Below are 56,293 nucleotides of genomic sequence, written 5' to 3'. Positions count from 1 at the left end.
AGCCTAACCCGCCCAAGAGATCGGGCCATCCGCGTTTCAATATCCCAGTCCGCCAGCTCAAGCTCTTCGGCCGTGGCCGTACCGGCTTCGGCACGAGCGAGCAGTTCGAGCGCATCAGTGACGCCAAACAGGTCGGCCACCGTCTCACCAGGATAAAGCTGCAGCGCTTGCCGCAGCACCGCCAGCCGGCCGTGGACGCTCACGCCGCCCCGATGAGGCACGAGATCGCCGGATATCAGTTTAAGAAGCGTGGATTTTCCGATGCCGTTACGGCCCACAAGCCCGGCGCGCTCGGCGCCAAAACCGAGATTCAGGTTCGCAAAAAGCGAGCGGCCGTCAGGCGTCGCGAAGGACAGATCGGATACAGTGATATGCACAGGCATGGACGAAATTCTCCCGGAAAACAAAGCGAAGCGGCGTTGTCACCTGGGCGAAATCCATCGAAGCACACATCCTGTTGAAATGACGATGGCGGCTGACTAATCGCGAACTGCGGCGCGCTTGTGGCGTTGGCAAAATCGTCCGGTCCCTCTAACAACGACGCCATGACTGAGATCACCGGTATCGCCACAGCCTTCGCTCCGTTCGAAACGCTTGCCTCTTCGCTTCTGCATCACGTCAAGACCGATGACGGATCGCATGACGTCGCGCATCTGGCACGTGTCTGGTCCAATGTCCGCGCCATTCAGAAAATCGAAGGCGGCGATGCCGAGATTCTCGCGGCAGCGACGCTGCTGCGCGACTGCGTTGCCGTTGAGAAGAGCTCGCCGCTCCGAGCCAGTGCCTCGCGCCTCGCCGCCGAACATGCCGTGATCCTGCTGGCGCCGCTGGGCTGGACGACCGAGCAGCTGGATCGCGTTGCCCATGCCATCACAGCCCACAGTTTTTCGGCGAAAATCACGCCGGAAACGATCGAAGCGCGGATCTTGCAGGATGCCGACCGGCTGGATGCCATCGGCGCGATCGGCATCGCACGCTGTTTCTACACCGCCGGGCGGATGCAGTCCTTTCTGTACGATCCCGAAGACCCCGCCGCCCGGCATCGTCCCCTCGACGACCGCAATTATGCAATCGACCATCTGCCGGCGAAACTGCTGACGCTCGCGGACGGCTTCAACACTGTCACCGGCCGACGCATGGCGCAGCAACGCCACGCGCGGACCGAGGCTTTCCTCACCGCCTTCATGAGCGAGGTCGGCGCGTCCTGATATGGACGCTTACGGCGCCCACTTCGTGAACACATAGTCCCGGCCCTTCACGCGCGCTTCATGACACGCGAAACACGTCTCGTGCTGCGCCTGATCGACCGGCTTCCCATCAATGAAGCGACCGAAGCCCCAACCGCCTGACGCGGCATACTTCTTCGAATCCTTCACCATCACCTGAACCGTTGTGGCGGCACCGGGGATCGAGGCGGATTCGAATTCAGGCGACTGAGTGTGCTTCCAGGCGAGTTTCACCAGCACCGTGCCATCGGGAAACGGCAGCTGGCCGTCCCGATAGGCTTTGACGGCGATGTCGTTGCCGACCACGGCGCGCAATTCATTCAGAGGCTCGGCCTCCTGCGCCGGCGCGATCAGCTCCCATTTGCGGTAGCCATCGGGAAGCCCGACGCCGTAGATCGGCGACAGGTTGGCGGGATTGACCATGTTGGCGGCAAAGGCCGCCGCCACAGCGGATGACACCACGCCTGCGGCGAGGCTTGCTACCAGAATCCATCGCATCGCGCGTCTCCCTTAGCGCGCCATCGCGTCGGCATCGATGATGGCCTGGGCGAATTCACGCGGTGCTTCCTGCGGCAGGTTGTGACCGATGCCACCATTCACTGTGCGATGCTCGTACTTGCCGATGAACTTCCTCGCATAGGCCTTGGGATCGGGATGCGGCGCGCCATTGGCGTCGCCTTCCATGGTGATGGTCGGCACCGAGATCACCGGCCCCTGCGCCAGCCGCTTCTCCAGCTCATCATATTTCGCCTCGCCCTGGGCGAGTTCGAGCCGCCAGCGATAGTTGTGGATGGTAATGGCGACGTGATCGGGATTCTCGAACGCCTTGGCCGAGCGGTCATAGGTGGCGTCGTCGAAGTTCCACTTCGGCGAAGCCAGCTTCCAGATCAGCTTGGCGAAGTCGTGCCGGTACTTGTCATAGCCCAGCCGGCCACGCTCCGTGGTGAAGTAGAACTGGTACCACCATTCCAGTTCAGCCTTCGGCGGCAGCGGCATGCGGTTGCCTTCCTGGCTGCCGATCAGATAGCCGCTGACAGCGACCAGCGCCTTGACGCGCTCCGGCCAGATCGCAGCAAGAATGTCGGCCGTGCGGCCACCCCAGTCATAGCCGCCAACCACTGCCTTCTCGATCTTCAGTGCGTCCATGAACGCGACGATGTCAGTGGCCAGCGCTGCTGGCTGGCCATTGCGCACCGTCGCGTCGGACAGGAAGCGCGTCCCGCCATAGCCGCGCAGATACGGGATGATGACGCGGTAGCCGGAGGAGGCCAGCAGCGGCGCGACATCCACATAGCTGTAGATGTCATAGGGCCAGCCGTGCAGCAGCAGCACAACGGGGCCGTTGGCCGGGCCGTCCTCGGCATAGGCGACGCTGAGGTCGCCAGCATTGATCTGCTTCAGCGGCTTGAACGACGTATGCGTGCCGCGCTTGACGGCCGGGAGCTGCTTGCCGGCCTTGGCGGCCTGCGCCGCCGCCGGGCTGATGGCGCCGAACTGGGCCGCGGCGATCCCCATGAGCGCCGCGCCCAACAGGCTGCGGCGGTTGAAATGGCTGGTATCGCGCTTGTCATTCGTCATGGTGCAGGTCCTCCGGGCAATGACGGCTGCGGCCGTCGATGTGCGGACCATGCCGCGGCATGGCGGCGTCCGCTTGAAGGATTCTCAGATTTTCCCTTGAGAAGGCCATGATTTATCGTTGAGACGGGGTGTGCTAGGGGACGGCTCTGGCGCAACGCCTTGACCTATCTGCAGGAAATGGACCCCGACCTTGCTGTTCCGGTTCGACGAATTCGCCCTCGACACTGACCGGCGGGAGCTGCGGCGGGGCACGGACACGGTGGCGATGGAACCGCAGGTGTTCGATGTGCTGGAATTCCTCATCCGGACGCGAGACAAGGTCGTCAGCCGCGACGATCTGCTGGCCGAAGTCTGGCACGGCCGCATCGTGTCCGAGGCGACGCTCAGCAGCCGGGTCAACGCGGCCCGTACCGCCATCGGCGACAATGGCGAGCAGCAGCGGCTGATCCGCACCTTACCGCGGAAGGGGTTTCGCTTCGTCGGCGAGGTCATCGAACAGACCGACAGCCCCTCTCCGCTCGTGGTGACGGCGCCCGCAACGGGACTTCTGCCCGCTACTGCCGATCCCGAAGGGCTGTCGATCGCGGTGCTGCCCTTCACCAATATGAGCGCCGACCCCGAGCAAGATTATTTCGGCGATGGTATCGCCGAGGAAATCATCACCGCGCTGTCCCGCTGCAGCGGGCTCTTCGTGATCGCGCGCAACTCGTCCTTCACCTACAAGAACAAGCCGGTCGATATCCGCGAGGTCGGCCGCACGCTCGGCGTCAATTACGTGCTCGAAGGCAGCGTCCGCCGCGCCGGCGAGCGGTTGCGCATCATCGCGCAATTGATCGACGCCCGCTCCGGCGCGCATCTGTGGGCCGATCGTTTCGACGGCGAGCGCCACGACGTGTTCGACCTCCAGGACCGCATCACCGAACGCGCCGTTTCGACCATCGAGCCGACATTGCGCATTGCGGAGATCGAACGACGCAAGCACAGCCGGCCGAGCAAGCCCGACGCCTATGATCTGTTGCTGCGCGCCTCCGGCTTCGAACATGATTTCACACCGGAGAGCATGGCGGCTGCGCTGGATTGCCTGCATCAGGCGCTTGCGTTCGATCCGGCCTATGCGCCGGCGATGGCGGCTGCCGCTTATTGCCATGCGCAGCGGCACTTCCAGGGCTGGATCAGCCAGGGCGACACCCATCGCAGCGAAGGCCTGGCCCTTGCGCATCGCGCCATCGAGCGCGCGCCAAACGATCCGCAGATCCTCTGGATGGCTGCCTTCGCGATCTGGAATCTGGCAGAGACGCAGACGGCGAAGGATGCGGCCATTGAGCTGTTCAGCCGCTCCCTCGCCATCAATCCAAACTCCGCCACTGCACTCGCACTGGCCGGGTGGATCGAGACCATGCGTGGCCAGCAGCAGGCCGGTCGCGCTCTGCTCGATCGCGCACGACGTTTGAACCCGCTGGATCCGCACGGCTGGTTCGTCTCCGGTGCGCTGGCCATCGCCGCGATCGTCGACGAGAACTATCCCGAAGCGATCAACTGGGCAGACAAGGCGCTGCTGCAGAACCGCCGCTTCGCCGTCGCACTCCGCGCGCTCGCCGTGGCGCTCGTCAAAACCGGCGAGCACGAACGCGCCGCGCAGGTGGTCGAAGAACTGCTCACTATCGAACCGGAGCTGACAGTCTCCGCTTTCTTTGCGCGCATCCCCGTCCCCGTCGAGTCCATGGCGAAGACCTACGCCGCCGCGCTGAAAGCCGCGGGGCTGCCGGAATGACGGTCCGTCCTCTCGTCCGTTATCCCGATCCGCGTCTCGCGCAGCCAGCCACGCCCGTCACGATGTTCGACGATGCACTGCGCGCCCTCAGCGACGATCTCCGCGACACCATGCATGCCGCACCGGGCATCGGCATCACCGCGTCGCATATCGGCGTGCTGCTACGCGTCGTCGTGCTCGATCTCGGCGATGGCGCCAAGACCTATGTGAATCCGGAGATCACATGGGCTTCGTCCGAACTGATCATGCATCAGGAAGGCAGCGTCTCGATGCCCGGTGTGAATGACGACATCCAGCGCCACGCGCGCGTCCGGATCAGCTATCAGGATCTCGACGGCAACGTGCAGGACGAAGAGTCCGTCGGCCTGCGCGCGGTCTGCCATCAACACGAGGTCGACCAACTCAACGGCATCTTCTGGATTCAGCGCCTGTCGCGCCTCAAGCGCGAGCGGCTGATCAAGCGGTTCGAGAAGTTATCGCGCGCCTGAAGCGCGCGACAACCGTTACGTCCGCCACTGCGATTGACGGCGTCGGCCCGACATCAGCCTGAGCCAGGGTGCGATATGGAACAGGCCCATCAGAGCATACATCGCCGCCATCCCGGTTAACGGCGATGCGCGCGACGTCGAACAGAGCAGATCCGACGAACCGTCATCGAGAACCCCCGTCAGCAGTGCCATCAGTGCGAAAGCCGGTGCGGCCGCAAGGCATAGCCAATCGGCGGCCGGCACTAGGCTACCCATTTTCCAGCGATAGGCCTTCGCACGATCGACGTCGTCGATGGCCCTACTCATCGGTCTTCCGGAATGTCGCCTCGCCGGCAGCCGACACCTCGACCCATTTCTTGTCGGGTGCAGCGCCAGCGACATAGTTGTCGTGCCAGTTCCACCATTTGTAGGTCGGCGTCTGAGGGTAGCCTTCGGGCGAATCCTCCCAGATCTCCTGGCGGCCGAGCGGCGTCGCGTCGAGATAACTCCAGACGGTTCCCATCGCCTCGTCGCCACGACTGTTGATGAGATAGGTGCGAAACACGCGGTCGCCGTCGCGGAAGAACACGTTGTGGCCGTGCCACTCGTCGACGCCGAAGTCGGCATCGAAACTGTCCGTGATCGTATACCAGGGCATCTCCCAGCCCATCCGCGTCTTCAGGCGCGCGATGTCGGCCTGCGGTGCCCGCGAGGTATAGACCAGCGTGGTATCGCGGGCATTCAGATGCGCGAGATGGCCGACCTGATCGGCGCCCAGCGAACAGCCGCGGCAGGCATGATCCGGCCAGCCGAACACGCCGGGCTCGAAGAAGGCGCGGTAAACGATCAACTGGCGGCGACCGTCGAACAGGTCACGCAGGCTTGCCGTTCCATCAGGTCCCTCGAATGTATAGGTCTTCTCCACTTCCATCCACGGCATCCGCCGTCGCTCGGCAGCCAATGCATCGCGCGCGCGCATCACGGTCTTCTCCTTCACGAGCATGTCCGCGCGCGCGGACTCCCATGCCTGCGGTGACACGATCGGTGGTGTTTTCATCGGTGCCGTCATGGTCTTCTCCATTTTCGTCCATCGTCATGCGTTGCCGACACGGCTTGCCGGTTAATCGTCGTGAGGTAGATTAGGATCCGGCAATGGACGGGTGGGAGTGACAAGTGTGGCGGGATTCAGCTGGGCTCCCTGATTACGGTTACAGGCATATGCCACGTTGATTGCTAGCGCCCACGGCCACGCCTCTGCGACACGCAGAGCCTATTTGAGACGACGGAGATCAAGGGCCAGGTCGGACACGCCTTCAAATCGTATCGCGTCACACTGGATTTTTGCCTTGAGGAGAATGGTCGAAGGCGTAGTGAAGGCGGACGCAACTCCGGCCTAGCGCGTTCGCTTGAAGCAGCCGCAGTCTCGTTCGAAAACCTGTAGGGGGAAAAAGTGGTCGTCCGGCGCCTATGAGTTCTGGCATCACATAGATTTCGATTGCGTCCAGAGCACATCGTTCGATGAAGGCCATCTGCAATCGGCCGCCGCCGAGAACCCACACGTCCCCATCGCTGAGGCCTCGCAACTCCGCAATGAGATCGTCGACATCGCGGCGTGTTTCCAGATGCCCCTTTGTATTCGGAATTGGCTTTGAAGTAACGACCAGCACGCGCTGTTCGCCGTAAGCCCAGGGAGAATTGTCCCTGGCGAGAAAGTCATAAGTGCCCCGGCCCATGACAATTGTCTCTATGCGCTTGATAAAATTCCGGTAATCGTATTCGCCGAGGTCAAGATCATTGTACTCGAATAGCCAGTCCAGGCTGTCGCCTTCGGTGGCTATAAATCCGTCGAGACTGGTTGCGATATATCCCAGAATTCTGGCCATCGATGACACTCTTTCTTGATTATAAACGAACGATCATTTATAAATAGAATCATGGGTCGAAGCAAGACGATTTCGGATAGCGCAGCGCTCGACAAACTATTGGCCGCGCTGGAGAAAGCGGGGCCTGAGGGACTGTCGTTCGCGAAGGCGTCAGCCGCCGTGGGATTGTCTGCTGCAACGTTAGTACAGCGTTTCGGGACTCGCGGGGCCATGATCGAAGCGGTTTTGTTACACGCTTGGGATCGCCTCGACGCAATTACCGCAGCAGCGGATGCGGAAGCTCCGGTCGACCCGACCGGAGCTATCTCGATGCTGTTGCGGTTGATGCCCGGCAGCGGGGCCAACTACAACATGACCGACGGGTTCCTTTTGCTGCGAGAGGATATTCGAAATCCAACGCTGCGGGCGCGGGGCGCTGCGTGGGGCGCCTATCTGGCCACGGCGTTGGGCAGGCGGCTAACGAACCAGCCTGCTCATGCCGAGCGGATGGGATGGCAGATGGCCAGCATATGGCAAGGAGCCCTCATCTGGTGGGCGTTCAAGCGCGACACCGATCCTGACGCCGCGATTGAGGCAGTGCTTGCAGATTGGTGTCGGAGCATCGGCGTTATCTAAGTACGAAATGAATCGCGCTTAAGGCGTAAGCGCTGTGCAGATCATCTCAAGCGGACGCGTGGGATCCAAGTGCTTTGCTCCCTTTTCTTTTCAGGAGCATGTCCGGATGCGCGGTGTCCCAGCCTGCGGTTTCATCTGTGTCGTCTTTGCCTTTCTCTCCTCGTGCTCTCCATCGCCGTGCGGTTCGAACACGACTTGCCGGTTGGTCGTCGTGAGGTAGATTGGGACCCGGCAATGGACGGGTGCAAATGACAAGTGTGGCGGGACTCAGATGGACTCCCTGATCACCGCTGCAGGTCGTGCGCTCGCGGCGGGTGATCCACTTCGTGCATTGAAGCACATCGCTTTGCGCGACGACGCACCGGCGCTTGCGCTGCGCGGCATTGCAATGGCCCAGCTCGGCGATTTCGCACGCGCGAAGGATCTCGTGAAACGGGCCGCGCGCGCCTTCGGTACGAAGGAACCTGTGGCGCGTGCGCGGTGCATCGTCGCCGAGGCCGAGATTGCGCTCGTCTCGCGCGATCTGGCCTGGCCCAGCAAGGCGCTTGACGCCGCACGGCTAACACTCGACGCCCACGGCGACCGAGTGAATGCAGCCTATGGCGGCTATCTCGATGTCAGGCGCCTTCTGCTCATCGGACGTCTCGACGAAGCCGAGCGCAAGCTCGACGCGCTCGATCCCAGGCCTCTGCCACCCGCCTTGCGCACGGCGCATGCGTTGGTCGTCGCCGGCATCGCGATGCGTCGCCTGCAAGCAAAAAAGTCTCGCGCCGCCCTTGCCGACGCACAGCGTGCGGCCAAGCTGGCTGCAATCTCGGCACTCACTGCCGAGGTCGACGCTGCGTACCGGCTTCTCGACGCCCCCGCTGCGCGGCTGATCGCACGCGGCGGCGAACGCATGCTGCTGCTCGACGATGTCGAAGCCCTGCAGAATTCGAAAGCCATCGTCATCGATGCGTGCCGGCATGTCATCCGCTGCCAGAAGACAGAGCTGTCGCTGGCCACCCGGCCCGTCCTGTTCTCGCTCGTCCGCGCGCTTGGCGAAGCTTGGCCCGCAGACGTCTCGCGCGAAACGCTGCTGGCCCGCGCATTCCGCGCCAGACACGCCGATGACTCGCACCGTGCGCGGCTCCGCGTCGAGATGGGACGCTTACGCAAACTGCTTGCGCCGCTGGCCGAGGTGAACGCGACCAGACCCGGTTTTGCGCTGGCACCGCTACGCGGTCACGAGGTAATCGTACTAGCGCGGCCCGTCGAGGAAGAACACGCCGCGGTGCTCGCACTTCTTGCCGACGGAGAAGCATGGTCGAGTTCGGCATTGGCGTTGGCGCTCGACACCAGCCAGCGCAGCGTTCAGCGGGCACTCGACGAACTGGCCGCCACTAACAAGGTACAACCGTTCGGCCGTGGGCGCGCACGGCGCTGGATGTCGCCGTCGCTACCGGGACTCGCGACGATGTTGTTACTCCCGCCGCCGTTGCCAGATCACTAGGGTCATCGTCACATCATCAGGGAGAGTTACATGACCAACTCAGCGGCCGAAATCATCCGCGAATATGGCCCCTTCGAGGGCGTCGACGGCGTGCATGGCGTCACCTATGACGGCCAGCACGTCTGGTTCGCCTCTGGCGACAAGCTCAACGCACTCGATCCCGGAAGCGGCAAGACGGTGCGCGTCATCGACGTTGCCGCTCATGCCGGTACCGCCTTCGACGGCAAGCATCTGTTTCAGATTGCCGAGAACCGTATCCAGAAAATCGATCCACAAACCGGCCGCGTGCTGAACACCATCCCGGCACCCGGCGGCGGCGGCGACTCCGGCATGGCCTGGGCCGAAGGCGCGCTGTGGGTGGGGCAGTATCGCGAGCGCAAGATTCACCAGATCGATCCCGAAACGGGCAAGATTCTGCGCACCATCGAGAGCAACCGCTTCGTCACCGGCGTCACCTGGGTCGATGGTGAACTCTGGCACGGCACCTGGGAAAACGACGAGAGCGATGTGCGCCGTATCGATCCGCAGACGGGCGAAGCGCTGGAGCGGCTTCAACTACCAGCAGACACCGGCGTGTCGGGCCTGGAATCCGACGGCGCCGATCAGTTCTTCGCCGGCGGCGGCAAGAGTGGCAAAGTCCGCGCGATCAGGCGGCCGAAGCGGAAGTGATCGATCGCATGAGCCGCGTCCCGTCGCGGCTCACTTCTTCCCCTGCGGATGGATCGTCTCGCCCTTCCTGAGCATGTCCACGAAGGACGCGATCCTCTTCTTGCGGCCGGCCTCAGTCTTCAGATTGTTCACCCGGAACGCCAAAGCGAAGCGGTTCTGCGCGCTGAGTTTCGCCAGCATCGCTTTCGCTTTTGGCTCGGCGTCGATCGCCGCCTGCAGGTCAGCGGGAAGCTCCGACGCCTTGACGCGATAGGCGCGGTCCCAACGGCCGTCGGCTCTCGCCGCCTCAACATGGACAAGGCCATGCTCGGTCATGCGCTCCTCCTCGACGAGCCGCGCAATATTGTCGACATTGATCTTGCTCCAAACGCTCCTTTTGCCGCGCGGCGAATAGCGCTGCAGAAAGCTCGTCTCGTCTAATCCTTTGCGGATGCCGTCGATCCAGCCCCAGCACAGCACGACATCGATCGCCTCCTTCGGCGTGATCGATACGAGACCAGATTTCAGTTTGTGAATCTTGATCCAGACCTCGTCGGCCCTGTCGTGGTTCTTGCCGAGCCATTTATAGAAAGCGTCGGATGTCTTGAATTCACGCACATTCGCGGGATCGACCTTGACGGGTGCCATGCTCTGCCCTCACCGCCGCACGCTAGCGCGCGTCCAGTCCCATCTGCCAGAAGTCAGCTTCCAGCCGCGACGCCTGGCCGAACAATTTTGCGAGCTCCGTAAAGCGCCGCTCGGTCATCGCGCGGGCGGCGAGATCGTCGAGATGGCGACGCGCCTTGACGGCGATATCCTGATAGGCGTCGCCGGCATATTCGCCGATCCATTCGCGGTAGGGATGATCGCCGAGCGCGTCGACACCACCCGGCGCCAGCTTGCGGCCGATCTCGGCATAACCGATCACGCACGGCGCCAGCGCCACATGGAGGTCGAGCAGATCGCCGGCGGCGCCGCAGTCCAGCACGAAGCGCGTATAGGCAACTGTGGCCTGCAACTCGGGCGCGGCCTCGATGTCGGCCGGCGACAGACCCCAGCGCCCGCACAGTTTCACATGCAATTCCATCTCGCCAAGGACCGACACCAGCCCGCCTTGCGCCGCCTTCATGTCATCGAGCGTGCGGCTCTTGTAGGTCGCCAACGCATAAGCACGCGCGAACTGGATCAGAAACAGATAGTCCTGCACCAGGTAAGTGCGAAACGCCGGCTCCGACAGCGTGCCGGCGCCGAGCTGGCGGACGAAACTATGATCGACATAGCTGGACCAGTCTTCGGCCGCAGCTGATTTGAGACGATCAAAAATATCCATGCGCATTCCAATTCACGCGTTCATCCGTCCACTGCCCTGCGTTGCTCTACGCCACTTTGCGGCATAGGGCAGCACGAACATATAAAGACCGCTGAACATCAACAGAAACAGCGGTGGCAACGGCGAGAAGGTCACCCAGTCTGGCGGCTCGCCAAATCCGCGGACAGCGAAATTGGCGATGACCGTCACGGTAAAGACCAGCGATAGCCAGCGGTGTGCGTATCTGATCCATAGGCTCATGTTGAGGTGCCCCTCAGTGCAATGCGGAAGTGGCGTGAAATTCTGTGTCGGCCGAATTCAGTCCAGTCGCGCCAGAAGCTGCTCCATCGACGCCAGGAATCGCGGCCATCCGAACTTTGCGCCCTGGTAGGCCTGCTCCTGATCCGGCCGGAAGCCGATCTGCTCCATCCGCAGCAGCGTCCCGTTGTTCGAAGGCGTAAGCGTCCAGGTCACGACACTCTCGAGACCCAGGGCCTCCCATGTGTAAGCGAGCTTTTGGTTCGGCTCGACTTCCGTGACCCGACAGGCGACCTCGCCCCAGTTCGCACTCAGATCAAAACGATGGTCAATGACGGGCTGGAAATCGTTCTTCATCAGCCACTCGGCGATCAGATGCGGTTGGGTCAGCGCACGCCAGAGCTTCTCCGGTGCGTGGCCGAACTCCCGCTCGATAACGACAGAACGTGTTTCGGATGCTGTATCGGTCAATTGTCCATCCTCTTCAGTAGTTGTTCGAGATCGTCGAACCGGCTCTCCCAGAACCCGGCCATCTGGCTGGTCCAGTCGAGCAGTGGCGCCAGCGCCGCCGGTTGCGATCGATAATGTGTCTGACGGCCGCTATGGCGATCGAGCACCAAACCGGCCTGCTTCAGCACGCCGAGATGCTTGGAGACCGCCGGCTGCGAAACTCCGGCCCGCGCGGTCAGCGCCGCGACGGTTTGCTCTCCGTCGCGGCAGAGCCGCTCGAAGATCGCACGCCGGGTCGGATCGGCGAGTGTCTTGAGGAGCAAGTCAAAGGTGTTCGGCGCCATTTATAACTCGCCAGTTATCGGATCAAATCAATAACCAGCGAGCTATGGATTGGTCAAGTGCAAAATGGATGGAAGAGAATCCTTGAGATCGTGGTGCGGCCTCGTCCGAGGCGACTGATCTACTTGCCGTCGTCGAGGCTCACCAGCACCGCCGCATTGGCAATGAGGATACCGTCGCCGCCGCTCTCGGCGGGAATGTCGAGGCCGCCTCTGACGGCCGTCACGGTCACTGTACCGTAGGGCAATTCCTTGGCGACGGCCGCCGTGTCGACGTCGTCCGGATTCGGCACAGCGACTGTCACATCGACAAACATGTCATGCGGCGTCTTGCCGACCATCCGAAAGAAGCCGACGCTGGAATGGCGGATCGCGTCCGACACCGCGCGCTTCGCAGCCTTGGTGGCGTCGCGGCCATGGACGTCGACGCCCATGCCCATCTCGGTGATACAGCGCACACGTGCCATTCGACGTCCTCTTCGCTTATCTAGAATTGTGTCGATGCCGACTTAAGCAATCTCGCACGGCGCGCGCCAGCTCCTTGCCGTCACGCCTCTGCGATCAACGAGTGGCCATTGTGCAGCCGGGTTGCGGCGCAATCGTACCCAGCGCGCGGACAGGGACGAGTTCGCTTCCCTGCGTCCTGGCGATGAACATGTTCATGGTCGCATAGTGGTTCGCGTCGATGGTGACAGGTCCGGTCGGTGACGGGACAGTGAGGCCGGCCAGCGCATCGACGATGGCCTCCTTGTCGACCTTGCCCGCCTTCTCGATCGAAGCCTTGAGCGCGATCAGCGTGTTGTAGTGGGTCATGACATAGTTCGACACCAGCACGTCGTTTCCAGCTGCAGCGCGCACTTTAGCGACGAATGCCTTCATCTCCGGTGCATCGCTGGTCGCCAGCGACGGCACAACCGTGATCATGTTCTGGCCCTTGCCCTTGAATATGCCGAGGTCGATCTCTGATAATCCCAGAAAAGCCACCGTGGTATCCTTGAACAAGCCCTGATCATCGGCCTGCCGGATGAAATCCATGCCGTCGCCCTTCAGCGCGAACAGCAGCACCTTCGGTTTGACCGCCGCCACCTGCTTGATCAGCGGCGTGAAGTCCGTCTCGGTCCCCTGCGTGTATTGCGTGCCGACGATGGTGCCGCCGAGCTTCGCGATCAGCGGCCTGGCGATATCGAACATCTGGTGCGGCCAGACCCGATCGGCGCCGAGCAGGAAATAGGTATTGCCGACAGCCTCGTTCATGTAGGGCAGCAACTGGCCGAGATCCTGGTTCGGCACCGTGCTGAACGAGAACACATAGCGGCTGCATTTGCCGCCTTCGAAATTCGTTGCATAGAGCAGCGGCGTCTTCGTGCTCTCGGCCAGCGGCGTGACCGCATTGAAGTTGGCCGAGGTGACAGGACCCACAACCGCAACGACGCCGCTGTCGATCACCGACCGCATCGCGCTCTCGGCGGAGGCCGGCCGGGTCTTGTCATCGACATAGATGATCTCAAGCGGCCTGCCGAGAATGCCGCCCGCCGCATTGATCTCCCTGGCAGCAAGATCGAGCCCAAGCTTGGCTTGTTGGCCATACAGCTCGACGCCGCCGGAAAACGGCAGCACCGCACCAACGCGGATCGGATCGGCGGCCATCGCCGCAGGGCCGAACGCTGCCGAGCCCAGCAGGACTGCGAGTGTCACGAAACTTGCGACAGATAACTTCATGCGCGCCCTGCTCCGCCATCGGCCTCGCCGACGGCGAAGCGCAAATCACTATGACGATTGAGCCGGAAAAATCAGGAGGTGCAAGAGCTGATCGCGGATCCAGCGCTGCTCAAGGCGATCACGGAGCCCGCGGCGCCGGGGCTATCGGAAGAGGATCGCTGGACACAGGCGCGTCATTCACTGGAGCTCCGTTGGCGGGAGCTTCTGTGGCTGGAGCCACCGCCGCAGGCGCAATGTCCATCGGTGCGGCGGTCGCAGCTTCAGGCGCCGCAGCCGCGGGGGCAGCGGCTGGAGGCACGATCGACACCGGCGTCGCCGGGGCCGTGGTCGGGACAGTAGCCGTCGGGGTGCTAGCAGCGGGTACGTTAGCCGCTGGTACGTTGGCCGTGGGGATGTCGGCCGGGGGTACGTTGCGCGGACGCGCAGGAACAGGAGCCGGAGGCGCCGCCGCCCTGTTGATGATCGGCTTACAGATCATCACGCTTGCCGCGGACTCGATCATCGATGCCATGATTTGCACGTCCGCGGGTTGTCTGGGGTCACGCGCCACCGCGGCGGCCTCCTCGCGCAGCTGGATATTGCAGTCACAGTCGGGAATGCCGCTTGGCGGCGTGCAGGCGTCATGATGCATGCAAGCGACATCGAGCGCGTCGATCGGCGACTTGCCCGGCCGGTTGCCCAAGCCGCAATAATTGCCGTGGACGAGATTTGCGCCATTGGTGCGCGGATCGAGATTGATCCTGCTGTCGCTGGCCGGTCTGCGGCTGCCTGTCGCCGTTTCCTGAGCACTGCTGAGCGACGATACGGTGGCGGCCGAACAAAGCATCAGAGCGACGCAGAAATGGCGCAGCCACGAGGCAACGCGCAAAGGCTTGATCATTGCAGTCAGGTCCGCATGGCCCCGACGGGATGTGTCGGCCGCGAAGAATACGCCCGACGCCCCCTTAGGTTCCCGTTCGGGTTCCCTTTTGGGGGGAACCCATCAATCATCTTTTCCTTCATGAGCCCCTGATCATCAGCTCTTTCGCCAGCGCCATATAGGCCGGCAGCGTCACCGGGTCGTTGGCAGCATTGCCGGCGACCGGATGCGACGCATAGCGTGCGATCACCATTTCGGCCTTCGGATCGATATAGAGCCCCTGCCCGTAGACGCCGCGCGCCATATAGGCGCCGTGTTCATTGTGAGTCACCCACCATTGATTACGATAGGAGCCATCGGGCAGTGTGGTGTAGCCGGCCGGTTTGAATTTTGCGGGATCAGCGCCGCGCTCGATGTCCTCGACCACTGACGACGGCACGATCTGGCGGCCGTTGAAGCGCCCGTGATTGCGCATCACCTCGCCAAAGCGCGCGAGATCCCGCAGCGTCGTCGACAGTCCGCCGCCGCCGCTTTCGGTGCCGATGCGATCGACGTGATAATGCGCGTCCTCCTCCGCCCCCATCGGCGCCCAGATGCGCTCGGACAGAAGATCGGACAGCGTCATGCCACTGGCGCGCCGGATGATCCAGGCCAGCACGTCGGTGTTGACGGTCTTGTAGGCGAACGCCTTGTCATGCTCGCCCTGCTTCTGCTGCGTGCAGAGGAAGCTGAAGATGTCGGTCGGCCGGTCATAACCCGGCGGGATCGGTGCCATGCCGTTGGCGCGTCGCAGCCCCCACACGTCGGAATTCTTGTCGGTATAGACCTCGGTGTAGAGAAGCCCCGTGGTCATATCCATGACGTCTAGCACCCGCGCATCGCCGAACGCGCTAGCCTTCAGCTCCGGCACATAATCGGTGACCGGCGCCTGCGGATCGATCTTGCCCTCCGCGATCAGAATACCGGCCAGCGTGCCGGTGAAGGACTTGGTCACCGACATCGCGATATGTGGCTTGTGCGGCTTCAGCGCGCCGGCATAGCGCTCGTAAATCAGCTCGCCCTTGTGCAGCACCGCGATGCCGTCGGCATAGGTCTCGTCGAACATTTTTGCGAAGGTCATCGGCCGGCCATCCATGGTGGTCGAAGCGATGCCGCCGATGTCGCGCTCCGCGCGCGGCAACACCGAAGCAGGCCCTGCCCCGCGCCAGACATTCACCGTCGGCACCAGCTGGCGGATATTGCTCCACGCCCAGCGCAGTTCAGGGAAATTGCGGAACGAGCCGTCGTGGAAAGTGATCGTCTTGTCTGGCGATGGCGGAAAGCCCTGCATCCAGCCGAGCGTATTCGGGTCGGTATCTGCGGCGGTGGCGGGCAATGGGTTGGATGCAGGCGCGTCGGACATCAAGACATTCTCCGGGGACGTGTTCATCGGTCGTAACATCAGAGAGGATGGCGCGCATCCCGCGTTTGAGCGGGGGTGCATTGATGGGGCGCATGTCGTGACGCTCCGTGATTTCATCTCTAAGCTCGGCAGCTCGCTCAATGCCTAATGCTCCCAGTTCCGAAGAATATCCGTGGTCCGGCGATCTCCGATGACAGGTTCGGCCCGCGAAATTCCGTGGCCAAAATCGAAATCAGTTGTCGGGAAACGCGCCAGTCGTTCGTCCTGGGGACGCGAAACACCCAGGTGGAGAGAAACAATGCCCCCCACGATTAGCGCCTTTGAACGGTCTCCTGATCGCGGAAGGGGATTGGCGCGTGACATGGGCGTTCGCTGGGCGCTCGAAGAAGTGGGCCAGCCCTACGACGTCCGTCTGCTTTCGTTCACTGAGATGAAGGACCCCGCACATCGCAGGCTTCATCCCTTCGGGCAGATCCCGACCTACCAAGATGGGGATCTCATGCTGTTCGAGTCGGGGGCGATCGTCTTCCATATCGCGGAGCGCTATCCGGGCCTGCTGCCAGACGATGCGAATGCGCGAGCGCGCGCGATCGCCTGGATGTTCGCCGCACTCAGCACCGTGGAGCCGCCGATCGTGGAACGCAGTGCCGCCACGCTTACGGAGAGCGACAAGACGTGGTACGCGGCGCGCCTGCCGATCCTCGACGATCGCGTCCGCGCCCGCCTGGCAGATCTGTCTATCCGCCTTGGCGACGCCGACTGGTTCGACGGCAGGTTCAGCGCCGGTGACCTGCTGATGGTGACGGTGCTGCGCAGATTGAAGGGATCAGGACTACTGGAGGACTATCCAAACCTCTGCGCCTACATCGCCCGCGGCGAAGCGCGCCCCGCCTACAAGCGCGCCTTCGCCGATCAACTGGCGATCTTCGCCGGCAAGCCACCGACCGGTTAACAAAGTCTGCTCTGGGCTCACTCGAGCCTCGAGTGGCCTGACCTGTAGACGGCAGCAATGGATCGAAAGCGGGGAGCTGACGGATATTGCTCCAGGCCTAACGCAGTTCGGGAAAGTTGCGGAACGAGCCGTCGTCGAAGGTGATTGTCTTGTCCTGCGGTAGCGCTCGCAAAAGAGCGCCCGCGGCGCGGCAGGTTTTCAGCTGCCTACGCCGCTATTTGATCAGATCTGGTTCTCCGCCCTAGTAAAAGACGGACGCCCCCATCGACGCAGCTTTGGGCGGCGCGAACTTGGTCAGGTCGATGCCTTCGACGGCGGCCTTGTATTCCTCGGCGCTCGGGGTGCGGCCAAGGATTGCTGACAGCACCACGACCGGGGTCGAGGCCAACAGCGATTCACCCTTCTTCTCGGCGGTGTCTTCCACGACGCGGCCTTGGAACAGACGGGTCGAGGTCGCAAGAACCGTGTCGCCCTTCTCCGCTTTTTCCTGGTTGCCCATGCACAGATTGCAGCCCGGACGCTCGAGATACAGGATGTTCTCGTATGAGGTGCGGTTCGCGGTCTTCGGCTTCACATCGTCGAATTCAAAGCCGGAATACTTCTGCAGGATTTCCCAGTCACCCTCGGCCTTCAGCTCGTCGATGATGTTGTAGGTGGGTGCTGCGACGACCAGCGGCGCGTTGAACGCGACCTTGCCTTCGGACTTCTCGATGTTCTTGAGCATCTGGGCGACGATCTTCATGTCGCCTTTATGCACCATGCAGGAGCCGACGAAGCCGAGGTCCACCTTCTTGGTGCCGCCGTAATAGGAAATCGGACGGATCGTGTCGTGGGTGTAGCGGCGCGACACATCGGCGTTGTTGACGTCGGGATCGGCGATCATCGGCTCGTCGATGATATCGAGATCGACGACGACTTCGGCGAAATATTTCGCGTTGGCGTCGGGGGTCAGTGCCGGCTTCTCGCCCGAGCGGATTTCGGCGATGCGTGCATCGGCTTTGGCGATCAGGCCCTTCAGCGTGCCCGCCGCATTTTCCATGCCCTTGTCGATCATGATCTGGATGCGCGATTTGGCGATCTCCAGCGACTCGATCAGCGTATCGTCCTGCGAAATGCAGATCGACGCCTTGGCCTTCATCTCGGCCGTCCAGTCGGTGAAGGTGAAGGCCTGGTCGGCGAGCAGCGTGCCGAGATGCACCTCGATGATGCGGCCCTGGAAAACGTTGTCGCCGCATTGCTTGAGCATCTGCGCCTGGGTCGCATGGACCACGTCGCGGAAGTCCATATGCGGCTGCATCGCGCCCTTGAACGTCACCTTGACCGATTGCGGGATCGGCATCGTCGCCTCGCCCGTCGCCAGCGCCAGCGCCACGGTGCCGGAATCGGCACCGAAGGCCACGCCCTTGGACATGCGCGTGTGGCTGTCGCCGCCGATGATGATCGCCCAGTCATCGACGGTGATGTCGTTCAGCACCTTGTGGATGACGTCGGTCATCGCATGGTAGCTGCCCTTGGGATCGCGCGCGGTGATCACACCGAAATTGTTCATGAAGCTCATCAGCTTCGGAATGTTGACCTGCGCCTTCTTGTCCCACACCGATGCCGTGTGGCAGCCCGACTGATAGGCGCCATCGACGATCGGCGAGATGACGGTGGCCGCCATCGCTTCCAGCTCCTGCGCGGTCATCAGACCGGTGGTGTCCTGCGAGCCGACGATGTTGACCTTGACGCGCACGTCCGAGCCCGCATGCAGCACCTTGCCGCCGAGCACGCCCACGGCGTTGCGGTTGAAGATCTTCTCGACCGCGGTCAGGCCCTGGCCGTCGACCGAGATCTCCTTGTTGGGCGCGAACACCGGGGTCGGCTCGACGCCCAGCGTCTCGGCGGCGAAGGTCTGCAGCTTCTTGCCGAACACGATGGCGTAGGAGCTGCCGGCCTTCATGAACTCCATCTTCTGCGGCGTGAAGGCGGCAGCGACGTCGACCAGTTCCTTGCCGTTTTCGTCGCGCAGCTTCTTGCCCTTGGCATCGAGCGTCAGGACGGTGCCGGTATCGACCGCAAATTTCTGCTCGAGGACCGGGTTGCCGTCGTTGTTCAGGATTGGCTTGCCGTCCGCGTCGAGTTTCTTGACCCAGTTCTTGAGATTGACACCGACGCCGCCAGTGACGTCGACGGTGGTCGCAAAAATCGGCGAGATGCCGTTGGTGCCCGCGACGATCGGCGCAAAGTTGACGAAGGGCACATAGGGGCTGGCCTGCTTGCCGGTCCACAGCGCCACGTTGTTGACGCCCGACATGCGCGACGAGCCCACGCCCATCGTGCCCTTCTCGGCGATCATCATCACGCGCTTGTCCGGGTGCTGCTTCTGCAGCGCCACGATTTCCTGCTGCGCTTGCGGCGTCATCATGCACTGGCCGTGCAGCTCACGGTCCGAACGTGAATGCGCCTGGTTGCCGGGCGACAGCAGATCGGTCGAGATATCGCCTTCGGCGGCGACGTAGGTCACGACCTTGATCTCGTCCGCGACGTCCGGGAGCTTGGTGAAGAATTCGGCCTTGGCATAGCTCTCGAGCACGCCCTTGGCGACCGCATTGCCCGCCTTGAAGGCATCGCGCAGCCGGAACATGTCGGCGTCGTAGAGGAAGAACTGGGTCTTGAGCACCTCGCCCGCCGGGCCGGCGATGGCTGCGTTATCGCCAAGCGCGATGTCGAGCAGCACCCCGATCGAGGGACCGCCCTTCATGTGCGACAGCAGTTCCAGCGCGAAAGTGGGCGTGATTTCCGGGACGATCGTCTCGCCCAGAATGATCTTCTTCAGGAAGGCAGCCTTGACGCCCGCGGCGCTCGTGGTGCCCGGCAGCGTGTTGTAGATGAAGAATTTGAGGGCATCGGTCCGGTGTTCGGAGCCGGCATCCTGAATGATGGCAGTGATTTCGGCGGTCAGCCCGCCGTCGTCGATCGGCTTGGGAGCGAGCCCCTGAGTTTTTCTGCTTTCGATCTCGGCCAGGTAATCCAGGTAAAGGCTCATCTCAATCCCAACATCTTGAGGTGGTTGGCGCTGAAACGCAGCGCCACCAGCCGGTATTTTTAATCGGTCTAAGGACGTACGGACTTCGAGTACGTCAATCGCGACCGACTGACAAGATACCGTATTGCAGCAAAAATGGTTGTTTAAATTCAGCTTTCAACGGTCAAAACATGACCGCAGGCATGCTTGCCGCACTGAAATGATGGTTCTCACCCGATCCGTCGCAAAGAAGCTCTCCGAAGCGTCGGCGTTACGTGCCACCATCAGCCAATTGGTGGCGGGCGACCTGCCACGCGTCAGTCGCGCGATACGGACAGCCCCGCGAGAAGCGGAGCGTAAGCGGCGAGCCTGCGGGATACGAATTCGGTGAAGAGCCGTACGCGCTTCGTCTTGCGTGTCTCCCCCTGTGTAAGAAGCCAAACCGTTCCGTACATGTGCAACTCGGTGCCCGGCACCCTCACCAGCAGAGGGTCGGCATCGCCAACGAAGCACGGCAGTGTCGTGATCCCGAGCCCTTGCCGGACGGCGGCGATCTGCGCTGCGGCGTCCGTAGTCCTGAACGGAACCCCCGTGGCGCCAACCTCACCCTCAGTCGCCCAATCCGGAACTCCATGAATGCTGATGACGATCCACCGGATCGGATCACCCGTGCCCGCACGCCAGGCGGCCAGTCGATCGCAAGACATGTAGACGCCGCCGAACACCTCCGGTCCCTTCTGGCCGTGAAGATTGAGCGGCAGGGTTTTGCGGTCGTAGACGACACGGATCGCCACGTCGGCCTCCCGGTTGGTCAGATTTGCCAGCTCGCCGAACGACAGAATGTCCATCTCGATGTCCGGATGCAGACGCGCGAAATCGGCGAAGTCCGGCATCAGCAGATGTGTCGCGAGGGGCGGCGCCAGCGTTACCCGCAGACGCCCGCGCACGCCCTGGTCACGGCCGAAGACACGCGTCTCCAGCTGATGCGACGACGCCTCCATCTGGTCCGCGAATTCCAGGACCTCTTCGCCCGCAGCCGTCAGGCGGTAACCCGAAGGCAGCTTTTCGAACATCTGAACCCCGAGGCGTTCCTCAAGCTGGGCGATGCGTCGCAGCACGGTCGCGTGGTTCACACCGAGGCGCTCGGCGGCAGCCCGCACCGAGCCTCCGCGCGACACGGCCAGAAAGTAGCGAACGTCATCCCAGTCGATCATGGTGCAATCTCGCACCACGCGGTGCGCCTTCCAGGCCCGTATCCAAACATGGTGCAGCAATACGGGCTGTCATCATAGCCTATGGCGACGAACGCGGTCCAATTCCGACCGGCGGACACCGATCGTCGCGGCTGGCGTCAGCCGCCCAGCCGGATCGATTTCGCACCACCGATGTGCGCGCTTCCGCACTCACCACCTGACGCCGGCAGTCCCATCTCGAAGTTCTCGGAGGCAGATGCTGTCCCGACAACACAGGAGAAGACATGGGAAAGCTTGACGGTAAGGTTGCAGTCATCACGGGTGGATCGAGCGGCATGGCGCTGGCGAGCGCCAAGCGGTTCGTTGAAGAAGGCGCCTATGTGTTCATCACGGGCCGGAGGCAGGAGGCGCTCGACGAGGCCATCAAGCTGATTGGCCGGAATGTGACCGGCGTGCGCGGCGACGCAGCCAATCTCGACGACCTCGACCGCCTGTTCGATACGGTCAAGCGGGTCAAGGGCAAGATCGATATCCTGTACGCGAGCGCCGGCACAGGCGAAGCCGTCCCACTGGGCGAAATTACCGAGCAGCATTTCGATGCGACCTTCGGCCTGAACGCGCGCGGCACGCTCTTTACTGTTCAGAAGGCGTTACCGCTGTTCAACGATGGCGGATCGATCTTCATGACCGGGTCGGTTGCGTCGCTCAAAGGTTTTCCCGGTTACAGCGTGTATGCGGCGAGCAAGGCGACGCTGCACGCATTCGCACGCGGATGGCTCAACGAACTCAAGAGCAGGAATATCCGGGTGAACGTGCTGCACCCCGGGCCGATCGCCACACCGATGCAGGACCAGGTTCTCACTGAAGAAGCGAAGCAGATGTTCGCATCCCTGATCCCGCGGGGAACGATGGGTCGTCCTGAGGAAATTGCGGCGGTCGCGCTGTTTCTTGCTTCAGACGATTCAAGCTTCGTGAATGGGCTGGAGTTGTCTGTCGACGGCGGCTTCTCGGCGATCTGAAATCGCACCTCGTTCACCGCAGGACCTCTGCGCGGGCGCCACCGCGGACCGAGTAACCCGGCGCCCTCGAAGCCCGTGAATCAATATCAAAACAAATCGGAGAAGATTATGAGCTACGCGATTATAGGATTCGGCAAGATCGGCCAGGCCCTCGCCCACGCCTTCGCCCGCAGAAACATCGACGTGACCGTCGCGAGCCGCCGGCCGCCCGAGGCATTGGCGCAACAGGCCCGGGCGATCGGACCCACGGTCGTCGCCAGGTCGCTGCGGGATGCGCTCGAGGCCGATACCATCATCCTGGCGGTCCCTTTCGGCGACCATCGCGAAGTTGCGAAGATCCTGCCGAGCTGGGACGGCAAGACGATCATCGACGCGATGAACCTGTTTCCAGGCCCCGACGAGCCGGACGGCCTCCCGGGCTCCGCCTTCGTCGCGAAGGCATTCACCGGCGCCAAACTCGTGAAAGGCTTCAATCACCTGGGCGCAGCCACTCTGGCTACCGATCCGATCGTCGCGGGCGGGCATCGGGTTGTCTTTCTGTCTGCTGACGACGAGGACGCGATCGCTCCCGTGGCGGCCCTGGCCAAGCAACTCGGCTTCGCACCCGTCAAGCTGGGAAAGCTCAACGAAGGTGGCGCGCTGGTGCACGCACGCGGCCGCACCTGGGGCCCGCTCATCTTCCAGGATTTGTTCAAGAAGGAGCAGTGATCGACTGACGCCGTGTGATCGATGCCGAGAACTGGTCGCGCGCGCGAACGTCTTCGAGCAGCGCGCGACTGAATGTTTGAACGCTACAACGTAGCAACGCGTATGGCGGGTTAGCGAAAGCGTAACCCGCCATGACTGGCACGACCCGACGAAAGCATATGGTAGATTACGCCTCCGGCTAATCCACCATACAAGCCGACGGCAAAGGGCCAACTCAACATCCATGAAATTGGAAAATTCGGCCGCAGTATCAAACACGGGGTCAGCATAACAACCCAGAAAGGTATATCGACAATACAACTACTTTTAGATAGGGAAGGAGCGAATGGATTACCTGCAATGTTCGCTCCCACGCTTTGCGTGACCTTTCCCATTTTGATCGATTCCTAAAAGATGGCACCGATGCTTAAATTTCTTACTGTGGCTACTGTGCATGCTGCGTCGTACGCATCCATCCTAGGGCTGTATTTTACGCTGGTGCCGCTAGATCACCAAAGACCAAATTGGCATTGGATCTTGCTCGGGGCCAGCATACTTGCAACAGTTGTGTTGATCTTGAACGAATTTTTGGAGTATCGCCGATTTGCACCGAAGACTTACAAGTCGCAGGGTAAGATCGACTCTTTCATGTGCAAATGGGTCTCTGGGGGCGGTCGAGTAGCTATCTTTAGCCGCGACATGAGTTGGGCTAGGGTCGATCCCATTAGAGCAATCTTGCGCAAGAAAGCCGAACAGAACGAACTCATCGTTTGCCTCGAACATCCAAACGAATTGACAATCGAACTAGAAGCGTTAGGCGCGGAGATCGTTACCTACCAAAACTTAAATCATATACCTAGATCTAGGTTCACAATCGTGGACTATGGACGGGAAGGTGCCCGAGTGGCTGTAGGAGTTCACGAGAATAGTGGGCACGTAATACAGGAGTTTCGAAGCGGACATCATCCGTTCTACGCGGTGGCAGAAGACTTGGTAAAATTTCTTACCGCACGTCAGGGCGAGTAAATGTTTAGAAAGGTCGAAAAGAAGACGATCGCTGCGATAGCGGCAGAGTGGGATGCGCTCGCTCCGATAAGATACCAGCAGATCGTAAGTGGCGTAGATTTGACGTTCAAACACGTTTTAGCGCCAGCACTTCTGAGCCTCGCCTCAGCCGAAAATGCAGATACTGTGGTAGACGCTGGCTGCGGCGTGGGTATTCTAACAAATCTCTTAGCCGCACAAACCCGCGAGGTGGTAGGCGTCGACCCCAGCCCAGAGAGTATCTCAATCGCTCGGGCGCATTTCGGTCGATCGGCAGGATTTTTTTTGGGAACGCTGGAAACCTACGCAGCGAACTGTCGCGCGGAAGCGGATTTGATAGTAGCGAATATGGTCCTAATGGACGTGCTAGATCTAGACTCATTTATTAAGTCCGCGCACCGGTTGCTCCGTCCTGGCGGTGCTTTCATTTTCTCCACAACCCATCCTTGGTTCTGGCCCGTGTACTATGGCTACGTGGATGAGCCCTGGTTTAAGTACGAAGAGGAGACTGTTTTTGAAAGTCCATTTCGAATTTCAGCGCATCCAAACGTAGATTTGTTCAGCACTCAGGTGCACCGACCGCTCGAAAATTACGTCAACTCAATCGTAGGAGCGCAATTCGCAATTGAACGTCTATACGAGCCAATGCCAACCGCAGAAATTGATGCGCGCTACCCTGAGCCATGGCGATTTCCCCGCTATCTGCTGGGCGTCTGCCGTCGCCAATAGTTCGCGACGTTAGGCGTTGTTGTAAGGATCGCTGAGTTGCAGCGTTCGCAAAAAAGCCGACGAATCTACTCCCACTCGATCGTCCCCGGCGGCTTGCTGGTGATGTCATACACCACGCGGTTCACGCCCTTCACCTCGTTGATGATGCGCGTTGCCGTCTCGCCGAGGAACTTCATGTCGAACGCGTAGAAGTCGGCGGTCATGCCGTCGGTCGAGGTCACCGCGCGCAGGCCGACGACGTATTCATAGGTGCGGCCATCGCCCATCACGCCGACGGTCTTCACCGGCAGCAGCACGGCGAAGGCCTGCCAGATGGTGTCGTAGAGACCAGCCTTGCGGATCTGGTCGATATAGACCGCGTCAGCCTCGCGCAGGATGTCGAGCTTCTCGCGCGTGATCTCGCCGGGGCAGCGGATCGCGAGGCCAGGGCCTGGGAACGGATGACGGCCCACAAAAATATCCGGCAGGCCGAGTTCGCGGCCGAGATCGCGCACCTCGTCCTTGAACAATTCGCGCAGCGGCTCGACCAGCTTCATGTTCATGCGCGCCGGAAGGCCGCCGACATTGTGGTGCGACTTGATGGTGACTGACGGTCCGCCGGTGAAGGAGACGCTCTCGATCACGTCGGGATACAACGTGCCCTGCGCCAGGAAATCCGCGCCGCCGATTTTCTTCGCCTCGGCATCGAACACGTCGATGAACAGCCGGCCGATGGTCTTGCGCTTCACTTCCGGATCGGTGACGCCTTCCAGCTCACCGAGAAAGGTCTTCGATGCATCGACATGCACCAGCGGGATATTGTAATGGCCGCGGAACATGTCGACGACGGTCTTGGCTTCGTCCTTGCGCAGCATGCCGTGATCGACGAACACGCAAGTGAGCTGGTCGCCGATCGCTTCATGGATCAGCACGGCGGCAACGGCGCTATCGACGCCGCCGGAGAGACCGCAGATCACCTTGCCCTTGCCGACCTGCGCTCTAATTTTCTCGATCGCTTCCTCGCGGAAGGCGCGCATGGTCCAGTCGCCGGTGAAGCCGGCGATGTTGCGCACGAAGTTGCGGATGAGTTTCGCGCCGTCGGGCGTGTGCGCCACTTCCGGGTGAAACTGCATCGCATAGAATTTTCTGATATCGTCGGCGATGATCGAGATCGGCGAGCCCGGCGCCTTGGCGACAGCGCGAAACCCCTCGGGCATCTTGGTGACGCGGTCGCCATGGCTCATCCAGACGTCGTATTTGCCGCCCACTTCCCACACACCGTCGAACAGCGCGCAGGTGTCGGTGATCTCGATGGCGGCGCGGCCGAATTCGCGGTGATGGCCGGCTTCGACGGTGCCGCCGAGCTGCTGCGCCATGGTCTGTTCGCCGTAGCAGATGCCGAGCACCGGCACGCCGGCGGTAAGGATCGACAATGGCGCCGACGGCGCGTTGTCGTCGAGCACCGAGGCCGGGCCACCGGACAGGATCACGGCCTTCGGCTTCATCTCGGCGAAGGCGGCCTCGGCCTTGTTGAACGGCACGATTTCCGAATAGACGCCCTCCTCGCGGACGCGCCGCGCGATCAGCTGCGTCACCTGAGAGCCGAAATCGACGATCAGAATCTTGTCATGCGCCGCGGCCACATGGGGTGACGGATCGGCGGGCGAAACGGAGGTTTTGCTGGGGGCTGTCATAGCGAGGAATTACGCGACTCATGCCGGCCTCGCAATGCCGGAATTCGCATTGTCCTGCCGAAAACTATGCCTTTTTGCGCGTCATGACCGACACGAAAAACCCGTCCGTTCCGGTCCGCCGCGGGGTCATCAGCAGGCCCTCGGGGCTCTGATAGGTCGCGGCGGCGAAATCCTCGGATTTGTCCCACAGCACCGACATCACCTGCGCGGGCGGTACCACCGCAAACTCGGGCTGGCGGGCGGTAAAGGCGCGGATCTGGTCGCGGTTTTCCTGCGGGAGCACCGAACAGGTCACATAGGCGATCCGGCCACCCGGCTTCACGAGCGCGACGGCGCGGTCGAGCACCTCGGCCTGGTCCTTGATCCGGACCTCGAGCGCGCCCGGCCGCATCCGCCATTTGGCGTCGGGATTGCGGCGCCAGGTTCCGGTGCCGGTGCATGGCGCATCGATCAGCACCAGGTCGGCCGAATTATAGATATCGCTCAGGGTGTCGTCCGGGCCCTTTGGCGTGCGGATATCGGCATTGTGCACGCCGGCGCGCGACAGGCGCTCGTGGATCGGTGCGAGCTGGCGCTTGTCGGCATCGGTGGCGATCAGCCGACCCTTGCCCTGCATCATCGCCGCCAGCGCCAGCGTCTTGCCGCCGGCGCCCGCGCAAAGGTCGATCACCTGCTCGCCCGGCTTGGCGCCGGACAGCAGCGCCGCAAGCTGAGAGCCCTCGTCCTGCACTTCGATGGCGCCCTTGATGAAATCCTCCTCGGCGTGGATGCCGGGATTGCGCGCATCGGCACCGAGATCGATCCGCAACCCAAGCGGTGACCACAGCGTCTCGGTGGCGCCGAGATGGCGCAGCGAGCCCAGTACCTTCTCGCGCTTGGCTTTCAGCGTGTTGACGCGCAGGTCGAGCGGCGCACGGCTGGCCATCGCGGTCGCTTCCGCCACGCGATCACCGCCAAACACATCAGCCAGCTGGCCATCGAGCCATTCCGGATAATCGCCGGCGATATGCGCCGGCGCATCCGCTACCGTGCGCGACGCCAGCGCCGAGCGCTCGGCGTCGGACAGCGGCTCCGGCGCGAAACGGCCGCCGTCGCACAGTGCAGCGATCGTCTCCACGTCCATGTTACGCTCGGCCTTGAGCATGCCGAGCACCCGCGCGCGCGACGTGTCGTCGTCCATGATCCAGGCGCTGGAGGCCCGCCGCCGCAGCACGTCCCAGACCAGCCCGGAAATCCCGGCCCGGTCGCCGGAGCCGGCAAAGCGGTGCGCGGTGCCCCACTCCTTCAGCGCCTTGGCGGCGGGGACACGCTGGGTGTCGATGGCCTCGATCACTTCGATCGCGGCGGAGAGGCGGGCGGCGGGAGTCATGGCAATCTTTCGACGGAGAGAGGCGCGACGCCACCCCCGATCAAATCAGGAGAAGCATCCGTAGCGCGAAGTAGAACCACATCGCCAACAACACAAGCGCGCTGGCGAGCCAGGCCTGCGATCCCCGGCTGCCGGCAATAAATCCGGCGCCCACGAAGCGGGCGATGACGAAGACCCAGGACAGACAGACCAGCACCAGGTCGATCTTGCGCAGCGGCAGGCCGATGGCGATCAGCGCGTAAAACAGCAGATCGAGCTGCGGAGCGGTATTCGGCAGGTCGCCGGCATCATTGCGGCTCACCACGCCGCCGCGCCGGCCGGTCCAGAAGAACATGCCCAGCGTGATCGCCACCAGCACGAAGACCGGCAATAAAACCCATTGAATCGACATTACAATTTCCTCAGCCACGGGAATTGAGGGCCGCGCGGCACCCCGCTCGCGCTACAGACCCGCCCCTTCGGAACATGACGATTAACCGGCCCAAGAGTTCCATATCTGTTCCATATGAGTTCCATGCCGGGTCCATCGTAGCTCCGTTGAACCCACCGGGCGGCCGTCGACACCCATTTGCAGGCGCTGTCCGTTGGCGCCCGGAACCCGCGAGCCCTGCCATGGCCACTCTCGATGCCCTCTTTGCGATGCTGACGCCCGGCGACCCCGACAGCTGGGCCGGCCTCATGATGTCCACGCTGGCTGGCGCCGCCGCGGCACTTGCCGTGGCCATCCTGCTGAACCTCTACTTCAGCGCCCGGTATCGCTCGGTCCGTGACGTGGTCCGGCACGGCGTCGCCACGCTGGCGGTGCTCGGCCTGCTGGCCTTCGCCGTCACTGACATGCGCCACACGGCGCTGGGCTATCTCGGCATCAACCCGACCCGCCCCGCGGTCGAATTCGAAATCCGCCTGCCCGATGCGGTCGCGGCCAAGATCAACGCGGAGGCCACGCAGATCGAGCTGCATACCGACCGCAATCAGGCGCTGGCCGCCATCAGCGAAGGCCCGACCTTTACGAATAAAGGCGAGAGCATTCTCAAGGGCACGGTGGCGCTGAAATTTCGCACAGCGCAGCGTGTGATGATCGTGAACGTACCCGGCGAGGCGCCGCTGATCTTCAAGCTGCGGCTCGCCGCCAGCCCGAGCCACTCCGCCGAGTTCAGTCCGTGGCATCTGGTCGATCAGGTGATCGCATCAGCCAGCGCGGGCAAGACGGCCCGCACCGACAACGGCTATGCGATCAGGTATCGCGTGATCTGACTTTCGGTCGCGCGAGCCATCTGGCTGACATCCGGAGCGGCTACACTCCCCGTCAGAGGAGTTCCCGCCATGTCCGAATTCCGTTTGATCCAGATTACCGATACGCATCTCGGCGCAGGCTTTCCGCAATTCGCCGCAAATTTCCAGCGCGTCTGCGCGTTCGTCGACGCGGCAAAACCAGACCTCGTTATCAATAGTGGCGACCTTGCCTTCGATGGTCCGGGCCATCCCGATGACCTGGCCTTCGCCAGATCACAGCATGACGCCCTTCCCGTCGCCTGCCGCTTTCTGCCGGGCAATCACGACATCGGCGACAACCCGACTCTGGTCGCCCCGCCCCCGGCCCAACTGATCTCCGAACAAAACCGGCAGGCATTCGTCTCGGTCTTTGGCCACGACCACTGGCGTTTCAATGCGGCCGGCTGGTGCTTCATCGGCCTGAATTCATTGATCATGAATAGCGGGCTCGCCTGCGAAGAGGAGCAGTTCGACTGGCTCGCCTCGCAACTGGCGGGCCTGAGCGGACGACCGCTGGCGCTGTTCATCCACAAGCCGCTATTCCTGAATACCCCGGACGATCCGGAACTGGCGGCGACATCGATCCGCTATGTCCCGATGCCCGCGCGCCGTCGTCTCATCGATCTGCTTGACCCTGTCGATCTGCGGCTCGTCGCCTGCGGTCATGTCCACCAGCGGCGCGACTACACATGGCGCGGCGTCAGACACATCTGGGCGCCTTCCAGCAGTTTCATCATTCGTCCGGAGGACAAGCAGGCGACGATCGGCGTCAAGGAAGTCGGGCTCGTGGAATACAGTTTCCAGCCCGACGGCTTTGAGGTGCGTCACGGCCGCGCGCCAGGCCAGACCGATATCGATCTGTTCACCGTCATCACTGCGGACGGTACAGTGCGCCCGCAGTGATGACAGTCTTGAAGGCGTATCCGCCTTATGCCTTGTCCGCCCCCACGCGCACCAGCTGCTTGCCGAAATTCGCGCCCTTCAGCAGCCCCATGAACGCCGTCGGCGCGTTGTCGAGACCTTCGGTGACGTGCTCCTTGTATTTCACCTTGCCCTCGCGCACCCATTGCGACATGTCGCGCAGGAAGTCGCCATGCATCGACGCGAAGTCGCGTACGATGAAGCCGCGGATGTTGAGACGCTTGGTGAGCACATTGCGCATCATCGCGCCGGCCCATTTCGGCGCCTCCGACGTCGTATCGTTGTATTGCGCAATCAACCCGCATACCGGAATGCGCGCGAAGAAATTCAGCAGCGGAAACACCGCCTCGAACACCGCACCGCCGACATTCTCGAAATACACATCGATGCCATCAGGACATGCGGCCTTCAGCTTCGCCGGAAAATCCGGATCGCGATGATCGAGGCATTCGTCGAAGCCGAGTTCTTCCTTCACATAGCGGCACTTGTCGGCGCCGCCGGCGATGCCGACAGCACGTGCGCCCTTGATCTTCGCGATCTGCCCGACGGCAGAGCCCACCGCGCCCGAGGCTGCGGCCACGACCACGGTCTCGCCCGCCTGCGGATTTCCAATCGCCAGCAGGCCCGTATAGGCGGTCATGCCGGGCATGCCGAGAATGCCGACAGCCGTCGAGATCGGCGCCAGCTTCGGATCGAGCTTGCGCAACCCTTTGCCGTCAGAGACGGCGTGGGTCTGCCAGCCGGCATGAGCGAGCACGATATCGCCCTTGGCAAAACCCGGATTGTTCGAGGCGATCACCTCGCACACGGTACCGCCTTCCATCACGCCATCCACTGGCACCGGCGCGGCATAGGACGGGCCGTCATTCATGCGCCCGCGCATATAGGGATCGAGCGACAGCCAGATCGTGCGCAGCAGCACCTCGCCCTCGCCCGGCGTTGGCACCGCATAGCCCTCGACACGGAAATTCGATGGGCCGGGCTCACCGTGCGGGCGCGATGCGAGAACGACGCGTTTGGCTGCTGACATGGATACTTCTCCGTTTGTTGTTCTTGATCGCAAAAAATGCGGCGCGCGATAATCGCGCGCCGCATTCAAAACGTAAACCGGCAAATATCAGGCAGTGATCTTCGCCAGCACCTTGTCGAATGCTGCAGCCGCGCTGTCGAGATCCTTGAAGGACAGGCCGCCATCGGCCGACTGCTTCTGCGCCGGTGTTGCCGTCGGGCGAATTTCAGCCACCGGCTTGCCGCCATCGAGCATCGTGAGCGGCGCGATCACCTGAAACTCATGCGTCTCGAGCGGTTGGTCCTTGAGCAGGAACACGCTGAGCGACGCGATATCCGTGCCGCGGCGATAGGAGATGTAGCGATCCACTGCGACCGAGCCGTCGCGCTGCATGCCGCCGAGCTTGGCATGGCCATCGGAGCCGAGCAGCTTGTGCGCCTTGAAGCCCTTCACGCCTTCCGACTTTGCCTTCGCGGTCGCTTCGGAGAGATCGTATTTTTCGGCCATCGCCTTGCCCACGGTTGCGAGCTCCGCCGACATGTCGTGTTCGAACTGCTTGGCTTCGCTGCGCGGCTGCCCGATTCGACGCGGCTTGTCGGCATTGCGCTTGGCGAGTTCGGCGGTGCACAGCTCGACCAATGCGGTGACCTCGCGGCGCGTCGCGTTCTCACGCAGGTTTTTCAGCTGCGCGGTGTCGAGAGCCGAGATGCGTTCGTCCGTCCATTCAATGGCCATAGTATCCAACGTTCTTTTCTGCGGGTGTTACTTCGACTGATGTCGAGATCATTCTCGAAAACGAGCACTACAGCGCGACGCGGGGCAAAGCCCCGGCGCCGGTTTTGCCAGCCTTGAGAAACCAAAGCCGACAGCGCACGTGACGCGCGAACAATAGCGCGTTTTCGCTGATCTGTGGGGCTCAATTTAGGCAGCGATGCCTATGCGGCACTGCGATAGCGCCGCATATCGTGCATATAGTTAAGCGCCACCCGGGTAATTCGGGCTTTCGCGGGTAATCGTCACGTCATGCACGTGGCTTTCCCGCAGGCCGGCGCTGGTGATGCGGACGAATTCTGCCTTGTCGTGGAATTCGGTCAGTGTCTTGGCGCCGACATAGCCCATGGCAGCGCGCAGGCCTCCGGCGAGCTGATGCATCACATTGGCCACCGGGCCCTTGTACGGCACCTGGCCCTCGATGCCTTCCGGCACCAGCTTCAGCGTATCCTTGATGTCCTGCTGGAAGTAGCGGTCCGCCGAACCGCGCGCCATGGCGCCCACCGAGCCCATGCCGCGATAGGCCTTGTAGGAGCGCCCCTGCCACAGGAACACTTCGCCGGGGGTTTCGTCGGTGCCCGCGAGCAGCGAGCCGACCATGGCGATGTCAGCACCCGCGGCGAGCGCCTTGGCGAGATCGCCGGAGAACTTGATGCCGCCGTCGGCGATGATCGGAATGTTGTGCTTCTTGGCGGCTTCCACCGCATCCATGATCGCGGTGAGCTGCGGCACGCCGACGCCGGCGACGATGCGCGTGGTGCAGATCGAGCCCGGGCCGATACCGACCTTGATGGCGTCGGCGCCCGCATCGATCAGCGCCTGCGCGCCTTCAGTGGTGGCGATGTTACCGGCAATCACCTGCACGGAGTTTGAAATCTTCTTGATGCGCGTGACGGCTTCCAGCACGCGCATGGAATGACCGTGCGCGGTATCGACGACGACCACATCGACGCCGGCATCGATCAGGCGCTCGGTGCGCTCAAAGCCGCCCTCGCCCACGGTGGTGGCAGCGGCGACGCGCAGACGGCCCTGCGCATCCTTGCTGGCCAGCGGATGCGCGACGGCCTTGTCCATGTCCTTCACGGTGATCAGGCCGACGCAGCGATACTGGTCATCGACCACCAGCAGTTTCTCGATGCGATGCTTGTGCAGCATGCGCTTGGCTTCATCCTGGCTGACGCCTTCCCGCACGGTCACGAGATTCTCGTGCGTCATCAGTTCGGAAATTTTCTGGTTCGGATTGCTGGCGAAGCGCACGTCGCGATTGGTGAGAATACCGACCAGCTTGCCGGGAACGTCCTTGCTCGCACCGGTGACGACAGGAATGCCGGAAAAGCCGTGCTCGCTCATCAGAGCCAGCGCTTCGGCGAGCTTCGCATCGGGACCGATGGTGAGCGGATTCACCACCATGCCGGATTCGTACTTCTTGACCTGGCGCACCTGCGCAGCCTGGCCTTCCGGATCGAAGTTGCGGTGGATCACGCCGAGACCGCCGGCCTGCGCCATGGCGATCGCCATGCGGGCTTCGGTGACGGTATCCATCGCCGATGCGATGATCGGAATGTTCAGCGGAATGGCGCGGGTGGCGTGGGAGCGGATATCGGCGTCGGACGGCAGGATGTCCGACAGGCCGGGCTTCAGAAGCACGTCGTCGAACGTGTAAGCTTCGCGGATCTTCTGAACGACTGCCATTGCCAACTCCATGCGGCGACCTCGGGGATCGCGGTAGAAACCTCTGGATGCACCAATTCGACGGCGGTGCAGGACACCGTCGTCGAATCTGAACCCATAAGTAGGATTGGCGGTGGTCGATAGCATGGTGCCGCGCGGAATCAAAGCGTTTGGCAGCCATGCACAGGCATTTTTGGCGTTTTTCGCGCACGCGGCTGGCAGGCGCAGTCACGGATGATTTAGGAGGTATTCGGCTTCGCACAATAGCCCACGCCCCGGCAGGGTGTTAAAGCGCAGCACGCTTCGGTACCCATTGGAATCATCAAGAATTTCATGACCAAAGAACGCTTGATCCCGCTCATCGTAGCCTCAGCCCTGTTCATGGAGAACATGGATTCCACGGTGATCGCGACCTCATTGCCGGCCATTGCCGCCGATATCGGCACCAGCCCGCTGACGCTGAAGCTGGCTATCACCTCCTACCTGCTGTCGCTCGCGGTGTTCATTCCGGCCTCCGGCTGGACCGCCGACCGTTTTGGCGCACGCGCGGTGTTCTCCATCGCCATCGGCGTGTTCATGATCGGATCGATCGGCTGCGCACTGTCGCAATCGGTCACGCATTTCGTCATCGCCCGCATCATCCAGGGTCTCGGCGGCGCCATGATGACGCCGGTGGGACGCCTCGTGCTGCTGCGTTCCATCGACAAGAGCGCGCTCGTTAATGCCATGGCGTGGATGACGGTGCCGGCGCTCGTCGGCCCGGTGATCGGACCGCCGCTGGGCGGTTTCATCACCACCTACTTCTCGTGGCACTGGATCTTCCTGATCAATATTCCGATCGGCTGCCTCGGCATCTATCTGGCCCTGCGCTTCATCGATCCGATCCGCTCGGAGGATCCGGAGCGCTTCGATCTGCTGGGTCTGGTGCTGGCCGGCGTCGGCCTCGCCGGCATTGCCTTCGGCCTATCGGTCGCCGGCCTCAATCTGCTGCCATGGCCGATCGTCGCCGGATTGGTCGGCATCGGCACGGTGTCGATGACCCTCTACGTGATCCATGCCCGGCGCACAGCGTCCCCGGTGCTGGACTTCTCGCTGATGCGGCTGGTGACCTTGCGCGCCGCCATCATAGGCGGCTTCCTGTTCCGACTCGGCATCGGCGCATTGCCTTTCTTGCTGCCGCTGTTGATGCAGGTCGGCTTCGGCCTGTCGCCGTTCCAGTCGGGAATGGTGACCTTCGGCTCTGCGGTGGGTGCCATGGGCATGAAGACATTGGCGGCGCGCATCATCCGTACATTCGGCTTCCGCAATGTGATGACCGTCAACGCCGTGGCGAGTTCGGTGTTCCTCGCCGCTTGTGCGCTGTTCACAGTGACAACGCCGCTGATGCTGATCCTGATCATCCTGGTGGTCGGCGGCTTCTTCCGCTCGCTCGAATTCACCGCCATCAATACGGTCGCCTATGCCGAAGTGGAGACGGCCCAGATGAGCCGCGCCACCACGCTGGTCAGCGTCAACCAGCAGCTGTCGATCTCCGCCGGCGTCGCAATCGGTGCGTTCTCGGTAGAATCCACCATGTTGATGCGCGGCATGACCGAATTGTCGGCATCGGATTTCGCACCGGCTTTCCTCGTGGTGTCGCTGATCTCCGCCACCTCGGCCTGGTTCTTCTGGCAGATGCCCGACGACGCCGGCCACGAAATCTCCGGCCGCAAAGTCATCGATATCGCCAGCCGCAAGGGCGAGGCAAAAGCCGCCGTCAAGGCGGCCAGCGAAGGCACCGCAGATGCAAGGGATCAGAAGCTGGGGTGAGTTGTGACGCGCTCACAATGGGCCATCGGCATCGCGACGATCGTCCTCATGATCATCGCTGGCGTCATTTCGTTCGATTATGTGAACAGGCGATTTCCGCTGAAGCCACCGCCTGCTGAACAAGCCGCCACTCCACATGCCAAAGACCAGACCGATAGAGAGTTCGTAAAATCATCGGGCGCTTGTACCGAACCAGATGGATCGTGGCGAAACTGGTCATGGCCAAATGTGCCGATGCTGTCGCCGAAATGCGAGACGGCGAAATAGGCCGCAGAATGGATAGACCTTCGCAGAACCCGATCTGATCGACGAGCGCATCTGCCGTGGTCGACCAGATGTTGTCAGTACTTCGCCTTCACCGGTAATCCCGCCAGCGCCGAGTTGAAGGCGTAGTTGATACCGAAGCGACCGCCATAATTCGTTGTGCCGTTCTGGCCGAGCTGGGCGTTAAAGGCGGCGAGACCGGTCCAGTCGCGCGCGATCGTAACGGTCGTGCCGACCACGGCACTCGCCCAATCACGGCCGAGCTGGACGATGGGCATCGTGTAGCTGGGCGCAGCCATCGATGTCAGCGAGGCCGTGACCGTCCGGTTCGCGGTGTCGTCGAATTCGTGATTCCACGTGACCTGCGCGAATGGACGCCAGTTGCCGTAGTCGATGGCCGCACGATAGCCGAGCGCCAACACCGTCGAGGTGCGACCAATATTAGAGAATGCCAGGCTGGTGAAGCTGCCCGTTTCGGTGAAGGCATCGATGCCGACAGACTGCACCTCGATGCCAACAACGGGACCATGGGTGATCGCCTCCTGGCGGAAGTCGTAACCGGTCAGCGCAGCAAAGGAGAAGTTTCTGCCATGCGTTTTGCCGGTGTTGCTGTCGAAGGTAATGCCGAGCGGAACGACGCGGTTGACGTCATATTTTTGCCAACCGAAGCTCATGATCGCATTAGCCCACAGGCTGTTGGCACGGACGGCGCCGAACACCGTGGCTGCCACTTCCTGTTCACGAAAGCCGCCGCCCGACGTGAAGGTCGGATCGAACTGTCCGAGCGTCACAGCGGCACCGATCAATGCGTTGTTGCTGAAGGTATAGCTGCCGCCCAACGTGCCCGAGATCGGTGTCGAGGGATCACCGGGAAAGCCCGGCGAACTGTTGTTGAGCTTCAGCGACGACACGTCGCCGTTGAACCAGACATTGAAGCCGGGCGTCGCGCGGCGCTGGGTGATGTCGATCTGCTCCTGGATGCCGAGCGTCACACCGCGGCGTGCCTGGATCGTGCTCTCGGTGAGGAACGAGATCTGGCTCGGCGCGACAATCAGGCTGTAGTAGTAGTCTGCCTGAATTTTCTGGCCGGCAGGCGACAGATGCAAGTTGTCGGAGAACAGATTGGTCTGCAGCGCATTGGCGGATGTCAGATAAGCGGTGCCCGCGACCGGCGTCGTCGACGGAATGCAATACAAGCCGTAGCCGGAATAGCTGCCGGTGGTCGGCTGACAGGCTGATGACGAAGCGGGGATAACGCCCGCGAAAGACGTCGCTGGCGCGATCGGCGCGGGCCCCTGTGCCGCCGATAGCAATCCGAACCGCGCCGGATTGGCCCTGACGGCCGCAATCATCGCCTGCTGGTCGGCCGGAATGAAGTTGACGCCGGCGCTTGCCAGATTCTGATAGATCGTCGTGTTTAGCACATCGCCGCGCGCAAGATTGGGGATCAGGATATAGCGGGCACCGGCGTTGCGAAGCGCGGTGACTGCATTAGTGAAGATGCCGGCCTGCTGCACCAGATTCCCGGTGGTGTTGCTGCCGGCGCTGAGCAGATACAGCGCATTCGCATTGGAGACGCCGCCTGTCGAAGCGAGGTAGTTGCTCATCTGCTGGACGATGTTGGGCGTCGCGCCTGCGGTGGGAAGCGTGTTGGTGCCGCTGATCGTGGCGCCGGAGACCGCGTAATTCGTCCCGGTGGTGGAGACGCCTTGCGAGATATCCGTCAACCCGAAGCGCGCCGCCAGAATGTCCGTGTTCATGATGCCGCCTGATGGCGTCATGGATGCGCCGGCAGCACGGGCCGCCGTGAAATGGAGGTCGCCCCCGCTCAGCTTGAAATAGCCACTGTCGAGCAGGCTGGGTCCGAAAACGATAAACTGATTGAAAGTTTGCGCCGACGCAGAGGTCGCGAAGACCATCGAGGCCAGGAATGCAATGCGCAGCGATGACTTCGACTTCATAGATCCCCCGGAAGCTAAGTTATTTAGGCGCGAACGGATCGCTGTCCCGGGCTGCCGCTGGCCCTGAAGATGCATCGCCGTTCGAACCCCAGGCGGACCACCGTCCCCCCGTAACCATGCTTACGGGGCGTTGCATTCGGACGTCGTACCCCGCTTGGGGTAGTTCGCCTCGAATTGAAGGTGCTGTGGCGAAACGGCATCATGTTCGAGACGGCGTTGTGCAGAAGTCGCGAGAATTGTCTCACGTCCCTGCCCTCACGGCGTCAGCCGACGGAGCAGCATCAAGAACTCCTGCTGGCGATGGGTCTGCGTTTTCGCCAGAATGTGCTTCAGGTGGGTCCGCGCCGTCTCCACAGAGATCGACATCCGCGTTGCGATGTCGGATAGCGGCATTTCCTGCTCCAGATGCAATGCGAGCGCGGCTTCCGTGTCAGTCAAACCGAACACCCTGATCAACATGTCCGGGGCGGTCGGCCTACCGCGCTCATCGGGATCAGAGACCAGCAACAGGATCGCGCCACGCGTGAAAATCGACGCAGCCAGCCCCTCCAGCGTGATCGCGCGAATGATCAGAGGCCGCTTGCCACGACGATGCACCAAGGCAACGTTTGTCGGTGCGGCCTTGCTCGGGTTTCCAGGCCGACGCGATCCGATCAGAGCTTCGAGCCCGGCATTGTCCGGCGGATGCGTTGAGCGCAAGACCCGGCGATACAAATCGAGCCCGTTGCCGATCAGGGCCTGGGCCTTCTGATTGTGCCGCACCACCAGCCCGGCCTGATCGATCAGGAAACTGGCGCAGCCGATACTCTGATAGGCGTCGAGCGCCCCCACCGCACTCGCATAGGACAGGCTGCGCGCGAGGGCCGCCGCTTGAGCGAGGGGGCCCGAAAAGCGGACCAGGTCGTCCTGTTCCGCGCGGTCAAAAAAACCGTGGCGGTCACCGCGCTCGAAGACGAGACACCATTCGTCGATCGGATCGGAAAAGCCGACCACCGCCGACCAGTTGCAGTCGTAACGCGCCAGGAAACCCCGATAATAATCCGACGACGCCAGCTCGTCGGGACTGGCAAAATCCTGATCCGCGAAAATCCCCTGCTGCTTGATCAGCGGCAGACCGCGAGTCCGCTCATCGCGCTCATGCCAGCCGTCGCGGTAATAGATCTCCAGCCCTGCGGCCAGAGCCTGCGAATGCGGGGTTCCCGGACCCCTCCCTTTCACGGGTAGCAAGAGGGTGCCTGCGGCACGTCCGTATTCCGCGAGGAGATCCATGGTCGCGGTCCACCGCGACGGATCCACCACCGCGTCCAGAAGGGATCGCGAGGCCTGTTCGAAGGTGATTTGAGTTGCGTTCATGACGCGAACTGTAGGTGTGGCGGCGTCAAACCATCGTCAAAGTGCTGTGAGGCAGCGCGAAAGCGCCGGAAATGCGCTATTTCAGCGCCCGCACTGCACGGAATGCCTCGACCATCTGATTACGCGCTTCGACATAGCGTGCATCCGCCGTGCGCCCCCCGCGTTGTCCCATCGCCTCCGGCGTATAATTCGGGCTGAGCTGCCGGGCCTTTTCTGCTGCGGCACGGGCTTCGTCCAGCCGGTTAGCCTGGAACAACGCCACCGCATACAGCGCCTGGATGCGCCCGACCGTCGGATTGCCGGTCACGGCCGTGCCGAGATATTGCGCGGCTTCCGGATAGTGACCTGCGACCAGAGCTGTCTCGCCCGCGATATAGGCCGTCTCGGCAGCGCCGAGGTCAGGCAGCAAATTGGGCGTGGCCGCCTCCATCAGGCGATAGCCCTCCTGCAACCGGCCGAGGAAGATCATGACATGGGCATATTGGGCCGCGGCGTTCCAATGCGCGGGGTCGAGCCGCACCGACTGCTCAAAATTGCTCAGCGCCTGTTGAAAGTTGCCTTGCAGCTTGTTCAGCATGCCTTCCTTGAAGGCGATATCGGACGAGTTCGGCACCAACGGCTTCACGCGGATCAACAGGTTGCCGACTGCAGCAACATCCTCGGCGCGCTGCGGACTCTGGTTTCGTGCCACCCGCAGAATGAGGCAATCGGATAGCCCGAGCAGCGCAATTACATTGGTCGGGTCTTCCGCGAGGACTTCCTTGTACAACGCGATTGCCGTTGCATCCTCGACGCCCAGCCGGGTTTGTAGTTGTGCGGCGCGGGCACGCCAGAGTTTCGCCGGCACCGAACTGGCTTGGGCCAGCAGCCGGGCCTGATGCAGCACAATCTCGGAGGTCACATATCCGTAGAGCTCGCGCGCGAACCCGGTATCCGATCCGTCATGCACAGGAATGGAACCTGACCATAGGGTTTCGTTGTTGCCGGTGGCCGTCAGATTGACGTCGACACGCATAGCCTGACCGGCAGAAACCAGTTGCGAATTGATGCGATAGTCCGGCCGCCGAGACGATGCGCCGGCGAGTTCGATGAGTGTCACCCTGTTGTTGCGCGAAAATGCCAGCGAGGCTTCGCTGGCGAGCGCGCGGATCAGGTCCTGACCGCGCGGATCGTTTCCGCCGCTGATCGGTGCGAGCGAGACCGACGCACGGCCGTATCGCTTGTCATCGATGCTTCGGTCGCCGGGCGAGACCCATAAGGAAACGCCGACGACGGCCGCGATCAGCAGCGTCAACAGCCCACCGACGGCTAGGAGAACGCCGCGCCGGCTGACGCGTGGCGCCGCGTTTGGCCCGCCTGGCCGAGGCACTTCGGACCCAGCGACCGCCCCCCCCACCTCGTCAGTCGGCTCGGCCTCCGGCAAATCGCGCAACTGGTCGATCAGCTTGAGCGTCGCAGGCTCCGGCCGCACGGCCAGCTCGTCGCGCAGCAAGAGACGGAAGGTCTCGAAGCGCTGCATCGCAGCCGCTCGGCCCGACATGACAGCCTCGAGCGCGATGATCAAGCGATGGGTTTCCTCGCGGATCGGATTGATGGCCAAAAGCGCATTCGCAACGACGAGTGCTTCCTGATGCTGCCCGTCGCGCTCCAGCGCTTTGACGAGGCGATCATGCAGGACGATAGCCCGGTCCATCACGCGCTGGCGCTCGCCACGCAACCAGTCGTCGAATGTGGGTTCAACACCTTCCAATCCGGCCCCGAACGCGCCCTGATAGGCAGCGCAGACGCGCATCAGATCGGGAATATCCGCATCCTCCGGCAGTTGCAGCAGGTTGAGGCAATCGGCATCGACGAGCTCGCACGCCAAGCGGACGGTCTCGTCATCCGATTGCAGAAGTCCGTCGCCATTCACCTGGATACGACGAAGGCTGCTCAGCGACTGCCGCAGACTCTGCCGGGCCTGATCATCGCCGCTGTCGCCCCATAGCAAGGCTGCGAGCGTGGCACGGTCGGCCGCGCAACGCGGCGCCATAGCCAGATAAGCGAGCAATGCGCGTGCCTTGCGGGACGTCACGGGTATGCGGGCACCGGAATGCCTGTCCAGCAATGCGAACTGACCAAGCAGGACGAGCGAAAACAATCGCGCGTGAGGCCGAGCGTCCGTCTCCCCTTTGCCTATCTCCTGATCCAACAACGACTGGTCGTTCATGCAGCATCACACCTGCACTACCGCCGAACGCAACGAGTGCCTAAAAAGCCTCATGATCCGCAACGACCTAATCAATGTGCAATGCCTCATCATATTGAGGGTCTCACACATGATCAATCGGACATACCCCATTCAGGGTAATACAACCGAAGAGGCTATCGTGCGGGAACCGGTACCGCACCCGCCAACGGAAAAATCCCCGGCGTGACGAGCGCCGGGGATCGGAGGTTTTGAACAGTGAGAAAGCTCACTGCCGCATGCTTTAACGAGACGAGGGCGGCTGACGTCACCCATTCAGGTGATGTGCGGCAAAGCCCGGCGCGCGCATGCGTTCAAGGCTGCGCTAGTTATCGTGCTCACCGAGCCGGTGATCGCCTGCCACACCGCGAAACCCCATCGCCAGCACATAGCGTTCCGACGAGTCCTTGCGGCTCGCAGCCGGCTTCACATGTTTCACCGTCGCGAAGTCGCGCTTCAGCTGCGTCATCAGCGTGGCGTCGGCACCGCTCTGGAACACCTTGGCGACGAAAGTGCCGCCGGGCTTGAGCACATCGGCAGCGAAAGCCGCAGCATCCTCGACGAGGCCGACGATGCGGAGCTGATCAGTCTTGCGATGGCCGGTGGTGTTGGCGGCCATGTCCGACATCACCACATCGGCGAGGCCGCCCATCATCGCCTTCAATCTGTCGGGCGCATCATTATCGAGAAAGTCCATCTGGGCGAAGGTCACGCCGACGATCTCCGGCATTTCCAGAAGATCGATGGCGACCACCTGCCCCTTGCCCTCGGCCGAGCCGACGCGCCGCGCGGCGATCTGGCTCCAGCCGCCGGGTGCGGCACCGAGATCAACCACCGACAGGCCGGGCTTGAGAAAGCGGTATTTGTCGTCGATCTCGATGATCTTGTAGGCCGCGCGTGAGCGCAGGCCATCCTTCTTTGCCTGCTGCACATAGGGGTCATTGAGCTGACGGTCGAGCCAGAGCTTCGACGACAGTTTCATTCTGCCGGCGCTCTTGACCTGGATCCGCAGGCGTCCGGTGGTGTCTTTGGCCATGGTCTCGTGCTTGCTTTCAGCTATTCGCGCTTCCCTTAGCACGGCGTGGCGGGAAACCCGAATATTCGCTCTGAATCGGGGAAATCAGGCTCAGGAGGCGCGGATCGCGCCGTCCTCGCGCATCATCTCCACCAGCATGCCCTCGCGCAGCCCCCGATCCGCCACACGCAGCCGCGGCATCGGGAACGCGTTACGGATGGCGTCCAGAATGGCACAGCCGCACAGCACCAGATCCGCGCGGTCGGGGCCGATACACTGATTGGCGGCGCGTTCCGCATAGGTCATGTCGAGCAACTTCGCGATGGTCTCGTCGAGCTCGGCATTACTAAGCCAGATGCCATCGATGCGACGTCGGTCGTAGCGCAGCAGCCCCTGATAGACGCCGGCCAGCGTGGTCACCGTACCCGAGGTGCCCAGCATGTGCATGCCGTCAAGATCGCCGGCATGTTCGGCGGCGAACGGCGCCACGTGTTGGGCGACCTCCGCGATCATCTGTATGTAGCTATCCCGGGTGACGTGCTTGCCGCCGAACTTCTCGGCCAGCGTCACCACGCCGAGCGGGATCGACATCCACGCCTTGATCAGCGGCTTGCCATTGGGATCCGTCGGGTCGCGCTCGATACGCACTAGCTCCGACGAACCGCCGCCGATATCGAACAGGATGGCGCCGCGCCCATGCGGGTCGATCAGCGGCGAACAGCCGATCACGGCCAGGGCGGCTTCGGTCTCACGATCGATGATCTCCAGCGTGATGCCGGTCTCGCGCGCCACCCGGTCGAGAAACACATCCGAATTCGAGGCCGCACGGCACGCTTCGGTCGCGATCAGCCTCAGCCGCTGCGCGTCACGGGCGCGTATCTTGTCGCGGCAGATGCTGAGCGCCGAGATCGCCCGGGCAATCGCAGCCTCGCTGATGACGCCGGAGGTCGAGACGCCCTCGCCCAGCCGGATGATCCGTGAAAACGAATCGACCACGCGAAAACTGTCGCCCGTGGGACAGGCGATCAGCAGGCGGCAATTATTGGTTCCGAGATCGAGCGCGGCATAGGTGTTGGCACATGCAGGCTCGCGCGCGCCGTCGACCATTGCCGCAACCAATCCTCGCAAGCTTTCGCCCTGCACACCCTCGCCCGGCCCAGGGCCGGTGCGAAGCCGCGTGTCATCATCCATTCAATCTGTCTTTCCGCGACCCGAGGGGCCGACATGGAAATATCTTTCACGGAAAGTTTAGCAGGGCACAGGATCAGCGCAACCTTGGCGCAGCCCCATGTCCAATCGTCCGTTGTCGTACAGCTAACACTGCCTTATCTGAGGGGCTCACAGGGGCGCGGAACCGCGCGGCATCCTGGAATCATCCACATTTGATGGATTCACCATGCAAGATTTTACCGGCTCGCCCGTCGACAACGCCATCGCCATGCAGAAATACGGGGTCGGACAGCCGGTGCGGCGCAAGGAAGACGACACCCTCGTCCGCGGCAAGGGCAAATACACCGACGATTTCAACCTGCCCGGCCAGCTCTATGCCTGGATCGTCCGCAGTCCCCACGCCCATGGCGTGATCCGTGGCATCGATACCGAGGCTGCCCGGGCGATGCCCGGCGTCCACGGCGTCTGGACCGGCAAAGACCTCGAAGCCGCCCATTACGGCCCCTTTACCTGCGGCCTACCGCTGAAGAGCCAGGACGGCAGCCCGCTGTTCCAGACCAATCGCCATGCGCTGATGACCGACAAGGTGCGCTATGTCGGCGACCCCGTCGCCTTCGTGGTGGCTGAAACAGTCGCACAGGCGCGCGATGCCGCCGAGGCCGTCGTGCTCGATATCGATGCCCTGCCCGCCGTCACCGACTGCGAGGCCGCAACGAAGCCCGACGCGCCGCAGCTCTATGATCACATCCCCAATAACGTCGCGCTCGATTATCACTATGGCGACACCGCAGCCGTTGAGGCCGCTTTTGCATCCGCCGCGCATGTCACCAAACTCGACATCGAGAACACCCGCGTCGCCGTGGTGTCGATGGAACCGCGCTGCGCCCTCGCGACTTACGAGAAATCCGGCGGCCGCTATGTGATCCAGGTGCCGACCCAGGGCGTCGCCGGCAACCGCAACACGCTGGCCAAGCAGCTCAACGTCGCGCCCGACAAGGTCCGCATCCTGACCGGCAATGTCGGCGGATCGTTCGGCATGAAGAACATCAGTTACCCCGAATATATCTGCCTGCTGCATGCGGCGAAGGAACTGGGCAAGCCGGTGAAGTGGCTGGACGAACGTTCGTCCAGCTTCCTCTCCGACAGCCACGGCCGCGCCCAGGACATCCACGCGGAACTCGCGCTCGACAAGGATGGCAAGTTTCTCGCGGTGCGTCTCAAGGGCTACGGCAATCTCGGCGCCTACATCACCGGCGTGTCGCCGAGCCCGCTATCGCTCAACACCGGCAAGAACCTCGCCAGCGTCTACAAGACGCCGCTCCTGTCGGTGGACATTAAGTGCGTGCTCACCAACACCACGCTGATGGGCGCCTATCGCGGCGCCGGCCGCCCCGAGGCCAACTACTTCATGGAGCGGCTGATCGACCGCGCTGCCGACGAGATGGGCATCGACCGCTTTGCGCTGCGCAAGCGCAACTTCATCAAGCCATCGCAACTGCCCTTCGCGGCCGCCTCCGGCGTCACCTATGACAGCGGCGATTTCCAGGGCGTGTTCGACAAGGCGCTGGAAATCTCCGATCACGCCGGCTTCGCCAAACGCAAGAAGGACAGCCGCAAGAACGGCAAGCTCCGCGGCATCGCGGTCGGCTCCTATCTCGAAGTCACCGCGCCACCATCGGGCGAGCTCGGCAAGCTGACCTTCGGCGAAGACGGCACCGTGACGCTGACCACCGGCACCCTGGATTACGGCCAGGGCCATGCCACGCCGTTTGCGCAGGTGCTGTCGGCACAGCTCGGCGTGCCGTTCGAGGCCATTCGTCTGGAGCAGAACGACAGTGACCTCGTCCGCATGGGTAACGGTACCGGCGGCTCACGCTCGATCACCGCATCGGGCCAGGCCATCGTCGAAGCCTCGGATCTCGTGATTACCAAGGGCAAGGCCGCCGCCGCGCATCTGATGGAAGCGTCCGAAGCCGATATCGAATTCAAGGCTGGCCGTTTCACCATCGCTGGCACCGACCGCTCCATCGACATCATGGAACTGTCGCAGCGTGTGCGCGAGGGCAAGATGCCTGAGGGCGTGCCCTCCTCGCTCGATGTCGACCACACCTCATCGGACGTGCCCTCGACCTTCCCGAACGGCTGCCATGTGGCCGAAGTCGAGATCGATCCCGACACCGGCGTGCTGACCATCGTCAATTACGCGGCGGTCAACGACTTCGGCACCATCGTCAATCCGATGATCGTCGCCGGCCAGTTGCATGGCGGCGTGGCGCAAGGCATCGGCCAGGCGCTGATGGAGAAGGTCAGCTACGACGCATCGGGCCAGCCCATCACCGGCTCATTCATGGACTATGCGATGCCGCGCGCCGGCGACATTCCGCGCATGCTGGTCGGCGATCATCCCTCGCCGGCGACGACCAATCCGCTCGGCACCAAAGGCTGCGGCGAAGCCGGTTGCGCGGGCTCGCTCTGCACCATCGTCAATGCGGTGGTCGATGCGCTCAGCGACTACGGCGTCACCCATATCGACATGCCGCTGACCTCCGAGCGCATCTGGCAGGCGATCCAGGACGGCAAGAAGAGCGACGCGGCGTAAGCCTGATCATCTCAACAAAAAGCCCCGCGATTACATCGCGGGGCTTTTTGTTTTCGTATGCGCCGATGCACTTCGCCACAAGCAGTCTAGCTCTTTGTCCCATATTTCCGCGCAAAATCCCGCCCGGAGCGCGCGATGCAGACCGCGGCCTGCCCCTGATACATCGAGCCCTCGTTCTTCTCCGCGATCTTGTTGCATTTCGCTCGCGCTTTTTCGTAGGCGGCCTTCGTGGCGGCGACTGCCTTGGGCAAAAAGCGCGGCTCGCATTTCGACAGCACGATGTCCGAGAGCGCATTGTCGCCGGACGAGCCGAGCTGACAGAGTTCGAGCAATCGGTACGCTCCCTCGCAGCTGAACTCGGTCTTCATCGCGGCGGTGACGGCATTGGCAAGCCCACCCGCTTTCGTGATGGCGGCCTCGGAGACCGGGCATTGCTCGGCGGCCGTGGCTGGGGCGCTGCAAGCAACAAACAGCCCGATGGCTGCGAGACAGTAACGAAAACGAACCCGACCATGGGGCAACGGCTGCATGTGGTCCTACCTGATCAAACGAACAACGAAAAATCCCGCGGCTTGCGCCGCGGGATTTTTGCATTCGTGCTCTCGGCCGTCTAGTGCGCGAGAATCGCCAACAACAACAGCGCCACGATATTGGTGATCTTGATCATCGGGTTCACCGCGGGCCCTGCCGTGTCCTTGTAGGGATCGCCGACGGTGTCGCCGGTCACCGCAGCCTTATGGGCATCGGAGCCCTTGCCCCCGAAGTGGCCGTCTTCGATATACTTCTTGGCATTGTCCCAGGCACCGCCGCCCGAGGTCATCGAGATCGCCACAAAGAGACCCGTGACGATCACGCCGAGCAGCATCGCGCCGACCGCCGAGAACGCCGCCGACTTGCCGACGGCGCCGCCGCCGGCAATCGCATAGATGATGAAGTAGACGACGATGGGCGACAGCACCGGCAGCAGCGACGGGATGATCATTTCCTTGATCGCTGCCTTGGTCAGCAGATCCACCGCGCGGCCGTAATCCGGCTTGTCGGTGCCCTGCATGATGCCCGGCTTCTCGCGGAACTGACGACGCACTTCCTCGACGATGGCGCTAGCCGCGCGGCCCACGGCCGTCATGCCCATCGCACCGAACAGGTAAGGCAGCAGACCGCCGAACAGCAGACCGACCACCACATAGGGATTGGTCAGCGAGAAGTCCGGCAGCACATCCTTGAAGTACGGATACTTCGCAGCATTGGCGATGAAGAATTTGAGGTCTTCATTGTAAGCCGCGAACAGCACCAGTGCGCCCAGGCCCGCCGAACCGATGGCATACCCCTTGGTGACCGCCTTGGTGGTGTTGCCGACCGCGTCGAGCGCGTCGGTGGCCTTGCGGACTTCCTTCGGCAGACCGGCCATTTCGGCAATGCCGCCGGCATTGTCGGTGACCGGACCGAAGGCGTCGAGCGCCACGATCATGCCGGCCAGCGCCAGCATCGTCGTGGTGGCAATCGCGATACCGAACAGACCCGCGAGGCTGTAGGTAACGAGAATGCCGGCGATGATGACGATCGCCGGACCCGCCGTCGACTCCATCGAGATCGCCAGACCCTGGATCACATTGGTGCCGTGGCCGGTGACCGACGACTGCGCGATGGACTTCACCGGCCGATAGTCGGTGCCGGTGTAGTATTCGGTGATCACGATGATCAACGCCGTGACGACGAGGCCGGCGACGCCGCATTCGAACAGCGCCAGCCCCGTATACTTCACGCCGGCCAGCGGACCAAAACCGATCAGCCAGTAGATCACGGCGGCAACGCCGAACAATGACAACACGCCGGTGGCGATCAGGCCCTTGTACAGCGCGCCCATGATCGACTGGCTGGCACCGAGCTTGACGAAGAAGGTGCCGGCAATCGAGGTGAGGATACAGATGCCGCCAATGGCGAGCGGCAGCGTCATCATGTTGACCAGCAATGGCGACGTCGCGAAGAAGATCGCGGCGAGGACCATGGTGGCGACCGCGGTCACCGCATAGGTCTCGAACAGGTCAGCAGCCATGCCGGCGCAGTCGCCGACATTATCGCCGACATTGTCCGCGATGGTCGCCGGGTTGCGCGGATCGTCTTCGGGAATGCCGGCTTCGACCTTGCCGACGAGATCGCCGCCGACGTCAGCGCCCTTGGTGAAGATGCCGCCGCCGAGACGCGCGAAGATCGAGATCAGCGACGCGCCGAAGCCGAGCGCCACCAGCGCATCGATCACGGTGCGGCTGTTGGCAGCAAGCCCCAGCGTATGCGTGAGATAGGCGAAGTAGATGGTGACGCCGAGCAGCGCCAGACCCGCCACCAGCATGCCGGTGATGGCCCCCGCCTTGAAGGCGAGTTCGAGGCCGCCAGCCAGCGAGATCGTCGCCGCCTGCGCGGTGCGGACATTGGCGCGCACCGAGACGTTCATGCCGATGAAGCCAGCTGCGCCCGACAACACGGCTCCGATCAGGAAGCCGAAGGCAACGAGCATGCCCAGGAAGTAAGCCAGCAGCGCGAAGATCACGACGCCGACGATACCGATGGTGAGATATTGTCGCTTCAGATAGGCCTGTGCGCCCTCCCGCACGGCCTCTGCAATTTCCTGCATCCGTGCGTTACCCGCATCGGCCTTCAACACAGAACTCGTCGCCCAGATCGCGTAAACGATCGACAGTGCCCCGCAGAGCACGATCACCCACAATGCTGTCATGGAATCTGCCTCAGTCCTTCCTGCCCGGCGCCTTGTTTAATGGCGCATAAAAAGGAGGCCTGCCCAGCACGTGAGGACGGCCTCTCGTTTGATGAGCATGGCAAAATCGGTATCGCCGTGCAACGCCGCTCACGCAGCTAAAGCGCGAATTTTGGAGGAGATGTAGAGAGATCGCCGGGAATGGCGCAACCTGTACTAAAGTCTCAGAAGTGGCTGTAGGACAGCCGCTTCAAGACAATGTCCCTGCCCGCCTGATCGACGAAGCGCGGCGACGACGCACCTGCAACAATCGTCCCGATGACAGTGACCAGCACGCCCGTTTGCTGTGCGGCCTGCGTGAAGGCCGTCATGCGATTCTCGGGAATGGTGCAGAGGACTTCGTAGTCGTCGCCACCGGCGACCAGGGTTTCGAGACCGATCACGCCGCGATCCAGCAGCGCCTTCGCCGAGGCCGACAGAGGAATGGCCGGCGCATCGATGACCGCTGACACGCCCGACACGCCACAGAGCTTGGCGAGATCACCGGCCAGTCCGTCGGAGACGTCCATCGAGGCCGTCGCGAATTCACGGACGGCCAGAGCAAGCGCATGACGCGGCTGCGGAACGCGGTAGCGCGTCACGAGCGCAGCACGCGCGTTGCTGTCACCGGCCAGCGTCGTTGCCACCGCGCCGCCCTTCAGAACCCCAAGGCCGAGCGCGGCATCGCCGATCGTGCCACTCACGACCACGCGGTCGCCCTCCGTAGCGCCATGACGCCTGACCATGCGGCCTTCCGGCACGCGACCGAAGGCCGTGACCGAGACCATCAGCGGCCCTGGCGTCGAAACGGTATCGCCGCCGAGTAGCGCGCAGCCGAATGTCGCGATGTCCTCGCCGAGACCGCGCGCAAACTCGGCCAGCCACGCCTCGTCATGCGTCCGCAGTGCCAGCGTCAGCATGAAGCCGGCCGGTGTCGCGCCCTTGGCGGCGAGGTCGGAGAGATTCACGCGCAGCGCCTTGCGCGCGATGGTGTCGGGGGGATCGTCAGGCAGGAAATGCACGCCTTCGACAATGGCGTCGGTGTTGACGACGATGTCCTCACCGTCAGCCTTGAGCACCGCAGCGTCGTCGGTCAGCCCGAACGCACCAGGATCAGTCGCGAGCGGCTTGAAGTAGCGCGCGATCAGGGTGTCTTCGCCGGAGGTTGTTTCCCTACTCATTTCGCACGGCCCTCTGCACGTCATTGCGAGCGTAGCGAAGCAATCCAGAAGCAACAAGCGAAGGCTGGATTGCGTCGTCGCAAGGGCTCCTCGCAATGACGGAGGAAAGGCCGTTAGCGCGAAAACTCTTCGCTGCGAAACTGCCGGGCGATCTGATCGAGCACCGCATTGACCATGCCGGTCTCGTCGCCTTCCACGAAAGCGTGCGCGACGTCGACATATTCCGACACCACGACACGGCCGGGAATGTCCTTGCGATGTTCCAGCTCATAGGCGCCGGCGCGCATCACCGCGCGGAGGATCGCCTCAATGCGCTGCAGCGGCCAGCCCCTGGAGAGCGCATCGTCGATCAGCGGATCGAGCTTGTTCTGGTCGCGCACCACGCCAGACACGATGTCGCGGAAGAACGCTTCTTCGGCCGGGAGATACTGGTCGCCCTCGATCTCGCTGCCGAGCCAGAAGCTCTCGAACTCGGCGAAGACGTCGTTGATGCCCGCACCGCCGACATCCATCTGATACAGCGCCTGCACGGCAGCGAGACGCGCGGCCCCGCGGCGGTTGGCCTTGCGATCGCCTTTCGGGACGGCCTTCTTGAGGTCGACTTTCTGGTCTGACGATTTCTTGTCAGCCGTTTTTTTCTCAGACGCTTTCTTGTCAGCCATTGGACTCAGGCCTTCGCCAGACGGCGCTTGATGCGCAGCACGGACAATGCCGCGCGAGCCGCATCGCCGCCCTTGTTCAGTTCGCCGGCGCGCGCACGTGCCCAAGCCTGCTCGTCGGTATTCACCGTGATAATGCCGTTACCCAGCGGCAGGCGAAGATCGACGGCGAGATCCATCAACCCGCGCGAGGATTCCATCGAGACGATCTCGAAATGGAAGGTCTCGCCGCGCACCACGCAGCCCAGCGCAATTGCCGCTTCGTAAGGCTTGCCGGTTTTTGCGGCAGCATCGACCGCGATGGCGATGGCAGCCGGGATTTCCAGCGCACCGGGTACCGTCAGCACGTCATGGGTGACGCCAGCCGCCTTCAGCTCAACGATCGCCCCTTCCAACAGTGCATCCTGAATGTCGTCATAGAACCGCGCCTCGACGATCAGGACGCGCGCGCCCGTGATGTCGGTCTGGTCCTGCAAATGAGCGCGTCGCGCGTCTGCCATCGGTATTCCATCGAAAATTGGGAGAATTGATTGATTGCGCAGGGTTTTAGGCGCAGCGGCGCCATATGCCAAGGGCTGATCGAGGCGCGGACTATTTCATCTCGCTGAGCCGCGCCGCGTAGCGCGCCATCAGGTCCACCTCGATATTGACCTCGGCGCCCTCTTCCCACGCGTTGCCCAGCGTGGTGACGCTCAGCGTGTGCGGAATGATCAGTACGGCGAATTGCACGTCGTCGACGGTATTCACGGTCAGCGACACGCCGTCGAGCGTGATCGAGCCCTTGGTGGCGATGAAGCGCGCCAGTTCGCGAGTCGTGCGGAAAGTGATCCGCGCCATATCCGGCAGATTCTCGCGCGACACGATGGTGGCGATGCCGTCGGCATGACCGGCGACGATATGGCCGCCGAGCTCGTCACCGATCTTCAGCGCGCGTTCTAGATTGAGCCGGGTGCCGAGCTTCCAGTGCTTCGCCGTGGTCATGCCCAGCGTCTCCGCTGCGGCATCGACGTCGAACCAGGTTTTGCCGCTGGCCACGCCAGAGCCGACCACCGTGAGGCAGACGCCATTGCAGGCGATCGAGGCGCCATCGGCGATGGTGGTCTGGTCGTAGTCGCAGAGAATGCGCAGCCGATGCAGTTGCCCCTGCGCCACCTGCTGCAGGCTCTCGATCTCGCCGATATCGGTGACAATGCCGGTGAACATTAGCTTCTTTCGTAGATTGTCAGAATGTCGTTCTCGATCGTCTCGCTAGCACGCTGCACGAAATCCCGCGACCCGGTGATCGCCGATAGCGGCAATGCGTCCAGCGCGGCAATGCCGTCATCGCCGATCGGTTTTGCTCCGCGAAACAGCCAGACTTCATCGACCAACCCTGCCGCCACGAAAGACGACGCGACTTTGGACCCGCCTTCCACCAAAAGCCTGGTGATGCCCTTCTCTGCCAAACACTGCAGCGCGGCCAGCAAATCCAACCCCGGTGGCGGTGACGTCGTAGTCGGCACACGCAGCACCTGCGCGCCGGCGGCGCCCAGCGCCATCGCGGCGGGCGCCTCGGACAGGTTCGATGTCATCACCCAGAGCGGCGTCGTGCGGGCCGAATGCACCAGTCTGCTGTTGCCGGACATGCGCAATGCGCGGTCCAGCACGACGCGCACCGGCGAGCGTTTCATCATGCCGGGCAGACGACAGGTCAGTTCGGGATCGTCAGCGATGACGGTGCCCATGCCGACCAGCACCGCATCGCATTGCGCACGGAGCAAATGCACGCGCGACCGCACCATCTCGCCGGTGACGGCGACGGGCTTGCGACCGGCTGCCGCGATCCTGTCGTCCGGCGATACCGCGAGCTTCAGCACGACATGCGGGCGCTTGTCGCGGATACGCCGAAAATGCCCGGCGTGATCGCGTGCCGCTTGCTCTGCACAGAGCCCGACATCGACCCTGATGCCGGCCGCGCGCAACCGCGCATGACCCTGGCCTGCCACGTCCGGATTGGGATCTTCAATGGCCGCAACGACGCGCGCGACGCCGGCAGCGATGATCGCATCGGCGCAAGGCGGCGACTTGCCGACATGCGAGCACGGCTCCAGCGTCACATAGAGCGTGGCGCCGCGCGCCGCGTCGCCGGCCTGCGCCAGCGCGACGGGTTCAGCATGGGGACGGCCGCCGGGCTGGGTCCAGCCGCGGCCGATAATCACGCCATCCTTGACGATCACCGCGCCGACCGCGGGATTGGGCCAAGTACGCCCCTGCCCGCGCTTGCCAAGCGTCAGCGCCAGCTGCATGAAGCGCAGATCGGTGGCTTTCGCCTCTTGGGACTTTTGCGCGTATTGATCTTCCAGGATGCGGAAGATCATTTTCGGACGACCACCGGTCGGTCGTCATCCTCGGAATTCAACTCACCGAGCACCGCCTCGAAATCCTTCGCCTCGCGGAAATTGCGATAAACCGAAGCAAAGCGGACATAGGCGACATCGTCGAGTCCGCGCAGATGCTCCATCACGATCTCGCCGATGGTCTCCGACGAAATCTCCGCCTCGCCGCCGCTTTCCAGCTCACGCACGATGGCCGAGACCATTGTTTCAACGCGCTCTGGATCGACCGGACGCTTGCGCAGGCTGATCGACAGCGAGCGGACCAGCTTGTCGCGATCAAACGGCACGCGTCGGCCGTTGCGCTTGATTACCGTGAGCTCGCGGAGTTGCACGCGCTCGAAGGTGGTGAAACGGAAATTACAGGCGACGCACACGCGCCGCCTGCGGATCACGGCGGAATCTTCCGCGGGACGCGAGTCCTTCACCTGCGTATCGAGGCTATTGCAGTTCGGACAGCGCATTCCCAGCAACCTTCCAGACACTCGTTCCTGCGCGACCTTCTGACCGCGCAGGCCTTCTCATCGTAAGCCTTACCGATAGGCAAACCTTACTGATAGATCGGGAAACGATCCGTCAGCGCCTTGACCTTCTCCTTCACGGCCGCTTCGACCAGCGGCGCACTGCCGTCGCCGGACTGCGCCACCGCGCTCAGCACTTCGGCAATCATCTCGCCGGTCGCCTTGAATTCGGCAATGCCGAAACCACGCGTGGTCGCCGCAGGCGTACCGAGACGGATGCCCGACGTGATCCACGGCTTTTCAGGATCGAACGGCACGCCGTTCTTGTTGCAGGTGATGCCGGCGCGCACCAGCGCCTTCTCCGACACGTTGCCCTTCAGGCCCTTCGGGCGCAGGTCGACGAGCATCAGGTGGTTATCGGTGCCGCCCGAGACAATGTCGTAGCCCTGCGCGCGCAGGGTTTCGGCCAGCGCCTTGGCATTCTCGACGACGTTCTTCGCATAGACCTTGAAGTCCGGCTGCAACGCTTCCTTGAAGGCCACGGCCTTGGCCGCGATGACATGCATCAAGGGACCACCCTGCAGACCCGGGAAGATCGCCGAGTTCAGCTTCTTGTGCAACGCCTCGTCATTGGTGAGGATCAGGCCACCGCGCGGGCCGCGCAGCGACTTGTGCGTGGTCGTCGTGGTGACATGGGCGTGCGGCACCGGCGAGGCATGGACGCCACCGGCGACGAGACCGGCGAAGTGCGCCATGTCGACGAGGAGATAGGCGCCGACGCTGTCGGCGATCTCGCGAAAGCGCTTGAAGTCCCACGAACGCGAATAGGCCGAGCCGCCGGCGATGATCAGCTTCGGCTTCACCTCTTCCGCCTGCTTCGCAATCGCATCCATGTCGAGCAGCTGATCGTCCTTGCGCACGGTGTAGTGCACCGGCTTGAACCACTTGCCGGACATGTTGACGGGCGAGCCGTGGGTGAGATGGCCACCGGCTGCGAGGTCGAGACCCATGAAGGTATCGCCCGGCTGCAGCAGCGCCAGGAACACGGCCTGGTTCATCTGGCTGCCGGAATTCGGCTGCACATTGGCGAATTGCGCGCCAAACAGCTTCTTGGCGCGCTCGATCGCCAGCGTCTCGGCGATATCAACGAATTCGCAGCCGCCGTAATAGCGCGCGCCCGGATAGCCCTCGGCATATTTGTTGGTCATCACCGAGCCTTGCGCTTCCATCACCGCCTTGCTGACGATGTTTTCAGACGCGATCAGCTCGATCTCGTGACGCTGGCGACCGAGTTCACCCTTGATCGCCTCGGCGATTTCCGGATCGGCCTGCGCAAGCGAGGCGGAGAAGAACGAGTCGGGCGCGGAGCCGATTTGGGCCGAAGTGGTCATAGGGCAATATCTCCACCGCCGCGGCCTTCATTCAGCGTGCGGACGGTCACGAGTGGCGATCAGGAAACGGTTCCCCGAATACCATATCTGGCTGGCGGGGCCAAGGTTTTGCGCTTCAGGGCGCGATATTTAGGCAGCGCGGTAAATGCGGCGATTGCACAAGCCGATCGGGCTTTCACCGTCATTCCGGGCTCATGCCGACCGCTTCGCGGTCCGGCCTGCCCCAGAATGACAATCCGTATCTCCTATTTCGCCAGCCGGTATGCCCCGCCCTTCTCGACGCTGCGCTGGAACGCCGAGCGGGCATGCATCCGGCCGATCCAGGCGGCCAGATCGGGATATGCCGCCAACCGATTGAAGCTGCCGGCGACCTCGGCCACGAAGCTCATCTGGATGTCTGCGCCGGTCAGGCTGTCGCCGACGAAGAACGCGCGGCCCTGCAGCGCCCGGTCGGCATGACCGAGATGCCGGGCCATTTCACCGTCGATCCGCGGCTGCAGCGGTGCGCCGGCCTCCTTCAGGCGAGACACGTAGAGATTGAGCATCAGCGGCAACATCGCCGAGCCCTCGGCGTAATGCAGCCATTCCAGATAGGCCTCATATTCCGGAGTGCCCTCCGCGGGCCGCATCGCGCCCTTGCCATAACGGCGGATGACGTAGTCGACGACCGCCGCGGATTCCGCGATGGTCACATCGCCATCGACGATCACAGGCGACTTGCCGAGCGGATGCACGGCCTCCAGTTCCGGCGGCGCCAGCCGCGTCTGTGCATCGCGCTGATAGGTCTTCAGATCGTAGGGCGCGCCGAGCTCTTCCAGCAGCCAGATGATCCGCTGCGAGCGGGAGTCGTTTAGATGATGAAGCGTGAGCATCGGCGTTTCCTTGTGTTGTTCGTTGGCCCGATCTGCAGACCGTCGGCGTGAGAGAAGTCTTCGAGGATTATTATTCGGAAGGCCCATCGATTGCGATGATACAGCGAACGAGAAAATCTTCGGGGCCTTTTTCCGTGCTAGTTTGCCGGAAAGGCCACTGACTGAAATTGTGGAGAGGTTCGGCTCCCTTCCCCTCTGCACCAAGCCAAGCCGCCAACCTGAGGCCTATCGCAGGAGGTTGAGATGGACGATGTACGGGCCGCCCTGGAGCGTCATTGGACAGCATCGGACGCGAACGATTTCGATATCGAACACGACATCTACCATGAGGATGCGATGCTTTATTATCCCCAATCGGGGGAACGCATCCGCGGTCGGCACAACATTCAGATGAGCCGACTTGTCCAGCCGAATGAGAAACGTTTTACGGTTCGGCGGATTATCGGCAACGGCGAATTATGGGTCACCGAATTCATCCTGACCTATGACGGTGTACCATCCTACGCGGTGAGCGTCATGGAGTTCCGCGACGGACGGGTGGCCAACGAAACGCAGTATTTCGCCGATCGGTTTGAACCTGCAGTCTCGCGCACGCATCTTGTCGAGCGATAGTTCGAGGCCATAGAACCGCGAAGCGATCGGCATGAGCCCGGCATCCCGATGTGCTTGCCTCCGCCGTCATTCCGGGGCGCGCGAAGCCGCTGCAGTGCGCCCCCGGGATCTCGGAGTGTTTGTCGCTGTCTGGAGATTCCCATGTCGAGATTCCGGGTTAACGCCCGGCAAGTGCCGGCCACGCCCAGAATGACGACCCTGGAGCAATCGAGGTTCCCTCAGATATTTTTCCTAATCTTCCGTTGACAATATCCCTTACTTGA

54 protein-coding genes (1 of these 54 only partly in view) are annotated in these 56,293 nt (G+C 62.5%); 16 read left to right on the top strand and 38 right to left on the bottom strand.

Going from position 1 to position 56,293, the window contains the following annotated elements:
* Nucleotides 1-383: the 5' end (the start) of an ABC-F family ATP-binding cassette domain-containing protein gene (locus tag CIW50_RS16720; protein ID WP_149532338.1), read on the bottom strand. It extends 1,195 nt beyond the left edge of the window; 383 of the gene's 1,578 nt are visible here — the first part of the coding sequence; it begins with the start codon at nt 381-383; its stop codon lies off the left edge, out of view.
* Between the two features lie 162 nt (nt 384-545).
* On the opposite strand from CIW50_RS16720, the gene CIW50_RS16715 reads away from it, so the two are divergent.
* Nucleotides 546-1,208, top strand: a complete 663-nt coding sequence (locus CIW50_RS16715) for an HD domain-containing protein (protein WP_149532337.1) — start codon at nt 546-548, stop codon at nt 1,206-1,208.
* Nucleotides 1,209-1,217: 9 nt separating this feature from the next.
* Here CIW50_RS16715 and CIW50_RS16710 read toward each other — a convergent pair whose 3' ends face one another.
* Together CIW50_RS16710 and CIW50_RS16705 are read right to left on the bottom strand one after the other, a co-directional pair.
* Nucleotides 1,218-1,649, bottom strand: a complete 432-nt coding sequence (locus tag CIW50_RS16710) for a cytochrome P460 family protein (protein WP_246664327.1) — start codon at nt 1,647-1,649, stop codon at nt 1,218-1,220.
* Between the two features lie 87 nt (nt 1,650-1,736).
* Nucleotides 1,737-2,804 carry an alpha/beta fold hydrolase gene (locus CIW50_RS16705; protein ID WP_149532335.1) on the bottom strand — a complete coding sequence of 356 codons (1,068 nt, stop codon included), beginning with the start codon at nt 2,802-2,804 and terminating at the stop codon, nt 1,737-1,739.
* Nucleotides 2,805-2,994: 190 nt separating this feature from the next.
* Between CIW50_RS16705 and CIW50_RS16700 the strand changes: the two genes are divergently transcribed.
* Together CIW50_RS16700 and CIW50_RS16695 are read left to right on the top strand one after the other, a co-directional pair.
* Nucleotides 2,995-4,575 carry a winged helix-turn-helix domain-containing tetratricopeptide repeat protein gene (locus tag CIW50_RS16700; protein ID WP_149532334.1) on the top strand — a complete coding sequence of 527 codons (1,581 nt, stop codon included), beginning with the start codon at nt 2,995-2,997 and terminating at the stop codon, nt 4,573-4,575.
* A complete protein-coding gene (locus CIW50_RS16695; protein ID WP_149532333.1) occupies nt 4,572-5,063 on the top strand; it encodes a peptide deformylase in 492 nt (163 codons plus the stop codon). The genes CIW50_RS16700 and CIW50_RS16695 overlap by 4 nt, the downstream gene beginning before the upstream one ends.
* Nucleotides 5,064-5,078: 15 nt before the next feature.
* Here the strand turns inward: CIW50_RS16695 and CIW50_RS16690 are convergent, their stop codons facing one another.
* From CIW50_RS16690 to CIW50_RS16680, 3 genes are all read right to left on the bottom strand, one after another.
* A complete protein-coding gene (locus CIW50_RS16690) occupies nt 5,079-5,318 on the bottom strand; it encodes a hypothetical protein (RefSeq protein WP_149532516.1) in 240 nt (79 codons plus the stop codon).
* A gap of 43 nt (nt 5,319-5,361) precedes the next feature.
* Nucleotides 5,362-6,111 carry a DUF899 domain-containing protein gene (locus CIW50_RS16685; protein WP_149532332.1) on the bottom strand — a complete coding sequence of 250 codons (750 nt, stop codon included), beginning with the start codon at nt 6,109-6,111 and terminating at the stop codon, nt 5,362-5,364.
* 259 nt (nt 6,112-6,370) lie between these two features.
* On the bottom strand, nt 6,371-6,925 hold the full coding sequence (locus tag CIW50_RS16680) for a dihydrofolate reductase family protein (RefSeq protein ID WP_149532331.1): 555 nt from the start codon (nt 6,923-6,925) through the stop codon (nt 6,371-6,373).
* Between the two features lie 51 nt (nt 6,926-6,976).
* Here CIW50_RS16680 and CIW50_RS16675 point away from each other — a divergent pair, with 51 nt between their 5' ends.
* The 3 genes from CIW50_RS16675 to CIW50_RS16665 all read left to right on the top strand — a co-directional run bounded on the left by CIW50_RS16675 (nt 6,977) and on the right by CIW50_RS16665 (nt 9,701).
* The gene (locus CIW50_RS16675; RefSeq protein ID WP_149532330.1) at nt 6,977-7,540 is read left to right on the top strand and encodes a TetR/AcrR family transcriptional regulator; all 564 of its coding nucleotides are present in this window, start codon (nt 6,977-6,979) and stop codon (nt 7,538-7,540) included.
* 271 nt (nt 7,541-7,811) lie between these two features.
* On the top strand, nt 7,812-9,032 hold the full coding sequence (locus CIW50_RS16670; RefSeq protein ID WP_149532329.1) for a winged helix-turn-helix domain-containing protein: 1,221 nt from the start codon (nt 7,812-7,814) through the stop codon (nt 9,030-9,032).
* Between the two features lie 30 nt (nt 9,033-9,062).
* Entirely contained in the window at nt 9,063-9,701 is a 639-nt protein-coding gene (locus tag CIW50_RS16665) for a Vgb family protein (RefSeq protein ID WP_149532328.1), read from the top strand.
* 30 nt (nt 9,702-9,731) lie between these two features.
* Here the strand turns inward: CIW50_RS16665 and CIW50_RS16660 are convergent, their stop codons facing one another.
* The 9 genes from CIW50_RS16660 to CIW50_RS16620 all read right to left on the bottom strand — a co-directional run bounded on the left by CIW50_RS16660 (nt 9,732) and on the right by CIW50_RS16620 (nt 16,018).
* Nucleotides 9,732-10,328 carry a YdeI/OmpD-associated family protein gene (locus CIW50_RS16660; protein ID WP_149532327.1) on the bottom strand — a complete coding sequence of 199 codons (597 nt, stop codon included), beginning with the start codon at nt 10,326-10,328 and terminating at the stop codon, nt 9,732-9,734.
* Between the two features lie 22 nt (nt 10,329-10,350).
* Nucleotides 10,351-11,010, bottom strand: coding sequence for a TenA family protein (locus CIW50_RS16655; RefSeq protein WP_172980355.1), 660 nt, complete (start codon nt 11,008-11,010; stop codon nt 10,351-10,353).
* Nucleotides 11,011-11,022: 12 nt separating this feature from the next.
* Complete coding sequence (locus CIW50_RS16650) at nt 11,023-11,250, bottom strand: hypothetical protein (protein WP_149532325.1); 228 nt, start codon at nt 11,248-11,250, stop codon at nt 11,023-11,025.
* A 57-nt stretch (nt 11,251-11,307) separates the two neighbouring features.
* Nucleotides 11,308-11,718, bottom strand: a complete 411-nt coding sequence (locus CIW50_RS16645) for an SRPBCC family protein (protein ID WP_149532324.1) — start codon at nt 11,716-11,718, stop codon at nt 11,308-11,310.
* On the bottom strand, nt 11,715-12,041 hold the full coding sequence (locus tag CIW50_RS16640; protein WP_149532323.1) for an ArsR/SmtB family transcription factor: 327 nt from the start codon (nt 12,039-12,041) through the stop codon (nt 11,715-11,717). Before CIW50_RS16640 ends, CIW50_RS16645 begins: the two co-directional genes overlap by 4 nt.
* Before the next feature lie 119 nt (nt 12,042-12,160).
* Nucleotides 12,161-12,505, bottom strand: a complete 345-nt coding sequence (locus tag CIW50_RS16635) for a Lin0512 family protein (RefSeq protein WP_149532322.1) — start codon at nt 12,503-12,505, stop codon at nt 12,161-12,163.
* Between the two features lie 94 nt (nt 12,506-12,599).
* Complete coding sequence (locus CIW50_RS16630; RefSeq protein WP_149532321.1) at nt 12,600-13,757, bottom strand: substrate-binding protein; 1,158 nt, start codon at nt 13,755-13,757, stop codon at nt 12,600-12,602.
* A gap of 118 nt (nt 13,758-13,875) precedes the next feature.
* Nucleotides 13,876-14,637, bottom strand: coding sequence for a phospholipase A2 family protein (locus tag CIW50_RS29355; RefSeq protein ID WP_197738376.1), 762 nt, complete (start codon nt 14,635-14,637; stop codon nt 13,876-13,878).
* Between the two features lie 118 nt (nt 14,638-14,755).
* Nucleotides 14,756-16,018 carry a serine hydrolase domain-containing protein gene (locus CIW50_RS16620; protein ID WP_149532320.1) on the bottom strand — a complete coding sequence of 421 codons (1,263 nt, stop codon included), beginning with the start codon at nt 16,016-16,018 and terminating at the stop codon, nt 14,756-14,758.
* A 298-nt stretch (nt 16,019-16,316) separates the two neighbouring features.
* Here CIW50_RS16620 and CIW50_RS16615 point away from each other — a divergent pair, with 298 nt between their 5' ends.
* A complete protein-coding gene (locus CIW50_RS16615; protein WP_149532319.1) occupies nt 16,317-16,970 on the top strand; it encodes a glutathione S-transferase family protein in 654 nt (217 codons plus the stop codon).
* Nucleotides 16,971-17,211: 241 nt separating this feature from the next.
* Here CIW50_RS16615 and CIW50_RS16610 read toward each other — a convergent pair whose 3' ends face one another.
* Both CIW50_RS16610 and CIW50_RS16605 read right to left on the bottom strand, forming a co-directional pair.
* Complete coding sequence (locus CIW50_RS16610; protein WP_149532318.1) at nt 17,212-19,998, bottom strand: bifunctional aconitate hydratase 2/2-methylisocitrate dehydratase; 2,787 nt, start codon at nt 19,996-19,998, stop codon at nt 17,212-17,214.
* 296 nt (nt 19,999-20,294) lie between these two features.
* On the bottom strand, nt 20,295-21,191 hold the full coding sequence (locus CIW50_RS16605) for a LysR family transcriptional regulator (RefSeq protein WP_149532317.1): 897 nt from the start codon (nt 21,189-21,191) through the stop codon (nt 20,295-20,297).
* A gap of 263 nt (nt 21,192-21,454) precedes the next feature.
* On the opposite strand from CIW50_RS16605, the gene CIW50_RS16600 reads away from it, so the two are divergent.
* From CIW50_RS16600 to CIW50_RS16590, 3 genes are all read left to right on the top strand, one after another.
* Nucleotides 21,455-22,189: an SDR family NAD(P)-dependent oxidoreductase gene (locus CIW50_RS16600; protein ID WP_149532316.1), complete on the top strand. Its 735-nt coding sequence runs from the start codon at nt 21,455-21,457 to the stop codon at nt 22,187-22,189.
* Nucleotides 22,190-22,297: 108 nt separating this feature from the next.
* Entirely contained in the window at nt 22,298-22,897 is a 600-nt protein-coding gene (locus CIW50_RS16595; RefSeq protein ID WP_149532315.1) for an NADPH-dependent F420 reductase, read from the top strand.
* A 1,005-nt stretch (nt 22,898-23,902) separates the two neighbouring features.
* Nucleotides 23,903-24,649, top strand: coding sequence for a class I SAM-dependent methyltransferase (locus CIW50_RS16590; RefSeq protein ID WP_149532314.1), 747 nt, complete (start codon nt 23,903-23,905; stop codon nt 24,647-24,649).
* Between the two features lie 65 nt (nt 24,650-24,714).
* Here CIW50_RS16590 and guaA read toward each other — a convergent pair whose 3' ends face one another.
* The 3 genes from guaA to CIW50_RS16575 form a co-directional block, all read right to left on the bottom strand.
* Complete coding sequence (guaA, locus tag CIW50_RS16585; protein ID WP_149532313.1) at nt 24,715-26,322, bottom strand: glutamine-hydrolyzing GMP synthase; 1,608 nt, start codon at nt 26,320-26,322, stop codon at nt 24,715-24,717.
* Nucleotides 26,323-26,386: 64 nt separating this feature from the next.
* On the bottom strand, nt 26,387-27,691 hold the full coding sequence (locus CIW50_RS16580; protein ID WP_149532312.1) for an RsmB/NOP family class I SAM-dependent RNA methyltransferase: 1,305 nt from the start codon (nt 27,689-27,691) through the stop codon (nt 26,387-26,389).
* 40 nt (nt 27,692-27,731) lie between these two features.
* Complete coding sequence (locus CIW50_RS16575) at nt 27,732-28,082, bottom strand: hypothetical protein (RefSeq protein ID WP_149532311.1); 351 nt, start codon at nt 28,080-28,082, stop codon at nt 27,732-27,734.
* Nucleotides 28,083-28,303: 221 nt separating this feature from the next.
* On the opposite strand from CIW50_RS16575, the gene CIW50_RS16570 reads away from it, so the two are divergent.
* On the top strand, nt 28,304-28,945 hold the full coding sequence (locus CIW50_RS16570; RefSeq protein WP_149532310.1) for an acriflavin resistance protein: 642 nt from the start codon (nt 28,304-28,306) through the stop codon (nt 28,943-28,945).
* Nucleotides 28,946-29,014: 69 nt separating this feature from the next.
* A complete protein-coding gene (locus tag CIW50_RS16565) occupies nt 29,015-29,866 on the top strand; it encodes a metallophosphoesterase family protein (RefSeq protein WP_149532309.1) in 852 nt (283 codons plus the stop codon).
* 25 nt (nt 29,867-29,891) lie between these two features.
* On the opposite strand, the gene curA is transcribed toward CIW50_RS16565, so the two are convergent.
* From curA to guaB, 3 genes are all read right to left on the bottom strand, one after another.
* The gene (gene curA / locus CIW50_RS16560) at nt 29,892-30,914 is read right to left on the bottom strand and encodes an NADPH-dependent curcumin/dihydrocurcumin reductase (RefSeq protein ID WP_149532308.1); all 1,023 of its coding nucleotides are present in this window, start codon (nt 30,912-30,914) and stop codon (nt 29,892-29,894) included.
* An 87-nt stretch (nt 30,915-31,001) separates the two neighbouring features.
* The gene (locus CIW50_RS16555) at nt 31,002-31,628 is read right to left on the bottom strand and encodes a hypothetical protein (protein WP_149532307.1); all 627 of its coding nucleotides are present in this window, start codon (nt 31,626-31,628) and stop codon (nt 31,002-31,004) included.
* A gap of 240 nt (nt 31,629-31,868) precedes the next feature.
* Nucleotides 31,869-33,356 carry an IMP dehydrogenase gene (gene guaB, locus CIW50_RS16550; RefSeq protein WP_089263865.1) on the bottom strand — a complete coding sequence of 496 codons (1,488 nt, stop codon included), beginning with the start codon at nt 33,354-33,356 and terminating at the stop codon, nt 31,869-31,871.
* 312 nt (nt 33,357-33,668) lie between these two features.
* Here guaB and CIW50_RS16545 point away from each other — a divergent pair, with 312 nt between their 5' ends.
* Both CIW50_RS16545 and CIW50_RS16540 read left to right on the top strand, forming a co-directional pair.
* Nucleotides 33,669-35,144 carry an MFS transporter gene (locus CIW50_RS16545; protein WP_149532306.1) on the top strand — a complete coding sequence of 492 codons (1,476 nt, stop codon included), beginning with the start codon at nt 33,669-33,671 and terminating at the stop codon, nt 35,142-35,144.
* Between the two features lie 48 nt (nt 35,145-35,192).
* A complete protein-coding gene (locus CIW50_RS16540) occupies nt 35,193-35,411 on the top strand; it encodes a hypothetical protein (RefSeq protein ID WP_149532305.1) in 219 nt (72 codons plus the stop codon).
* A gap of 74 nt (nt 35,412-35,485) precedes the next feature.
* Here the strand turns inward: CIW50_RS16540 and CIW50_RS16535 are convergent, their stop codons facing one another.
* From CIW50_RS16535 to CIW50_RS16515, 5 genes are all read right to left on the bottom strand, one after another.
* Nucleotides 35,486-37,369 (bottom strand): autotransporter outer membrane beta-barrel domain-containing protein, encoded by a 1,884-nt coding sequence (locus CIW50_RS16535; RefSeq protein ID WP_172980354.1) that lies wholly within the window; start codon nt 37,367-37,369, stop codon nt 35,486-35,488.
* 255 nt (nt 37,370-37,624) lie between these two features.
* A complete protein-coding gene (locus CIW50_RS16530) occupies nt 37,625-38,722 on the bottom strand; it encodes a helix-turn-helix transcriptional regulator (RefSeq protein WP_149532303.1) in 1,098 nt (365 codons plus the stop codon).
* 76 nt (nt 38,723-38,798) lie between these two features.
* A complete protein-coding gene (locus CIW50_RS16525) occupies nt 38,799-40,796 on the bottom strand; it encodes an AfsR/SARP family transcriptional regulator (protein WP_172980353.1) in 1,998 nt (665 codons plus the stop codon).
* A 478-nt stretch (nt 40,797-41,274) separates the two neighbouring features.
* Nucleotides 41,275-41,985: an RlmE family RNA methyltransferase gene (locus CIW50_RS16520; RefSeq protein ID WP_068730972.1), complete on the bottom strand. Its 711-nt coding sequence runs from the start codon at nt 41,983-41,985 to the stop codon at nt 41,275-41,277.
* Nucleotides 41,986-42,075: 90 nt separating this feature from the next.
* Nucleotides 42,076-43,071 (bottom strand): Ppx/GppA phosphatase family protein, encoded by a 996-nt coding sequence (locus tag CIW50_RS16515; protein ID WP_502707498.1) that lies wholly within the window; start codon nt 43,069-43,071, stop codon nt 42,076-42,078.
* Nucleotides 43,072-43,360: 289 nt separating this feature from the next.
* Here CIW50_RS16515 and CIW50_RS16510 point away from each other — a divergent pair, with 289 nt between their 5' ends.
* A complete protein-coding gene (locus tag CIW50_RS16510; RefSeq protein ID WP_149532300.1) occupies nt 43,361-45,733 on the top strand; it encodes a xanthine dehydrogenase family protein molybdopterin-binding subunit in 2,373 nt (790 codons plus the stop codon).
* Between the two features lie 86 nt (nt 45,734-45,819).
* On the opposite strand, the gene CIW50_RS16505 is transcribed toward CIW50_RS16510, so the two are convergent.
* The 10 genes from CIW50_RS16505 to CIW50_RS16460 all read right to left on the bottom strand — a co-directional run bounded on the left by CIW50_RS16505 (nt 45,820) and on the right by CIW50_RS16460 (nt 55,418).
* A complete protein-coding gene (locus tag CIW50_RS16505) occupies nt 45,820-46,263 on the bottom strand; it encodes a hypothetical protein (protein WP_246664301.1) in 444 nt (147 codons plus the stop codon).
* A gap of 80 nt (nt 46,264-46,343) precedes the next feature.
* Entirely contained in the window at nt 46,344-48,464 is a 2,121-nt protein-coding gene (locus CIW50_RS16500) for a sodium-translocating pyrophosphatase (RefSeq protein WP_149532299.1), read from the bottom strand.
* A 203-nt stretch (nt 48,465-48,667) separates the two neighbouring features.
* On the bottom strand, nt 48,668-49,663 hold the full coding sequence (gene thiL, locus CIW50_RS16495) for a thiamine-phosphate kinase (RefSeq protein ID WP_149532298.1): 996 nt from the start codon (nt 49,661-49,663) through the stop codon (nt 48,668-48,670).
* 113 nt (nt 49,664-49,776) lie between these two features.
* Nucleotides 49,777-50,325, bottom strand: coding sequence for a transcription antitermination factor NusB (nusB, locus tag CIW50_RS16490; RefSeq protein WP_149532297.1), 549 nt, complete (start codon nt 50,323-50,325; stop codon nt 49,777-49,779).
* Nucleotides 50,326-50,330: 5 nt separating this feature from the next.
* A complete protein-coding gene (ribH, locus tag CIW50_RS16485) occupies nt 50,331-50,822 on the bottom strand; it encodes a 6,7-dimethyl-8-ribityllumazine synthase (protein ID WP_149532296.1) in 492 nt (163 codons plus the stop codon).
* Nucleotides 50,823-50,913: 91 nt separating this feature from the next.
* Nucleotides 50,914-51,525 carry a riboflavin synthase gene (locus tag CIW50_RS16480; RefSeq protein ID WP_149532295.1) on the bottom strand — a complete coding sequence of 204 codons (612 nt, stop codon included), beginning with the start codon at nt 51,523-51,525 and terminating at the stop codon, nt 50,914-50,916.
* On the bottom strand, nt 51,525-52,679 hold the full coding sequence (ribD, locus tag CIW50_RS16475; protein WP_149532294.1) for a bifunctional diaminohydroxyphosphoribosylaminopyrimidine deaminase/5-amino-6-(5-phosphoribosylamino)uracil reductase RibD: 1,155 nt from the start codon (nt 52,677-52,679) through the stop codon (nt 51,525-51,527). The genes CIW50_RS16480 and ribD overlap by 1 nt, the downstream gene beginning before the upstream one ends.
* Entirely contained in the window at nt 52,676-53,158 is a 483-nt protein-coding gene (gene nrdR / locus CIW50_RS16470; protein ID WP_116664595.1) for a transcriptional regulator NrdR, read from the bottom strand. Before nrdR ends, ribD begins: the two co-directional genes overlap by 4 nt.
* Nucleotides 53,159-53,244: 86 nt before the next feature.
* A complete protein-coding gene (gene glyA, locus CIW50_RS16465) occupies nt 53,245-54,546 on the bottom strand; it encodes a serine hydroxymethyltransferase (RefSeq protein ID WP_149532293.1) in 1,302 nt (433 codons plus the stop codon).
* A gap of 245 nt (nt 54,547-54,791) precedes the next feature.
* Entirely contained in the window at nt 54,792-55,418 is a 627-nt protein-coding gene (locus tag CIW50_RS16460) for a glutathione S-transferase family protein (RefSeq protein ID WP_149532292.1), read from the bottom strand.
* A 243-nt stretch (nt 55,419-55,661) separates the two neighbouring features.
* Between CIW50_RS16460 and CIW50_RS16455 the strand changes: the two genes are divergently transcribed.
* Nucleotides 55,662-56,030: a nuclear transport factor 2 family protein gene (locus CIW50_RS16455; protein ID WP_149532291.1), complete on the top strand. Its 369-nt coding sequence runs from the start codon at nt 55,662-55,664 to the stop codon at nt 56,028-56,030.
* The last annotated feature ends 263 nt before the right edge of the window (nt 56,031-56,293 follow it).

The organism is Tardiphaga sp. P9-11 (assembly GCF_008329525.1).
GTDB lineage: Bacteria > Pseudomonadota > Alphaproteobacteria > Rhizobiales > Xanthobacteraceae > Tardiphaga.
This window is presented reverse-complemented; position numbering and strand designations above follow the sequence as displayed.

What these genes read in the sequence shown, in the direction of transcription:
- CIW50_RS16715 (WP_149532337.1), top strand. Translation starts at nt 546, where the DNA reads ATGACTGAGATCACCGGTATCGCCACAGCCTTCGCTCCGTTCGAAACG.
- CIW50_RS16710 (WP_246664327.1), bottom strand. Translation starts at nt 1,649, where the DNA reads ATGGTCAATCCCGCCAACCTGTCGCCGATCTACGGCGTCGGGCTTCCC.
- CIW50_RS16705 (WP_149532335.1), bottom strand. Translation starts at nt 2,804, where the DNA reads ATGACGAATGACAAGCGCGATACCAGCCATTTCAACCGCCGCAGCCTG.
- CIW50_RS16695 (WP_149532333.1), top strand. Translation starts at nt 4,572, where the DNA reads ATGACGGTCCGTCCTCTCGTCCGTTATCCCGATCCGCGTCTCGCGCAG.
- CIW50_RS16690 (WP_149532516.1), bottom strand. Translation starts at nt 5,318, where the DNA reads ATGGGTAGCCTAGTGCCGGCCGCCGATTGGCTATGCCTTGCGGCCGCA.
- CIW50_RS16685 (WP_149532332.1), bottom strand. Translation starts at nt 6,111, where the DNA reads ATGACGGCACCGATGAAAACACCACCGATCGTGTCACCGCAGGCATGG.
- CIW50_RS16680 (WP_149532331.1), bottom strand. Translation starts at nt 6,925, where the DNA reads ATGGCCAGAATTCTGGGATATATCGCAACCAGTCTCGACGGATTTATA.
- CIW50_RS16675 (WP_149532330.1), top strand. Translation starts at nt 6,977, where the DNA reads ATGGGTCGAAGCAAGACGATTTCGGATAGCGCAGCGCTCGACAAACTA.
- CIW50_RS16670 (WP_149532329.1), top strand. Translation starts at nt 7,812, where the DNA reads ATGGACTCCCTGATCACCGCTGCAGGTCGTGCGCTCGCGGCGGGTGAT.
- CIW50_RS16665 (WP_149532328.1), top strand. Translation starts at nt 9,063, where the DNA reads ATGACCAACTCAGCGGCCGAAATCATCCGCGAATATGGCCCCTTCGAG.
- CIW50_RS16660 (WP_149532327.1), bottom strand. Translation starts at nt 10,328, where the DNA reads ATGGCACCCGTCAAGGTCGATCCCGCGAATGTGCGTGAATTCAAGACA.
- CIW50_RS16655 (WP_172980355.1), bottom strand. Translation starts at nt 11,010, where the DNA reads ATGGATATTTTTGATCGTCTCAAATCAGCTGCGGCCGAAGACTGGTCC.
- CIW50_RS16650 (WP_149532325.1), bottom strand. Translation starts at nt 11,250, where the DNA reads ATGAGCCTATGGATCAGATACGCACACCGCTGGCTATCGCTGGTCTTT.
- CIW50_RS16640 (WP_149532323.1), bottom strand. Translation starts at nt 12,041, where the DNA reads ATGGCGCCGAACACCTTTGACTTGCTCCTCAAGACACTCGCCGATCCG.
- CIW50_RS16635 (WP_149532322.1), bottom strand. Translation starts at nt 12,505, where the DNA reads ATGGCACGTGTGCGCTGTATCACCGAGATGGGCATGGGCGTCGACGTC.
- CIW50_RS16630 (WP_149532321.1), bottom strand. Translation starts at nt 13,757, where the DNA reads ATGAAGTTATCTGTCGCAAGTTTCGTGACACTCGCAGTCCTGCTGGGC.
- CIW50_RS29355 (WP_197738376.1), bottom strand. Translation starts at nt 14,637, where the DNA reads ATGATCAAGCCTTTGCGCGTTGCCTCGTGGCTGCGCCATTTCTGCGTC.
- CIW50_RS16620 (WP_149532320.1), bottom strand. Translation starts at nt 16,018, where the DNA reads ATGTCCGACGCGCCTGCATCCAACCCATTGCCCGCCACCGCCGCAGAT.
- CIW50_RS16615 (WP_149532319.1), top strand. Translation starts at nt 16,317, where the DNA reads ATGCCCCCCACGATTAGCGCCTTTGAACGGTCTCCTGATCGCGGAAGG.
- CIW50_RS16610 (WP_149532318.1), bottom strand. Translation starts at nt 19,998, where the DNA reads ATGAGCCTTTACCTGGATTACCTGGCCGAGATCGAAAGCAGAAAAACT.
- CIW50_RS16605 (WP_149532317.1), bottom strand. Translation starts at nt 21,191, where the DNA reads ATGATCGACTGGGATGACGTTCGCTACTTTCTGGCCGTGTCGCGCGGA.
- CIW50_RS16600 (WP_149532316.1), top strand. Translation starts at nt 21,455, where the DNA reads ATGGGAAAGCTTGACGGTAAGGTTGCAGTCATCACGGGTGGATCGAGC.
- CIW50_RS16595 (WP_149532315.1), top strand. Translation starts at nt 22,298, where the DNA reads ATGAGCTACGCGATTATAGGATTCGGCAAGATCGGCCAGGCCCTCGCC.
- CIW50_RS16590 (WP_149532314.1), top strand. Translation starts at nt 23,903, where the DNA reads ATGTTTAGAAAGGTCGAAAAGAAGACGATCGCTGCGATAGCGGCAGAG.
- guaA (WP_149532313.1), bottom strand. Translation starts at nt 26,322, where the DNA reads ATGACAGCCCCCAGCAAAACCTCCGTTTCGCCCGCCGATCCGTCACCC.
- CIW50_RS16580 (WP_149532312.1), bottom strand. Translation starts at nt 27,691, where the DNA reads ATGACTCCCGCCGCCCGCCTCTCCGCCGCGATCGAAGTGATCGAGGCC.
- CIW50_RS16575 (WP_149532311.1), bottom strand. Translation starts at nt 28,082, where the DNA reads ATGTCGATTCAATGGGTTTTATTGCCGGTCTTCGTGCTGGTGGCGATC.
- CIW50_RS16570 (WP_149532310.1), top strand. Translation starts at nt 28,304, where the DNA reads ATGGCCACTCTCGATGCCCTCTTTGCGATGCTGACGCCCGGCGACCCC.
- CIW50_RS16565 (WP_149532309.1), top strand. Translation starts at nt 29,015, where the DNA reads ATGTCCGAATTCCGTTTGATCCAGATTACCGATACGCATCTCGGCGCA.
- curA (WP_149532308.1), bottom strand. Translation starts at nt 30,914, where the DNA reads ATGTCAGCAGCCAAACGCGTCGTTCTCGCATCGCGCCCGCACGGTGAG.
- CIW50_RS16555 (WP_149532307.1), bottom strand. Translation starts at nt 31,628, where the DNA reads ATGGCCATTGAATGGACGGACGAACGCATCTCGGCTCTCGACACCGCG.
- guaB (WP_089263865.1), bottom strand. Translation starts at nt 33,356, where the DNA reads ATGGCAGTCGTTCAGAAGATCCGCGAAGCTTACACGTTCGACGACGTG.
- CIW50_RS16545 (WP_149532306.1), top strand. Translation starts at nt 33,669, where the DNA reads ATGACCAAAGAACGCTTGATCCCGCTCATCGTAGCCTCAGCCCTGTTC.
- CIW50_RS16540 (WP_149532305.1), top strand. Translation starts at nt 35,193, where the DNA reads ATGATCATCGCTGGCGTCATTTCGTTCGATTATGTGAACAGGCGATTT.
- CIW50_RS16535 (WP_172980354.1), bottom strand. Translation starts at nt 37,369, where the DNA reads ATGAAGTCGAAGTCATCGCTGCGCATTGCATTCCTGGCCTCGATGGTC.
- CIW50_RS16530 (WP_149532303.1), bottom strand. Translation starts at nt 38,722, where the DNA reads ATGAACGCAACTCAAATCACCTTCGAACAGGCCTCGCGATCCCTTCTG.
- CIW50_RS16520 (WP_068730972.1), bottom strand. Translation starts at nt 41,985, where the DNA reads ATGGCCAAAGACACCACCGGACGCCTGCGGATCCAGGTCAAGAGCGCC.
- CIW50_RS16515 (WP_502707498.1), bottom strand. Translation starts at nt 43,071, where the DNA reads ATGGTCGACGGCGCGCGCGAGCCTGCATGTGCCAACACCTATGCCGCG.
- CIW50_RS16510 (WP_149532300.1), top strand. Translation starts at nt 43,361, where the DNA reads ATGCAAGATTTTACCGGCTCGCCCGTCGACAACGCCATCGCCATGCAG.
- CIW50_RS16505 (WP_246664301.1), bottom strand. Translation starts at nt 46,263, where the DNA reads ATGCAGCCGTTGCCCCATGGTCGGGTTCGTTTTCGTTACTGTCTCGCA.
- CIW50_RS16500 (WP_149532299.1), bottom strand. Translation starts at nt 48,464, where the DNA reads ATGACAGCATTGTGGGTGATCGTGCTCTGCGGGGCACTGTCGATCGTT.
- thiL (WP_149532298.1), bottom strand. Translation starts at nt 49,663, where the DNA reads ATGAGTAGGGAAACAACCTCCGGCGAAGACACCCTGATCGCGCGCTAC.
- nusB (WP_149532297.1), bottom strand. Translation starts at nt 50,325, where the DNA reads ATGGCTGACAAGAAAGCGTCTGAGAAAAAAACGGCTGACAAGAAATCG.
- ribH (WP_149532296.1), bottom strand. Translation starts at nt 50,822, where the DNA reads ATGGCAGACGCGCGACGCGCTCATTTGCAGGACCAGACCGACATCACG.
- CIW50_RS16480 (WP_149532295.1), bottom strand. Translation starts at nt 51,525, where the DNA reads ATGTTCACCGGCATTGTCACCGATATCGGCGAGATCGAGAGCCTGCAG.
- ribD (WP_149532294.1), bottom strand. Translation starts at nt 52,679, where the DNA reads ATGATCTTCCGCATCCTGGAAGATCAATACGCGCAAAAGTCCCAAGAG.
- nrdR (WP_116664595.1), bottom strand. Translation starts at nt 53,158, where the DNA reads ATGCGCTGTCCGAACTGCAATAGCCTCGATACGCAGGTGAAGGACTCG.
- glyA (WP_149532293.1), bottom strand. Translation starts at nt 54,546, where the DNA reads ATGACCACTTCGGCCCAAATCGGCTCCGCGCCCGACTCGTTCTTCTCC.
- CIW50_RS16460 (WP_149532292.1), bottom strand. Translation starts at nt 55,418, where the DNA reads ATGCTCACGCTTCATCATCTAAACGACTCCCGCTCGCAGCGGATCATC.
- CIW50_RS16455 (WP_149532291.1), top strand. Translation starts at nt 55,662, where the DNA reads ATGGACGATGTACGGGCCGCCCTGGAGCGTCATTGGACAGCATCGGAC.